Below are 48834 nucleotides of genomic sequence, written 5' to 3' on the forward strand. Positions count from 1 at the left end.
CTTCCCCGATGCCCGCGTCATCGCCGCCAGCGCCACCGTCGAGGCGATCAAGGGCAATGTCGAGAAGAAGCTGGCGGTCTGGGGGCCGAAGCTGAAGGAGAACGGCCCGCAGACGCTGGCCGAGGTGGTGATGCCGCAGCCGTTCGACGGTGCGTCCCTGACGCTGGACGGCCAGACCGTCGAGATCGTCGATGCCCAGGGGCTGCCCAACCGCCGTTACCTGTGGGTGCCGTCGTTGCAGGCGGTCTTCGGCGGGGTGCTGGTGTTCTCCGGCCTGCATGTCTGGACCGCCGACACCCCGACGGCGGAGGCGCGGGCCGCCTGGGTGAAGGCGCTGGACGCCATGGCCGCCCGCAAGCCGGCGGTGGTGGTCGCCGGCCATGCCGCACCGGGTGCGGCCTCCGATGCGGCCGCCATCGCCCACACCAGGGGTTATCTGCTCGCCTTCGAGGAGGAGCTTGCCAAGGCGAAGACCAGCGCCGAGCTGATCGCCGCCATGACGCGGCGCTATCCCGATGCCGGGATGGGCATCGCGCTCGACATCGGCGCCAAGGTGGCGACCGGCGAGATGAAGTGGGGCTGAGCCCCCACCGTCTCTCGCCGCGCCGGTCTCACTTCCGGTTCACCAGCGCCACGCCGCAGACCGCCACCGCCATGCCGGCCAATGCGGCGACGCCCAGCTTCTCGCCGAACAGCATCCAGGCGACGAGGGCCGTCACCGGCGGGGTCAGGTAGAACAGGCTGGCGACCTTGGCCGCCGCACCGCGGCGGATCAGGGCGAACAGCAGGAAGATGGCGCCGACCGACAGCACGAAGCAGAGCCACAGCAGGGCGAAGATGAACTCGCCCGTCCACTGCACCTGCATCGTCTCGGTCAGCGGGGCGACCACCGCCAGGACGACCGCAGTGGCGGCATATTGGATGGCTGTGCCGCTGCGCAGATCCATGCCGCCGCCGTGGCGCTTCTGGTACAGCGTGCCGAGCGTGATCCCGACCAGCGCCGCCATGGCATAGCCGATGCCGATCAGATGCTCGGCGTCGACCGACAGCTTCTCGCGCACCACCAGCCCGACGCCGGCAAGGCCCAGCAGCAGCCCGACCCATTGCCGGCCGCTGACCCGTTCGCCCAGCAGCGGGCCGGACAGGGCGGCGGTCAGCAGCGGCTGGATGCCGACGATCAGCGCGGTGACGCCGGCCGGCAGCCCATGGGCGATGGCGAGGAAGACGCCGCTAAGATAGACGCCGTGCACCAGCAGCCCGGCCAGCGCGATCCGCCCGGCGGTCGCCCAGTCCTTCGGCCAGGGCGCCCGGCTCGCCAGCGCCACCAGCGCCAGCACCACGGCGACCAGCCCCAGCCGGATCAGCAGGAAGGTCAGCGGCTCCACATAAGGCAGGCCGTATTTCGCGCCGATGAAGCCGGTGCTCCACAGCAGCACGAAAAGGCCCGGCATCAGGCGCAGCCAGGTCTGGCCGCCCGTCGCGGTACCGCCCATCGTTCAGATCCTTCCCCGTCCGGTCAGCTCACCGCCGGAACGGCCGGAGACGACTGGGTCGGCTGGCGGCGCGCTTCGGCGACCGCCTGGATGTGGGACTGCAAATCCGCGTCCTTCTGCACCAGCCGGCGGAAATCCTTCTCATCCAACACCAGCAATTGGCAATAGCCCAGCGCCCGCACGTCTGCATTGCGCCGCTGGCGGGACAGGAGCGCCATCTCGCCGAAGAAGTCGCCGGTGCCGAGCTTCACCGGCTCCGCCAGCATCGGCACCAGCACCTCGACGGCCCCCGACGCGATGAAGAACATGGCGTCGCCGCGGTCGCCCTTGCGCAGGATGGTCTCGCCCGGCAGCGCCAGCTGCGCGCGCAGCAGCGTGGCGATGGTCGCCACCCGCTCCGCCGGCAGTTCGGCGAACAGCGGCACCCGGCGCACCAGCTCCGCCACGTCGAAGCGGACGTCCAGCTTCGGCAGCCGTTCCAGCACCCGGCGCCGCTGTTCCAGGTCGCGCTCCAGGTCGGTCAGCACCTCCTGGCTGATGATCGATTCGGCGTGCATGGCGCGGTATTCGGCATGCTCCAGCCGCAGCGCGGCACGGCCGACATAGCGGCTTTGCAGCACCACCGCATAGTCGGGGTATTGCAGCTTCAGGGCCGACAGCGCCTGCTCGACGATGCCCAGCCGGCCGACCAGCATGCCCTCCAGCACGAACGCCACCTCCTGGCCCAGCACGCGGGCCAGCCGGTCGCGGGTGAAGGCCAGCAGTTCGCGCAGCACCGTGCGCACGGCGACCAGCACCTCGAACCGCATCGACAGGCGCCGCGCCAGCGGGCTGTGGATGCCGAAGCGGCGTTGCAGCCAGCTGGCGGTCCGCATCCAGGGCGAGAAGGCGATGAACGGTTCCTCGAAGGCGCGATAGCCGTTGCGGCCCTGGCTCTTGACCGCGTCGAGCAGGCGCCCGCTGCGGCCGGCCAGCATCTCCATCACCGCGCGCGACACCACCCCTTCGGAGAAATGGGCATAATAGAGTTCTTCCTCGCGGTTCACCAGGATGACGAGGCCGATGGTGACGCGGTCCTCGTCGGTCAGCTTGGCCTCTTCCTGGCTGTCGCGGTCGATCTTCTTCAGCCGCTCCTCGTAGCGGGCGATCATCACGTCCTTGACCGCGCCGTCGACCTCATAGGTCTGGGCGACGGCGGAGACGCGGTCGCGGATGCTGTCGGTGGACAGCGCCAGCGCCCGGTTGCGCATGGCGCGCTCCACCGGCGTCAGCTCGTCCAGCTTCAAGAGGCGGATCAGCCAGCGCAGCGTGGTGCCGTTGACGAACAGCGTGACGAAGACGAAGCCGGTGACCATCACCGCGATGAAGCTCTGGAGCCGGTCGGGCACCCGGAAATTCTCGGTCACCGCCAGGGCCAGCGTCAGCGACACCGCCCCGCGCATGCCGCCCCACAGCATCACCGACTTGTAGGAATTGCTGACCTTCTGCGCCAGCCCGGCCCAGGACAGCACCGGCAGCAGCCCGAACAGCACCACCGCGCGCGCGGCGAAGGCCGCCAGCACCACGACCACCACCAGCCCGACCTCGGCCCAGCCGGCATCGGCCAGCAGGCGCGGCACCAGGATGGCGGTCAGCAGGAAGATCATGGAGTTGGCCCAGAAGCCCAGCTGCTGCCAGACATGCTCCATGGCGCCCCAGGTGGCGGGGGAAATGCGGGTGCGCCCGACCGACCCGATGACCAGCGCCGAGGTCACCGTCGCCACCACGCCCGACGCGCCGACATAATGGTCGGCCAACACATAGGACAGGTAGGCCAGCGCCACCGTCAGCGTGATCTCCGCCATCGGCTGGTTGCGCACCGGCTCCACCAGCATGCAGACGATGCGGCCGCAGACATAGCCGGTGACGACGCCGCCGGAGAAGTCGCGCAGGAAATCCACCGCCGCCGCCGCCGCCCCGCCGTGGGAGGTGCGCGTCAGCATTTCCAGCAGCAGGGTGAACAGCGCGATGGCCGCGGCGTCGTTCAGCAGGGCTTCGCCCTCGACCAGCGTCGTCAGCCGTCTCGGCGCGCCGAGGTCGCGGAAGATGCCGATCACCGCCGCCGGATCGGTGGAGGCGACGATGGCGCCCAGCAGCAGGCAGGCGACCAGCGGCAGCGGGGTGAACAGGTTGACGGCATAGCCGACGGCGAAGGTGCAGACGAAGACCGCCACCACCGCCATCAGCAGGATCGGCCCCAGATCCTCGAACAGCCGCCGGACATCGACCGCCAGCGCCGTTTCGAACAGCAGGATCGGCAGGAAGACGTGCAGAAGCACGTCCGACGAGATGTCCAGCTCGGCCAGCGAATTCAGGAAATCGTGCAGCGGATCCTTGCCCGGCCCGGCGAAGGTCTGGATCACGGCGCCCAGCGCCACGCCGACGCCGGCCAGCAGCACCGTGTAGGGCATCTGGAAGCGGGCGGCGAGCGGCGGCAGGAAACTGACGAGGGCGAGAAGCCCGGCAACGCCGAGGACTTGGATGACGATGTCGTGCATGGTTCCACGGAACGGCTGCGGCGTGGGCTGCACGGTATCGCCGCACTGTGGCGGGGGCAAGGCCATGGGCCGCAGATTCCTGCGGCAAAAATGGTCCGCAGCGATGCACCGGCCGGCAGCAGGGGGGTATGCCGCTCCGACGTATTCCCCCTCCCTTTATCCGGGACTCACCGCCAGCCGCCGTCCTTCGTCAGGCCGGACAGGATGTCCGTCAGGATAGCGTGGGTGGCACGGGCGGCGGCCGACATCGGCCGGCCGGCGGCATGGGCCAGCAGGATGCTGCGGTCGATCTGCGGATCGGCGATGGGCAGGCCGGTCAGCCGCTCCGCCGCCACGCCGTGGCGCGCCACCCGGTCCGACAGCACGGTATAGCCGCAGCCTTCCGCCACCAGCGCCTTGATCTGCTCCAGCGCGTCGATCTCCAGCGCCACGGTGACGCTTGCCCGCGCCAGCAGGGCGGCATGCTCGACCTCCTCGCGCACGCCGTGCGGCCGGCCGGGCAGGATCAGCGGCAGGGAGAGCGCCTCGGCGAAGGGGATGGCGCTGCGCCCGCGCAGCAGCGGGTCGTCGGCCGGCCCGACCAGATGCAGCTTCTCGCGCGCCACCAGCTCGGTCTCCAGCCCGCCCATCTCCTTGGTGCCGAACACCAGCGCGAGGTCGAGCCGCCCCGACAGCACCCATTCCAGCATGTGGCCGGACAGCCCCTCGACCACCCGCAGGCGGATTTGCGGGTGGGTGCGCCGCACCGCCAGCGCCAGCGGCACGGTCAGCACCGGCCCCAGCGAGGTCGGGATGCCGACGGTCGCCGGACCTGCCGGCACCGCCTCCACCGCGCGCACCTCGTCGCGCAGCCCGTCCATCTGGCCGATCAGCGCCGCCGCCCGCTGCGCCAGCCGCCGCCCGCTTTCCGTCGGCACCACGCCGCGCGCCGTGCGCAGCACCAGCTGGCAGCCGAAATCCTCCTCCAGCCGCTTCAGATGCAGGCTGAGCGCCGGCTGCGCCACCCGCAGCACATCCGCCGCGCGGGAGATCGAGCCATGCTCGACGATGCCCAGGAAATAGCGAAGCTGCCGCACATCCATCCCGCCGGAACCCCTGCCGTCCATACCATGGCGCTATGAAAGGGGTGGCGGGGATCGCGTGTCAATATGGGGCGGTTGGTGCTTGCAGGGTCGGGTTCCTTGCAATGCCGCAGCCCGCGGGCATCCGCCCTTGTCGTTCAGGAGGCGACGGCTGCCAGCATCCGGAGCGTTTTCAGTCCCTTCGGCTTGTCGGGTGCGACGATGTCCTTGTGGATGCAGCCGATCACGGACTTGATGACGTCGGTCTTGTTGAGCGCCGTGGCTTCCACGACCGTTTCCAGTTCGCGCGACATGGTCGGGGTGATCTTCATCGACAGCCGCCGCCTCGCCGAACCGCGCCCGGTCTTCGGTGCACCCTCGAAGAACGCCCTGGTCTCGTCGAGGCTGTCGGCAAGCTGGCGCGACAGGGTCCGGTCGGCGGCGTAGCGGTTGATGTAGTACATCAAAAGCGGCTTGCGGAACTCGGTCGTCAGGCCCGGATCGATGCGATAGGCGGCGAGATCGAGGGCGTCGGTGTAAACCGACGGCAGGTTGGCCTCTATGGAAATCGTGGCCCTGTCATAGGCGGCCTTGATCGCCGGGGTCGACTGCGGCGGGGTGGCGACGACCGCACCGCACGTGTCGCAGACGGCGACGAGGATGTTCTGCGCCACGCCCTTGCCGTCGTCGAACGGGACGTCGCGCAAGGCGAAGGTTGTCGTCGTCAGCCCGTCCGTCCCGCAAACGGCTTTGCTCTTGTCGCCTTCACGGTAGATCTTCACGACGGCACCTCATCGATGGACGCTGATAAAGATCGTGTCGGGATCCACGAAGTAGAATTTGATGTACCAGCCCCGATGCCTGACGATGTTGACCTCGATGCCAGGGGCCCTGTGGTGAGGGCTGACACTGTGATCGTTTCCCCTGGCGCTTTTCAGAATCTGAATGACTTGCTCGGCGGTAACCGCACCCATCTGGAGCAGGTTCTTGGTGTCGATTGCAGTTCGGGCTTCGTGCTGGAACGTTCCGTCCCTCAAGGCTCGGATGACCTTGGGCTTTACCGTCGACCACCCCACCGGCATCCCCCATAATATACGATGATCTTCGTACGCTTCAAGCCTGCTGGAACGACTCGTGTGACCAAGGATCGGGCAGCGGCGGGACCGTTGCAAGCTCAACGCGCGGCTGTGCGGCAGAAACGGAAATCGCGTAAGGCGACCGGGCGACGGCGGGCGCTGCCCTCTTGCGGTCCCCCCTCTTGATCGCCGCAAATCCGTTAACCATTTACCCATCAGGCACCGGACGGTCGCGCATTCGCGGACCGTCGGGGGCGCCGTTCCGCGCCGGATGACTGGGCGGAAGACCATGGAAACGGAGTGCCGGATGGACTTCGGTCAATTCACCGATCGTGCGCGCAGCGTCATTCAGGCCGCGCAGATCGCCGCCCTTGCCGAGCGGCATCAACAGCTTCTCCCCGAACATCTGCTGAAGGCCCTGATCGACGAAGGCAGCGGCGTGGCGGCGCGTCTGGTGCGCGACACCGGCGGCGACCCCGATCTGCTGAAGTCCGCGACCGAGGAGCAGCTGTCCCGCGCGCCGGTCCAGGCCGGCTCCAGCGAGGGACCGCAGCCGCTCTACATGTCGCCGGCGCTGGCCGCCGTTCTCCAGGCCGCCGTCGCCTCGGCGCGCAGCGGCGGCGACCGCTTCGTCACCGCGGAGCGCCTGCTGGAGAGCCTCGCCCGCCAGAGCGGCCCGCTGCGCGCGCTGTTCCGCCGCGCCGGCGTCGATGCCGACGCCCTGGCCGCCGCCGCCGATGCCCAGCGCAAGGACCATCCCGCCGACGCGGAGACCGAGACGACGGCCGGCGAGGCGCTGGCCCGCTACACCCGCGACCTGACCGAAGAGGCGCGGCAGGGCCGGCTCGACCCGGTCATCGGCCGTGACGACGAGATCCGCCGCACCATCCAGGTGCTGGCGCGGCGCACCAAGAACAATCCCGTCCTGATCGGCGAGCCCGGCGTCGGCAAGACCGCCGTGGTCGAGGGGCTGGCCCAGCGTCTGGCCTCCGGCGACGTGCCGGAAGGGCTGAAGGACCGCCGCGTGCTGTCGCTCGACCTCACCGCGCTGCTGGCCGGCGCCAAGTTCCGCGGCGAGTTCGAGGAGCGGCTGAAGTCGGTCCTGAGCGAGGTGCAGGAGGCCAACGGCCGCATCATCCTGTTCATCGACGAGCTGCACACGCTGATCGGCGCCGGCCGCACCGACGGGGCGATGGACGCCGCCAACATGCTGAAGCCCGCGCTGGCCAGAGGCGAGCTGCGCTGCGTCGGCGCCACCACGCCCGACGAGTACCGCAAATACATTGAGAAGGACGCCGCGCTCGCCCGCCGCTTCCAGCCGGTGACGGTGGACGAGCCGTCGGCCGACGACGCGGTGTCGATCCTGCGCGGCATCAAGGGCAAGTATGAGGTCCATCACGGCGTGCGCATCGCCGATGCGGCGGTGGTCGCGGCGGTCAGCCTGTCGGCGCGCTACATCGGCGACCGCCGCCTGCCCGACAAGGCCATCGACCTCGTCGACGAGGCGGCGAGCCGCCTGCGCATGGCCATCGACAGCAAGCCGGAGGCGCTCGACGCCGTCGACCGCCGCGTCGCCCAGCTGAAGATCGAGCGCGAGGCGCTGAAGGCCGAGCCGGATGCCGCCTCGCAGGAGCGTTTGCATGTGCTGGACGGCGAACTGATCGAAGCGGAAGCCCGCCAGACCTCGATGGAGGAGGAGTGGCGCGCCTCGCAGTCCCGCCGCACCGAAGGGCGCCGCCTGAAGGAGGAGCTGGACCAGGCCCGCACGAAGTTGGAGCGCGCCCAGCGCGACGGCGACTGGGCCAAGGCCGGCGAGCTTGCCTATGGCGTGGTGCCCGATCTGGAGAAGCGTCTGGCCGAGGCCGAATCGCGCGCCAGTGCCGAGCGTGACGAGGTGACGGCCAAGGACATCGGCGCCGTCGTCACCCGCTGGACCGGCATTCCGGTCGAACGGATGCTGGAGGGCGAGCGCCAGCGGCTGAAGGGCATGGAGGACAAGCTGGCCGAGCGCGTTGTCGGCCAGAAGGAGGCGGTGCGCGCGGTGTCCAAGGCGGTGCGGCGTGCCCGTGCCGGGCTGAAGGACCCCAGCCGCCCGACCGGTTCCTTCCTGTTCCTGGGCCCGACCGGCGTCGGCAAGACCGAGCTGGCCAAGGCGCTGGCCTCCTTCCTGTTCGACGACGAGACGGCGATCACCCGGCTCGACATGTCGGAGTATATGGAGAAGCATGCGGTCAGCCGCATGATCGGTTCGCCGCCGGGCTATGTCGGCTATGACGACGGCGGCTCGCTGGCCGAACGCATCCGGCGCCGGCCCTATCAGGTCGTGCTGCTGGACGAGGTGGAGAAGGCGCATCCCGACGTGCTGAACGTCCTATTGCAGGCGCTCGACGACGGGCGGCTGACCGACGGGCAGGGCCGCACCGCCGACTTCCGCCACGCCATCCTCATCATGACCTCCAATCTGGGGGCCGAGGCGCTGAGCGCCTTGGGCGACGACGAGGACATGGCCGGCGTGACGGTGGAGGTGATGGACGCGGTCCGTAAGGCCTTCCGGCCGGAGTTCCTCAACCGGCTGGACGACGTCCTGATCTTCCGCCGGCTGGGCCGGGACCAGATGTCGCGGATCGTCGACATCCAGCTGTCCCGCGTCAACGAGCGGCTGGCCGAGCGCGGCGTCACCCTGGCGGCGGATGCCGCGGCCAAGCGGCGGCTGGGCGATCTGGGCTGGGATCCGGCCTTCGGCGCCCGTCCGCTGAAGCGGGCCATCCAGGGTCTCGTCGAGGACCCCATCGCCGAGCGTCTGCTCGACGAGGAGGTGGAGGGCAAGACCACCATGACCCTGTCGGTGGTCGACGGCCAGCTGGCGCTGGACGGCGTGGTGGTAGAGGAGGACCGGGCGCACGGCTTCAAGGCGCCGGAACGCCCACCGCTCGGCTTCTCCCTGCCGCCGGTGGCGAGTTCCGCCGCCAGCCGCGAGGCCTCGGTCCACTGACGGTCCACTGACCGGATGACGCGTGACGGGGAAGGGGGCGCAGGCTTTGCGCCCCCTTTTCCATTTCCGGGGCTGCCCTTGGGCCGCTGCGTCTGCTAAATGACCGCTGCAACGCCGCACCGGACAGGGGGCAGGACATGACCGCGACGACGCCTTCCAATTTGGCCTACCTGTCGAATTTCTCGCTGGCCGGTCAGGTGGCGCTCGTCACCGGGTCGGGGCGTGGGCTGGGGCTGGAGATCGCGCGGGCGCTGGCCGGCTCGGGCGCGCATGTGCTGCTGAACGGCCGCGACGCCGCGACGCTGGAGGACCGCGTTGCCGAGATTGAGGCGGCCGGCGGCAGCGCGTCGGCCCTGGCCTTCGACGTGTCGGACCGGGCGGCGGTGCGCGACGCCTTCGCGCGGATCGACCGCGAGCATGGCCGGCTCGACGTGTTTGTGCAGAATGTCGGACAGCGCAACCGCAAGCCGCTGGCCGAGCTGACCGACGACGAGATCGTCACCCTTCTCGACGTCGATCTGGCCTCCAGCCTCATTCTGGCGCGGGAGGCGGCGCGGCTGATGTTGCCGCGGGGCAGCGGCCGGCTGATCGCCGTCACCTCCGTTGCCGGGCAGATCGCGCGGGCCAACGACAGCGTCTATGCCGCGGCGAAGGCCGGGCTGAACGGCATGGTGCGGGCGCTGGCCGCCGAATACGGCGCGCAGGGCCTGACCAGCAACGCCATCGCCCCCGGCTTTTTCGCAACCGAAACGAATGCGGCGATTGCTGGCGATCCCGAACGCGGCGCCTATTTCGCCAACCGCACGCCGCTGGGCCGCTGGGGCCGGCCGGAGGAGATCGCCGGGGCGGCGGTGTTCCTGGCCTCTGCCGCGGCGTCCTATGTCAACGGTCACGTCTTGGTCGTCGATGGCGGCGCCACCATCTTGATGTAAGCCGCCGGCCGACTGCCCCCCTGCCATGCTGACGATCCCGATCTCCTGCGGCGATCCCGCCGCCCTGTTCCGTCCCTGGAGCGCCGAGCCCTGGGCGATGCTGCTCGACAGCGCCGCCCCCCATCCACAGAACGGGCGCTATTCCTACATCGTTGCGGACCCGTTCCAAACCGTGGAGGCCACCGGCGGGCAGACCCTGGTGGACGGCCGGCCGGTCGGCGGCAGCCCCTTCGATGCGCTGGAACGAGCGCTGGCCGCATGTCCGCTCCCCTCCGCCGGTCCGGTTCCCTTCACCGGAGGGGCCGTGGGCTTCGTCGGTTACGAAGCCGGAACGGCTTTGGAGGGCCTGATCTCCCGCCATGGCAATCCGGGGGGCCAGCCGGACTTCGCCTTCGGCCTCTACGATGTCGTCGCCGCCTTCGACCGGCAGGAGGGCCGTGCCTGGGTGATCGCCGCCCGGCCGGAGGCGGAGGACCGCGCCCGCCGCATGGCGGCGCGGCTGTCCGTTCCGCCACTGGAACAATCGGCCGGGCCGGCGCCGCTGCACTGGCGGTCGGAGCTGGCGCGCCCGGACTATCTCGACCGGGTCGGGCGGGTGCTGGACTATATCCGGGCCGGCGACATCTATCAGGCCAACTTCACCCAGCGCTTCCTCGCCGATGTGCCGGGCTCCGTCGATGCTTATGCGCTCTACGAACGCCTGCGTGCCTTGAGCCCGGCGCCCTTCGCCGCCTTCCTCAACTGCGGCCCGAGGCTGAGGCTGGCCGGGGCGTCGCCGGAGCGCTTCATCCGGCTGGGCGCCGACCGCAGGATCGAGACCCGGCCGATCAAGGGCACCCGTCCGCGCCACGCCGATCCGGCGGCAGATGCGCGGGCTGCGGCGGAACTGTCGGCCAGCATCAAGGACCGGGCGGAAAACCTGATGATCACCGACCTGCTGCGCAACGATTTGGCGCGCGTGTCGGAGGTCGGCAGCGTCAAGGTGCCGGTGCTGTTCGGGCTGGAGAGCTTCGCCACCGTCCATCACCTCGTGTCCGTCGTCACCGCCCGCCTGCTGCCAGGGCTGGGGCCGGTCGATCTGCTGCGCGCCGCCTGTCCCGGCGGATCGATCACCGGCGCGCCGAAGATCCGCGCCATGCAGATCATCGACGAGCTGGAGGTGGCGCGCCGCGGCGCCTATTGCGGCTCGGTGGCCTGGATCGGCTTCGATGGCGCGATGGACAGCAACATCGTCATCCGCACCCTGTCGGTGACGCCGGACGCGGTGATCGCCCAGGCCGGCGGCGGCATCGTCGCCGATTCCGATCCGGCCGACGAGCATGAGGAAATGCTGGTCAAGGCCCGCGCCCAGCTGCGCGCGGCGGGCGATCCGGTGGGGGAGGGAACGGCATGACGATCTGGCTGAACGGGCGGCTGATCCAGGCGGCGGAGGCCCGGATCGACCCGGCCGACCGCGGCTTCACGCTCGGCGACGGGCTGTTCGAGACGATCCGGATCAAGGACGGCGTTCCGCGCCACCTGCCGCGCCATCTCGACCGGCTGGGCGCGGGCGCTGAACTGCTCCGCCTGCCGCTGCCCTACAGCGGCGCGGAACTGACCGGGGCGATGGCGGCGCTGATCGGGGCGACCGGCATTGCCGACGGTGTGCTGCGCCTGACCCTGTCGCGCGGAACCGGCGCCCGCGGGGTGCTGCCGCCGGCCGATGCCCGGCCGACCCTGCTGATGACCGTTGCACCCGCCGCCCACATGACCGCGCCGGTGTCCGCCATCGTCGCCCGCGGCACCCGCCGCAACGAGCATTCGCCGCTGTCGCGCCTGAAGTCGCTGAATTACCTCGATTCCATCCTGGCCCGGCAGGAGGCGGCGGAGCGCGGCGCCGACGAGGCGCTGCTGCTGAACGCCGCCGGCCGACTGGCGGAATCGAGCGTCGCCAACCTGTTCCTGTCGGTCGGCGGCCGGTTGCTGACCCCGCCGCTTGCCGACGGTGCCCTTCCCGGCATCCGCCGCGCCTTGATCCTGGAGCGCCATGGCGCCGAGGAAGCGCCGCTCACCCCGGAAGACCTCGCCCGCGCCGACGAGGCCATCCTGACCAACAGCCTGGGCCTGCGCCCGCTGGTGGCGGTCGATGGCCGCCCGGTCGGCAGCGGGGCGGCGGGGCCGGTTCTGGCCCGCCTGCTGGCCGATCCCGACCTGTAATCCGTCGCCATCCATAGGGACCGTGATGATCGAGACCGTGAGCTTTCCCGAACTGACCATCATCGGCTGCATGGTCGAGGCAAGCGGCGACGAGCTGCCCGCCGCCGTCGCCGCCGCGTGGGAACGCGTCTTCGCTGCCGATGTCGGAACGGCGGCCTACGCCGCGGTGTCGCTGCCAGACGAGAATGGGCTGAACCGCCGGCTGGTCGGCTTCATGGCGGCCAAGGCCAGCGAGATCCCGGACGGCATGGTCCGCCTCGACCTCGACGCCGGCCGCTACCTGCGCACCGCGCAGGACGGCCCGCAGGCGGCGATTGCCGACGGTTTCGCCCGGCTTCACGCCCATGCCGCGGCGAACGGGCTGACGCTGTCGGGCATCGCGCTCGATTTCGGCCACCGGCCCGGCCAGCAGGATGGGCGCCACGAACTGCATCTGGCGCTCGCCCCGCAACTGCCGGCGCTCGGCTGACGTCTCAAAGCGGGCCGGTCCGCGCCCCCTGCTTCAGCGCGCCGTGCTGTAGACGCCGTGGATGCCGAATTCCACCGGCTGCCCGGCCAGATGGCGGTTCAGCAGGGCGGCGACCTCCGCGGCGGCCGGCTTGCCGTCGAGGGCGGCGAGGTCGCGTTGCAGCGCCGCCATCGGCTTGGGCGAGGCGATGGCGAGGAAATGGTCGGCGCCGAAGGGCGGCTCCACCGTCAGCGCCAGCCGGTAGGGGCCGCCGCGCGGGATCTGCGGCGGATCCTTGCGGTCCGCCAGCGGGTAGAGATAGTTCACCGTGCCGTCGGCGGCGAGGTTGATCAGGGTGAAATAGGTGCCGCTGTTGCCGCCGATGTCGAGCGAGACCGTCTCGCCCTTGCGGTAATCGCGGTCGCCCGGCTCGACGGCCAGCGCGAGCGAGCGCTCCTGCGCCGCCGCCTTCACCCGCAGCACCAGCGCCCATTTGTCGATCACCCCCTGCACCCGCCGCCGGGTCTCCGCTGCCGCCGGGTCGCCGGGAATGCTGGCCAGCACGTCGCCCGTCGAACTGACCACCTCGCCGGAGGCGCTGTCCCAGACCAGGGCGGCATCGTCCTTTCCGGCCGGCTCGACCCCGGTGAAGCCCGCCGCCAGCGTCTTCACCACCGCCGGCTTGCCCAGGATGCGCAGCGGGATGGCGCCTGCCGCCGGCAGCAGGGAGGGCGGCTTCGGCCGGCCGGCGACCGGGTCGATCAGCGGGACCTCGCCCCGGCCGCGCGGCTGGACCTGCGGATGCTGCCGCCCTTCCAGCGCCATGCGCACGGCGCCGCGGATGTGCGCCTCCAGCTCCCCCTTGGTGACGATGCCGTCGCCGTCGCGGTCGGCCTGCCCGCGGAGCGCGTTGGCGAAGGCCCAGCTCAGCGCGCCGCGCGGCTTGCGGTCGATCAGCACCTCCGGCGCCAGCTCGTCGTCGGCCACCGCGGCGAAGAAGGTGACGTTCGGCTGCTCTTCCGCCTCCGCCTGCAAGGCGGCGCGGGTGGGCGGGGGCAGGGCGTCGTCCTCGATGTGGTCGACCGGCACGCCGTCGATGGTCGCCGCCCGGGTGCCGAGCTTGCCGGCGCGGTCGTCGAAGGCGCGGGTCATCGTTCCGGAATGGCACGAATCGGAAACGAAGATCACCCGGCGCGGTGCCGCCTCCTTGAACAGGACGGCGATCTCGTCGTCGGTCAGGCGCTGTGCCGTGCCGGGGCCGCGCGGGGCGAAATCGGCCAGCACCAGGAATTCGTCCAGCCCGTCGGCCTCGCTGCCGGGCACACGCTCCGGTTGTTGTGCGCCATGGCCGGCGAAGGTCAGCACCAGCGTCGAGTCGGGGGAGGTTTCGGCGATCAGCTGCCGCCATGCGGCGATGATCCGGCTGCGCTCGGCCTCGCCATCGACGAACAGGCGCAGTTTCCGCACACCGAGACCCTTCAGCGCATCGGCGATGTCGCGGGCGTCGTTGACCGCCCCCTGGAGCGGATTGATCCGGCTGTACCTGTCGATTCCGATCACCAGCGCGGCGATTTCCGCCCGCGCCGGGCCCGCGGCCAGCATCGGTCCGGCGGCGAGCGAGAGGCCCGCCAACGCCGTCGCCAACACGGTCAGCCGCCGCAATCCTGCAATCATTCGATGCCCCAAATACCCCGGAAGAGACCGGCCCGCCCGAACGGGTTACGGCCGATGATAGTTAAAAGACTGCACGAATTGGTAGCAATGACCCCTTCCTTCAGGGTTGTTGCTGTGGCAGCGTTGCAGCCGGGTTCGAGCCGCCGTGACGATGCAGCCGCTGGGGGGTGGCGCCGATGGTCACGGTTTCGGATCTGAAACGCAAGACGCGATCGAACAGAAAAGCAAACGGGAATCCAGGCAATGCGAAGCAACCGTGTCAGGGCAAGCCTCCTCTCCGTCACCATCGTCGCCATGGCGCTCAGCGGCTGCGTGACCACGCAGCAGGACCGCATCGGCGCCAATGACGGGTCCGATGCCTGCTACCAGTACCGGGTCGCCCTCGATTCGACCGGCAATTTCTATGCCGAGGACATGCTGAAGGGCGCCGCCATCGGTGCGGGCGCCGGGGCGCTGACCGGTGCGCTGGCCGGCGGCAACCTCAAGAGTGCCCTGATCGGGGCCGCAGCCGGGGCCGCCGTCGGCACGCTCGGCGGCTACTGGAACTCCAGGATGCAGCAGGGCCGCGATCAGGCGATCCTGGGCGTGGCGAACGATCTCGACACCGAGAACCAGAACCTGGACCGCACCCAGGTCGCGCTCGACCAGCTGGTGAACTGCCGCCGCGCCGAGATCGCGCGGGTCAAGGCCGACTACAAGGCGAACCGCATCGGCAAGCCGGAAGCCGAACAGCGCCTCGCCCTGATCCGCGGCCAGCTGGACAAGGACTACACCATCGCCAGCGGCATCAACCAGAACATCGTCAAGCGCCGCGACGAGTATCTGATCGCCGCCGACAACATCGAGCCGGGTGCCGCCGCCAAGATCCGCACCAAGACCGCGGTCAAGGCGCAGACCAAGAAGAAGCCGGCCAAGCAGACCACGACCGCCAGCGCCTCGCCGTCGCAGGTGGTCCAGCGCACCAACACCGCCTTCGAAACGTCGGAGCGCATCAACGCCTCGACCAACGCCATCCAGCAGATCGCCCAGAAGGAAGCCACCCTCGACGCGGTCTGAGGCGCGGTCCGAGGCGCAATCCGACAAGGTCCGATAGGATCCGCCCGGCCGCAGCATCTCCATAAGGTGCCGCGGCCGGGCGGTCTTCGACATTCAGTGCAAGCGGAACCGACGATGGCCGGCTGTCTCACTCACCCGATCACGCGGCTTCGGCGCGGTGCCAGTATCGGCATCCGCTCCGGCGCTCTCCTCGCCGCCCTCCTCGGCCTTCTGCTGGGCTGGCTGGCGGCTGGAAGCGCGCTGGCGGGCGACGCATCGACGGGCGCGTTCCTGCGCATCGAGACCGGTGGCCACACCGCCCGCGTCAACCGGCTGGCCAGCGATGCCCAGGGCCGGCTGATCGCCACCGTGTCCAACGACAAGTCCCTGCGCCTGTGGAGCCGCGACGGCGAGCCGCTGGGCGTGCTGCGCGTGCCGATGGAGGCGGGGGACGAAGGGGCGCTCTATGCCGTCGCCCTGTCCGCCGACGGGTCGCTGGCCGTGGCGGCCGGCAACACGGGCACCAGCTGGGGCGACGGCGTCACGCTCTACCTGTTCGACGTGAAGGCCCAGCGGCTTAAGGCGCGGCTTGCCGGCCAGCCGCAGGTGCTGAACGATCTGGCCTTCTCGCCCGACGGGCGGTTCGTCGCCGGGGCCTTCGGCGGCACCGCCGGCATCCGCGTGTGGGACAGCGCCGGCTTCAAGCCGGTCGCCGAGGATACCGGCTACGGCGCGCGGGTTTCGGCGCTGGCCTTCGCGCCCGACGGCCGGCTCGCCACCGCGTCCTTCGACGGCAACATCCGCCTCTACGATGCCGGCTTCAAGCAGAAGGCCAAGCGCAAGCCGGGCAGCGGCATGCCCTATTCGGTGGCCTTCTCGCCCGACGGGGCGCTGCTGGCCGTCGGCTATGCCGACCAGACGCGGGTCGACGTGCTGTCGGGCAGCGACCTGAAGGCGCGTCTTTCACCCAAGACCACCGGCATCTCCGGCGGCAGCTTCGCCGCCGTCGCCTGGGACGGCACGGCGCTGGTCGCCGCCGGCACCGCGACGCAGGACGGCGCCCGCAACGTGGTGCGCCGCTGGGCCGACGGCGGCAAGGGCGCCTTCGCCGACACCCCCGTGGCGCGCGATTCGGTGACCCACCTGCTGGCCCTGCCCGGCGGCGGGGTGGCCTTCGCCGCCGCCGACCCCGGATGGGGCGTGCTCGATCCGGCCGGCCGGCTGCTGTTCGCCCGCATCGGCGACGTCGCCGATTACCGCGACATCCATCTCGGCCGTTTCGGCCTGTCGGACGACGGGCTGGTGCTGGAATTCGGCATGGAGCAGGGCGGCCGGCGGCCGATGCGCTTCGACGTGCTGGCCCGCAGCCTGACGCCGGCGCCCGAGGTGCTGCCCGGCCTGAACCGCCCGTCCGCCGAGGGACCGGGCATCGGCGTTTCCGACTGGCGCAACAGCCGGACGGCCAAGGTCAATGGCCAGCCGGTGAAACTGGACAGCGGCGAGTGGGCGCGCAGCGTCACCGTGCTGGGCGCGCAGCGCCGCGTCCTGCTGGGCGGCGAGTTCAGCCTGCGCCTGCTCGATTCCGCCGGTGCCGAGCTTGCCCGCGCCGAGGTGCCGGCCGCCGTGTGGGGCGTCGTCGCGTCGGCCGACGGCCGGGTCGCCGTGGCGGCGCTGGGTGACGGCACGTTGCGCTGGTATGCCCTGTCCGGCGGCGCCCGCCCGCTGGAGGAGCTGGCGGCGCTGTTCCCGCACCGCGACGGCCGCCGCTGGGTGCTGTGGACGCCGGAGGCCTTCTTCGACCATTCCGAGAGCGGCGGCGAGACCCTGGTCGGCTTCCATCTGAACGACCCCAAGAAGAAGGGGCTGCAATGGGTGGAGTTCAAGCAGGTCTACCGCGTGTTCGACGCGCCTGAACTGGTGCGCGCCAGGCTGCGCCAGACCGGGCAGGCGGAGATCGCGGCGCGCCTGTCCGCCATCGGCGACATCCGCCTGCTGACCCAGCGCCGTCCGCAGGTGACCCTGCTGGACTATTGCACCGTGCCCGCCGCCTCCCGCGGGCTGGCGCTCGGCACCGGTGCGGTTGAGGTCCCGGCCACGACTACGACCCCGGCCCCGGCGGTGACGGCGGACGCCGAAACCTGCCATCCGCTGGACATGACGCCGGTCAGCCGCGCCTTCGCGCGCGCCAAAGAGCCGGCCCCGGCCCCCGCAGCGGCGGTAGTAGCCGCCAAGGCGCCGCCGCAAGGGGCGGCCCAGGCGGCGGATCCCGACGGCACGGCGGACACGCCCCGCCTGACCGTGGCGCTGCCGGAGGGGATCGGTGCGGTGCGCCTGCGCTACCGTGTCGCCGATACCGGCGGCGGCATCGGGTCGGTCGATCTCTTCCGCAATGGCCGCAACGTCAGCGGCCAGGACAAGTCGCGCGCCTTCGCCCGCGCCAAGGACCCCTCGCCGCAGCCTGCCGAACAGCCCTCCCCGCCGCCGCCATCCCCGCCCGCCGCAGGCGACGTCGCCAAGGATCAGGCGCCGGTGCCGGAAGAGCGGGTGAGCACCGTCCGGCTCGATCCGGGCAGCAACCGCGTGCAGATCCGTGCCTACAGCGGGTCCGACGCCATCTACGAGCGCTCGGCCCTGGTCGATTTCGTTCTGCCGGCGCCGGTTGCAGAGGCGGAGGACGGCAAGGCGCGGGACGTGCCGGACCGGCCGCGGCTGATCACCTTCGTCGTCGGCATCGACAAATACCGGCCGGCGGGCTCGCAGCTGCGCTTCGCCCGTGCCGACGCCACCTCCTTCGCCGAGGCGGTGCGCGGCCGCATTCCCGCAACCTACGACCGGGAGCAGTCGCTGGCGCTGTCGCGGACGCTCTATGACGAGGAGGCGAGCCGCGACGCCGTCGTGTCCGGGCTGGAGGCGCTGGCCGCTGCCGCGCGGGAACAGGACACGGTCGTCCTCTACCTTGCCGGCCATGGCGTGATCGTGCCGTCGCCGAAGGACCCGTCGGTCAAGCTGTACCATTTCATCACCCAGGACGTGGCCGCCACCACGCCCGAGGCGATCACCCGGCAGGGCCTGTCGGAAAAGGATCTGAACCGGCTGGTCAGCGCCATCGCCGCCCGCAACGTGCTGGTCCTGCTCGACACCTGCCATTCGGGTGCCGTGTCCGCCGGCACGGTCGACAAGCTGTACCAGGACATGGGCCAGCGCTATCTGCTGGCGGCCTCGTCGGAGCAGGAGGAGGCGCTCGACAGCTATGACGGCCGCAACGGCATCTTCGCCCATGCGGTGCTGGAGGGCTTGAAGGGCAAGGCCCTGCTGCCGGGCGACGAGGCGGTCTACAACCTGACGCTCGGCCAGTACGTCAACCGCGCCGTGCCGCGTCTGGCGCGGGAGAAGCGCTGGAACCAGTCCGCCATCTTCAAGACCGGCGGCAACGAGCTGAACCCCTTCCCGCTGGCGGCGCCGGAGCCGGCGAAGCCCTGAACGCCCGTTTGGAAAGCGTCCATCATGATCCGCGTCCTTTCCGGTCCGTCACTCCCGCGACTTTGGGGAGCCCGGCTTCCGGCGGCGGCAGGCATCGCCTGCCTCCTGACGGTCGGGGTGTCGCAGGCCCAGTCCCCGCCGGCGGCGGCTGTGGACACCCCGCGTCCGACCGCCGCCGAGGCTCGTGGGCAGGTGGACGCGGCGGTTGGCCGCCTGACCTGCGCCGGTGTCGAAACGACGGAGACCGCCAAGGGGCTGCGCATCGCCGGCTATGTCGGCAGCGTCGAGGACGCCGGTGTCCTGAAAGCGGTACTCACCGCGTTGCCGCCCGGCATCGATCTCGATGTGCGGGTGGCGGTGCGGCCCTGGCCGCTGTGCGAGGGGCTGGGCATCGCCGGGCTGGCTGGCGGGCCGAAGGAGAGTCCGGAAGGGCAGGGGTCCGACGCCCCGACGCTCGGCTTCAACCGGCCGTCTCTGGTCTACCGCAAGGGCGAGACGCTGGAGGTCACGGTCACCGCCGGCATGCCGGGCCATCTGACCGTCGACTACATCGACACCGACGGCAGCGTGATCCACATGGTGCCGATGCGCCTGCGCCGCGACGACCGTGTGGAGGCCGGGCGGCCGGTGACGCTCGGCGTCGCGAAGTCGGCGACCGACCGCATCTACACCATCGCCCCGCCCTTCGGCCCGGCGATGATCCTGGCGCTGGTGACCCGCGACCCGCTGTTTCCCGCCGACCGGGAGGAGGTCGAGCCCGCCGGTCCCTATCTGGCGGGCCTGCGCGCTGCGCTGGCGGCGGCGCTGCCGGCCGACGCCAAAGGCACCGTGGCCGTCCGCTCCGCCGTCCTCACCACCGTCGCCGAGTAGCGTGGCCGCCACGGTCTTAACGAATCCACTGCCGGCCCGCACTGCCGTCCATTGCCAGATGCCGGGGCAAACACTATGATTCAAGCGGTAGAAGCCGGGTGTCCTCAGGGGCGAGACCCGTACCGCTTGAGACGATCGGAAGACCCGTATGGACGCTCACGACCTTTCGCTGGACGACAACCGCACGCTCCAGGCCATCGGCATCCTGGCCGACGTGCTGGATGGGGTCGAGGGGCCGGGCGGTCTCGACACGGTGCTGGTGTCCAAGGCGCTGCGTCAGGTGATCGCCACCAAATCGCAGCCGGCCTTCGAATTCGCCTCCCGCGCCTTCAACACGCTGGAACCCTCGGTCCGCCGCCAGGTGGCGCAAACCGCGGACGAGGCGGCGCATCACTCGGTCGAGCTGCGCGGCCGGGTCGGCGGCTTCCTGTCCACCGCCCCGAAGAAGCCGGTTCCCCCGGGGCAGGTCGTCGGCCAGCAGCCCAACTTCATCACCGCGCTGAACCTGCGCTCCCGCCGCCGGCCGAACTCGCCCACCTGACCCACCCGTCTGGGCCGGCCCACGCGAGCTGGCTTAGCCGGCCTTTTCGGGCCTTTCATTTCCCGGCCATGCTTCCTCCGGCAGCGTGTCGAGCAGCGCGCAGTCCCAATAGGGGCGCGGGCCGAAGCGCTGCACCAGGAAATCCACGAACACCCGCACCTTCGGCGACAAATGGCGGTTCTGCGGATAGACCGCATTGACGCTGACCTCGGCCGGGACATGGCGGTGCAGGATGCTGACCAGCTCGCCGCGCGACAGCGCCTGCCCGCACAGGAAGGTCGGCGACATGATGAAGCCGACGCCGGACGCCGCCGCCTCGCGCAGCAGGTCGCCGTTGTTGCTGCGGATCGGGCCCGTCACCCGGACGCTGCGCATCTCCCCGTCGACGATGAACGGCCACAGGTCGGGGGTCGGCACGTTGGTGTAGATCAGGCAGGCGTGGTTGCTCAGCTCGTCGGGCGTCTGCGGCACGCCATGCTTTTGCAGATAGGCCGGGCTGGCGCACAGCGCCATCCGCGCCGGGGCCAGCCGCCGGGCGATCAGGGAGCTGTCGCGCAGCCGGCCGATGCGCACCGCCAGATCGTACCCCTCGTCAACCAGATCGACCGTGCGGTCGTTCAGGTCCATGTCGATCTCGATGGCCGGGTAGCGCTCCAGGAACTCCGCCACGGCCGGGGCCAGATGCATGATGCCGAAGCTGACCGGCGCGTTCAGCCGCAGCCTGCCGCGCGGGGCGGCATGCAGGTCGGCGACCGCCTGCTCCGCCTCCTCCAGATCGGCGAGGATGCGGGTGCAGCGCTCGTAATAGGCCTGGCCCACCTCGGTCAGGCTGAGCTTGCGGGTGGTGCGGTTCAAGAGCCGCGCGCCGAGCCTGTTCTCCAGCTCGCCGATGCGGCGGGAGACCACCGACTTCGACAAATTGAGCCGGTCGGCGGCGGCGGTGAAGCTCTTGGTGTCCACCACCTTGATGAAGGCGAGCATGTCGTCGAGGCGATCCATGGCATTGTTGTACACCCGGAAACAATGAGGTGCCAAGATCCGGGATTACCGGAAGCGCCGCCGCGCCCTATTTCTGGTGTCACCGCCGCACCGGCACCGGTCCGCGGCGGCCGGAAAATCGACGGCCCATTCACGCAAACCAACAGGGAGTGACGGCGATGGCGAAGGTTCTGGTCCTCTATTACAGCAGCTGGGGTCATGTGTCGGAGATGGCGCAGGCGGTGGCCGAAGGTGCCCGCTCCGTCGCCGGGACCGAGGTGGCGGTGAAGCGCGTGCCCGAGCTGGTGCCGGAAGCCGTCCGCCAGTCCGCCCACTACAAGGACGAGAGCAACATCCCCGTCGCCACGGTCGACGAGCTGGCCCAGTACGACGCGATCATCATCGGCACGCCGACGCGCTACGGCAACATGGCCTCGCAGATGAAGAACTTCCTCGACCAGACCGGCGGGCTGTGGGCCAAGGGCGCGCTCGTCGGCAAGGTCGGCAGCGTCTTCACCTCCACCGCCACCCAGCATGGCGGGCAGGAAAGCACCATCCTCAGCACCCACACCGTCCTGCTGCATCTGGGTCTGGTGATCGTCGGGCTGCCCTATTCCTTCCAGGGCCAGATGGGCGTTTCGGAAGTCATGGGCAACTCGCCCTACGGCGCCAGCACCATCGCCGACGGCGACGGCTCGCGCCGCCCGAGTGCGGTCGAACTGGACGGCGCCCGCTATCAGGGCCGCCATGTCGCCGGGATCACGGCGAAGCTGCACGGTTGATGTCCGGTCTACAGTGAAGAAGGGGAGGGAGCCGTGGGCCTGCTGATCGATGGACAGTGGCAAGACCAGTGGTACGACACCAAGAAGACCGGCGGCGCGTTCGTCCGGACGGAGGCGCAGTTCCGCGACCGGGTGTCGGCCGACGGCTCCACCCCCTATCCGGCGGAGGCCGGGCGCTATCACCTGATGGTGTCGCTGGCCTGCCCGTGGGCGCACCGCACGCTGATCTTCCGCAAGCTGAAGCGGCTGGACGACGTGATCGGTGTCAGCATCGTCGACCCGCTGATGCTGGCCGACGGCTGGACCTTCGCCGAGCCGGAACCGGTCACCGGATCCGGCCGCCTCTACGAGGTCTATCTGAAGGCCAAGCCCGGCTACAGCGGCCGGGTGACCGTCCCGGTGTTGTGGGACAAAAAGACCGGCAGCATCGTGAACAACGAGTCGGCGGAGATCATCCGCATGCTCAACCGCGCGTTCGACGCCTTCACCGACGTCCGCACCGATTTCTACCCCGCTGAATTGGCGGAGGAGATCGACCGCGTCAACGCCCACGTCTATGACGCCGTCAACAACGGCGTCTACAAGGCCGGTTTCGCCACCTCCCAGGACAAGTACGAGGCGGCGTTCGACGCGCTGTTCGCCGCCTTGGACGGCATCGACGCCAAGCTGGCGACGCAGCGCTGGCTGGTCGGCAACCGCCTGACCGAGGCGGATTGGCGGCTGTTCACCACGCTGGTGCGCTTCGACGCGGTTTATGTCGGGCATTTCAAGTGCAACCAGCGGCGGATCGCCGACTATCCGCACCTGTCGGGCTATCTGCGCGACCTCTATCAGGTGCCGGGCGTGGCCGAGACGGTGAATTTCGACCACATCAAGCGCCATTACTACGGCAGCCACGCCACCATCAACCCGACCGGCATCGTGCCGAAGGGGCCGAAGCTCGACCTCGACGCGCCGCACGGACGCGGCGGCCTCGGGCCCGATCCGGTGTGACGCGTGACGGATCGGCTCCCCGGCGGTTGTCAGAAGGAAACGACAATCGCTCAGGGGAGTTCGTCCAATGCGTACAGTCATCCTCGCTGCCGCCGCCGTCCTGGCCCTGTCGTCGCCGGCCCTGGCCCAAAGCGGGCAATCCCAGAGCGGCCAAGGCGGATGGGGCGGCGCGCTCGATCAGCTGAACCGGGCCGTCAACCCCAACGCCTATCCGCAGGATCGCGACGGGCGCGCGGCGGATGAGCGCGATGTGAACCGCGATGCGAACCGTGACGGGCGGCGCTATGAAGGCTCGTCGGGCAACCGCCGCGGCAACGCCTACAGCGACTATTCCGACCGCGACCTGCGCAGCCAGTACGACCGGCTGGGCGAGGAGCAGCGCCAGCTCCGGCAGAGCCGCCGCGCCATCGAGGACGAGATGGAGCGCCGCGGCATCAACCGCTGAGAAAAACCTTAAATCAAGGGTCAGCCGTCAGGGCTTGTAGCAGCGGGCCATGTCTTCCGGGTTGCCCATCGCCTCGCACTGGAAGCCGTTGGAGAATTTGAAGCGCAGCGGGCCGGTCTTGCGGACGCTGACCACCGGCTTCTTTCCCGCATCCTGGAATTCCACCCAGGCGGAGCTGTCGAAGCGGGTCTGCACCCCGTTGCTCAGCTGCACGCGGCCCTGACGGTCCTTGATCACCTGGATGCCGGTGTTGAACAGCAGGTTCGGGCCGTCGGGCTTCGCCGACAGGCCGTTGGTGCAGTTCACCCCCTCCGGCTTGACCGCGACGCATTCGAAGGATTGCGGCTGGCTGGCGGTGAGGACCATCGCATAGATGGCGATTTCCAGGACATTCATCGGCATCGGCGTACACCAGCGGGAGGGCGGCGGGTTTTTCCGTCTTACCGGTCATCTGGTTACGAAAGGGATAATGTCGCGCCCGCGGTCGAATCTTGCGTGGACCGCCTGCCGATCCGGCGCGAAGACGGCTTCGGGGCGGCAGCCGGGCCGCTGCGGCCATCCGTCGCCGTGACATGACGGGTGAAGCGCCCCGGTGCCTGGACTTGCGCGTCCCGGACCGGTAGAAGCGGTGGCATCGGCCATTTCTTCAGCGACAGGGGGCGGGCGCAATCCCATGACGTTCCAACAGCGTTTGATCCTGCTGGTCACCGGTCTGGTGCTGCTGGCGGTTGCGGCGGTCACCATGACGATGGCCTGGACGACGCGCGCCGCCCTGACCGAACGGATCGAGACGGAGGCGCGGCTGGCCGCCGGCCTGCTCGCCCGCGGTGCCGCCCAGTCGCGCGACATCCCGCAGGACGTCGACGCCCTGCTGTCGGAACGCCTGCTGTCGGAAGCGACGCTGACCGCGCATCTGGTGGCGCTGGCCGAAACGGCGAAGATGGCGCCACGCGCCATCAACGACCGGCTGAAGCAGATCGCCGAGGCCGGCGGTCCGGACGAGATGTGGATCACCGACAACCGCGGCCGCGCCTATCTGCACAACCTGCCCGGCCCCGATCCGCTGTTCGGCCAGGATGCCAAGGGCGGCCCGCGCCATGGCGCCTATGCCGGCCTGCTGAACCGCTCCCCGGTGTCGGTGGTTTCCGAGCCGGCGATGGAGAACGGCAAGCTGATGAAGTTCGCCGGGGTGGCCGGCGTCGACAAGCCGCGCATCGTGCAGGTCGGCGCCGACGTGCGGCGGCTGGGCGACCTGCTGCGCAAATCGGGGGCCGACGGGCTGGTCGACGGGCTGATCGCCACCCGCGCGGTGGAGGCGGCATGGCTGCTCGATCGCGATGGCCGGGTGCTGGCCCGCGGCGCGGTGGCGGCCGACGGCACGCCGCTGTCCGATGCCGACACCGCCGCGGCCAAGGCGGTGACGCCCGGCGGCGACGTGACCGTCCGCGTGTCGGGCAACAGCCTGCTGGCGCTGGCACCGATCAAATATGCCGGTCCCACTCCCACCGCGGCCTCTTCTTCCGGGGCCGGCGTCCCGACGGTCGCCGCGGTGCGGGTGGCCTACAGCGAGCCGGGCGCGATGCTGAGCCGCCAGATGAAGATCGGCGGGCTGGTCGGCATCTTCGTGCTGGCGCTGGGCGTCTATGCCTGCATGCGCTTCGCCCGCGACCAGATGGCCCCGGTGGAGCGGCTGGGCGAGGCGGTCAAGGCGATGGAGGCCGGCCGCTTCAATCCCCTGACCCTGAACGAGGCCGCCGGCCGCGACGACGAGTTCGGCCGCCTGTCCCGCGTCTTCCGCCGCATGGCGATGGAGGCGAACGCCCGCGAGGAGACCCTCGACGCCCAGCTGGTCATGCGCGGGGCGGAGCTTGAGACCAAGAGCGAGAAGCTGGCCGCCGCCGAACAGCTGATCGAGGAGGAGCAGCGCGCCGCCCGCGACGTGCAGTCCGGCCTGCTGCCGCGCCAATTGCCGGTCGGCCGCGACAGCCAGTTCTACGGCATCCTGGTGCCCGGCCATGCGGTCAGCGGCGACTTCTACGACGTGGTCGAGCTGGACGAGCGGCACAGCCTGCTGGTCGCCGCCGGCGTGTCGGGCGGCGGCGTGCCCGCCGCCTTCCTGATGCTGATGGTGCGCGGCGCCATCCGCGAGGCGGCCCGCCCCGGTGTCGGCCCGGCCGCCATCCTGACCCATGCCAACGAGCGCCTGTGCGGCGAAAGCCCCTTCAACGGCTTCGCCACCGCCTTCGTCGCCGTCTATGACCGCGCCGCCGGCACCCTGGTGCATGCCTCAGCCGGCCATCGCGGCGCCGCCCGCGTCGCGACCGACGGCGCGGTGCAGTACCTGTCGGAGGCCGGCGGTCCGCCGCTGGGCGTGCGCCGCGGCGCTCCCTACAGCGAAGCGACGGCGTTGCTGACCCAGGACGAGACGCTCTTCCTGTGCACCGACGGCGTGCTCCAGTCCGTCGACGGCCATCGCGAGCCCTTCGGCGAGGCCCGCCTCGCCGCGGCGCTGGCGCACAGCCGCGGCATGTCCGTCCGTGACCGCACCGAGATGGTCCTGCGCACGGTGCAGGCGCATGTCGGCGCCGACGGGATTCTTGCCGGCGACCTGGTCTGTCTGGTCATGCGCCGCCTGCTGCCGGTGACGGAGACGGCCGAGGCGGTTTGAGGGCCGTGGCAATCGGGCGGGCAATCGGGCGGGAGCGTCGGCTGGCGATGCTCCCCCCGCCCCCTACTTCTTCCGCCGCGCGCCTTCCCGCGCCCGCGCCGCCGTTTCCCGCTCCAGCCTTTCGCGCAGGAAGGCCAGCACGGCGGCCTCCTCGCCGCTCAGGCCGGCCAGATCGTCGCGCAGTTCCGCCTCCACCTCCTGCTTCAGCGAGGCCAGCAGGCCGCCTTCCAGATAGGCGTCCAGCACTTCGGGATGGACGTAGCTCTTGCGGCAGACGCTGGGGGTGTTGCCCAGGCGGGTGGCGACCTGCTCGATGGCGCGGGTGACGTTGCGCTTGGCGGCGCTGGCGCTGTCGAAGCTCTCGAATTCCCGCAATGCCATGGCGGCCAGCACCGTGCCGGCCCAGGTGCGGAAGTCCTTGGCGGTGAAGTCGGCGCCGGTCGCCTCGCGCAGATAGGCGTTCACGTCGCCGGAGGTCACGGCGTGGCGCTGGCCGTCGCGGTCGAGATACTGGAACAGCTCATCCCCCGGCACATCGCGGCAGGCGGCGACGACGCGCGCCAGCCGCCGGTCCTTCAACGCGACGTTCCACTCCTTGCCCGACTTGCCCTTGAAGGAGAAGCGGACCTCGGTCCCCTCGATCTCGGCATGGTCGTCGCGCAGGGTGGTCAGGCCATAGCTGCGGTTCTCGCGGGCATAGGCCTCGTTCCCGACGCGGATCAGCGTGGTTTCCAGCAGCCGCACCACCGCCGCCAGCACCTTCTCCCGCGGCAGGCCGCGCCGGCCGAGATCGGCGTTCACCCGCTCGCGCAGCTTCGGCAGGGCGTGGCAGAACTCCACCATGCGGCCGAACTTGGTGCCCTCGCGCAGCTCGGTCCAGCGCTGGTGGTAGCGGTACTGCTTGCGCCCCTTGGCGTCGCGGCCGGTCGCCTGGAGATGGCCGTCGGGATCGGGGCAAATCCAGACGTCCTTGTAGGCCGGCGGGATCGCCAGCTTCCTGATGCGCGCCAGCGTGTCCTCCTCGGTCACCGGGCTACCGTCCGGCCACAGGAAGCGGAAGCCCTTGCCGTAGCGCCGCCGCCGGATGCCCGGCGTCTCGTCGGCGCTGTAGCTCAGCCCGGCGCAGGCGGCTTCCTGTTCGGGAGAGGGGCCGTCCTTATCGGATGCGGCATCGGATGTGGCGCCATCGGGCGGGGGAAGGGGGCTGTCCATAAGGCCAACAACGGCCGGAACGGGCGTTGGTTTCCACTACCCCCTTCGGAGAGGGTTTCTTCGCAGTTGCAAAAATCGTAGTGTTGCGACGCAAGATCCCGACGACTTCCCGACCCGAATCCGATTGGAGCGCCAGACCATGGACCGCAAGCCGGACGAGACGATTCTGACCGCCCATCTGCCGAACCTGGAAATCCAGATCAGGCACCGCGAGGCCGGAGAGGATGGGGCGGAGGTCATCGCCATCCAGTTGCGCGCCACGCCGTCCTTCGACGCCGTCGCCGGCATGCTGGCCCCCGCCATGATGAACCCGCTGCTGCTGGCCGGCCCCGCTTTCGGTGCGCGGACCGGGCAGGGCGGCGCCAACCCGATGGGGTCGGCCGCGGCCGATCTGTGGATGGCGCCGATGCGGCTGTGGGGCGAGATGGTGCGGCAGGCCTGGGCGCCCTGGCTCCAGATGGGACAGCGCCGTTAGGCCGGGCCGTCAAGTCAGCCCAGCCGGATCACGGCCACTTCACCTCGGGCGGCAGGCTCATCAGGATCGCCTCGGTGTTGCCGCCGGTCTTCAGGCCGAAGGTGGTGCCGCGGTCGTAGAGCAGGTTGAACTCGACATAGCGGCCGCGGCGGACCAGCTGGTGTTCGCGCTCCTCGGCGGTCCAGGGCCGGTTCATGTGCCGGCGGACCAGGGCGGCGTAGCTGTCGAGGAAGGCGGTGCCGACATCGCGGGTGAAGGCGAAATCCGCTTCCCAGTCGCCCGACTCGAGGTTGTCGAAGAAGATGCCGCCGACGCCGCGCGCCTCGCCGCGGTGGGGCAGGAAGAAATAGCGGTCGCACCACTCCTTGTAGCGCGGGTAATAGTCCGGGTCGTGCCGGTCGCAGGCGGCGCGCAGGCCGGCGTGGAAGTCGGCGGTGTCCCGCTCGTCCTCCATCATCGGCGTCAGGTCGGCGCCGCCGCCGAACCAGCCCTTGGTGGTCACGATGTGGCGGGTGTTCATGTGGGTCGCCGGGACCAGCGGCGAGCGCATGTGCGCGACCAGGCTGATGCCCGCCGCCCAGAATTCGCCGGTCTCGGCCGCACCGGGGATGTTGGCGCGGAATTCCGGGCTGAAGGTGCCGTGGACGGTCGAGATGTTGACCCCGACCTTCTCGAACACCCGGCCCTTCATCACCGACATGGTGCCGCCGCCGCCTTCGCCGCCGGCATGGTCGGGGCGGCTCCAGCTCTTGCGCTCGAACCGGCCGGGGGGCAGGTCGGCATGGGTGCCGGTCAGCTCGTCCTCCAGCGCTTCGAAGGACGCGCAGATGCGGTCGCGCAGGTCCTTGAACCAGGCGGCGACGCGGGCCTTGCGCTCTTCGACGGTGCTGGAGTCGGCAGTCGTTGCGGCTGTCATGGCGTTTCCGGCTGTGCGGGAGCATCGGAGCGGAGCGCGGCAGACTGCCGCCCATCCCATGCGGCAGTCTGCCGCAAGGCCTCACCCAACACCATCGCCGCGCTGACCGCAACGTTCAAGGAGCGGGCAGGCGGCACCATCGGGATCACCAGCCGGGCGTCGGCGGCGTCATGCACCTCGTCGGGCACGCCTGCGCTCTCGCGGCCGACCAGCAGGCGGTCGCCAGGGGCGAAGCGGAAATCGGTGTAGGGGATCGCCGCCCGCGTGGTCAGCAGCACCAGCCGGCCGCCCTGCGGAGCCGCGCGGTACGCGGCCCACGAGCTGTGCCGGGTCCAGTCGAGATGGTCGAGATAGTCCATCCCGGCGCGGCGCAACCGCCGGTCATCCAGCACGAAGCCGCAGGGCTCGATCAGATCCAAAGCCACCCCCAGCCCGGCTGCGAGTCGCATCAGCGTTCCGGCGTTCTGCGGAATGTCGGGTTCGAACAGCACAAGGCGCAACGCGGGCCTTGCCTCGAAGTGTTTGTTTTGCATACAAATGTTCTTGCCCCTGTACACGCGACAAATTGTCTCCCGGCCAAGGACTTTTCAAGATGTCGACGCGACGGTATACCGCAGCGCAGAAGCTGGAGATACCCACTCCGGACCGATGCGGCATGCCTGAGGGTTTTTCCTTCGGCGGGCGGGCGTGCCGTGTCATGCATAAAAACGGTCCATCGGTCGTCCGGCGCGGGCAAAGGGCGTCGGGCATGCCTTGAGGAGAAACAGGCTTATGGCTCAGACCACGCATCCGCCCGGGACGGGTGGCCACGCGGCCTCCAGCGGCGAGGGGGGTTCCCGCCGCGATTTTCTGTATCTTGCCACCGGTGCGGTCGGTGTCGTCGGGGCGGCCTCGGCGGCCTGGCCCTTCATCGACAGCATGAACCCGGCGGCCGACACCCTGGCGCTTGCCTCCATCGACGTCGATCTGGCCCCCGTGGCCGAAGGTCAGGCGATCACGGTCACCTGGCGCGGAAAGCCTGTCTTTGTCCGCCACCGCACCGCCGAGGAGATCGAGTCCGCCAAGAAGGTCAATCTTGGCGATCTGCGCGATCCGGTTGCCGACGATGCCCGCGTGAAGAAGCCTGAATGGCTGATCGTCATCGGCATCTGCACGCATCTGGGCTGTGTGCCGCTCGGGCAGAAGGTCACCGATCCGCGCGGCGACTACGGCGGGTGGTTCTGCCCCTGCCACGGCTCGCACTACGACACCGCTGGGCGCATCCGCAAGGGCCCGGCCCCCGCCAACCTTGTCCTTCCGACGTACGCCTTCACCGGCGATACCAAGATCCGGCTCGGTTAACGCGGCCCAACGGTTCTGGAGACCCCCGAGATGGCTCAGGTTCAAGCCACCAAGTTCAAGAATCCGGTCGTGAACTGGATCGACAGCCGCCTGCCGATCTTCACGATGCTGGATCACGAGTACAACCACTACCCGATGCCGCGGAACGTCAACTATCTGTGGGCGTTCGGTGCGATTGCCGGCATCATGCTGATGATCATGATCGCCACGGGCCTGTTCCTGGCGATGCAGTACTCGTCCCACACCTCGCTGGCCTTCGATTCGGTCGAGCGCATCATGCGCGACGTCAATTACGGCTGGCTGATCCGCTACGTGCACGCCAACGGCGCGTCGATGTTCTTCATCGCCGTCTACATCCACATGTTCCGCGCGCTCTATTACGGCTCCTACAAGGCCCCGCGCGAGATCCTGTGGATCCTCGGCGTCATCATCTTCCTCGTCATGATGGGCACCGCCTTCATGGGCTACGTGCTGCCGTGGGGCCAGATGAGCTTCTGGGGCGCCACCGTCATCACGAACCTGTTCTCGGCCTTCCCCATCGTCGGCGACCCCATCGTCACGCTGCTGTGGGGCGGCTTCTCGGTCGACAACCCGACGCTGAACCGCTTCTTCGCGCTGCACTTCCTGCTGCCCTTCGTCCTGCTGGGTCTGGTGATCCTGCACACGGCGGCGCTGCATGTCTGCGGCTCGAACAACCCGCTCGGCATCGACCCGAAGGGCCCGCAGGACACCGTTCCGTTCAACCCGTACGTCACGCTGAAGGACGGCTTCGCGGTGGTGGTCTTCCTGATCGTCTTCGCGGTGTTCGTGTTCTTCATGCCGAACTACATGGGCCATCCGGACAACTACATCCCGGCCAACCCGCTGGTGACCCCGGCGCACATCGTGCCGGAATGGTATTTCCTGCCCTTCTACGCCATGCTGCGCGCGATCCCGGACAAGCTGGGCGGCGTGCTGGCGATGTTCGGCTCGATCGCGCTGCTGGCCTTCCTGCCGTGGCTCGACCGTTCCAAGGTCCGCAGCTGCAAGTTCCGCCCGGTCTACCGCCAGTTCTTCTGGATCCTGGCCATCGACGCCCTGATCCTGGGCTATGCCGGCGCCATGCCGGCCGAGGGCTCCTGGCTGCTGATCGCGCGCATCGGCACCTTCTACTACTTCTTCCACTTCCTGGTCCTGCTGCCGGTGCTGGGCAAGCTGGAACGCACGCGTCCGCTTCCCAACAGCATCTCCGAGTCCATTCTGAAGGGCGGGGGCAGCATCGCCGCCGGCGCCCATGCCAAGCCGATGGAGAAGGCCTGATGCGCGCGTTGAAGACTGCAATCCTCTCGGCGGCGCTGGCTCTCGGCATCGCCGGGGCCGCTCAGGCCGCCGAAGGCGTGCACATCCCCAAGCAGAACTGGCCGCATGCCGGCATCTTCGGCACCATCGACAAGTCGGCGGCCCAGCGCGGCTTCCAGATCTACAAGGAAGTCTGCTCGGCCTGCCATTCCATGCGTCTGGTGCCGATCCGCACGCTGGCCGGCATCGGCTTCAAGGAAGACGAGCTGAAGGGCATCGCCGCCGGCTACGAGATGCAGGCCGGTCCGAACGACGCGGGCGAGATGTTCATGCGTCCGGGTCTCCCGGCCGACCGCTTCCCGTCGCCGTTCGCCAACGACCAGGCGGCCCGCGCGTCGAACAACGGCGCTCTGCCGCCGGACCTGTCGCTGATGGCGAAGGCCCGCGTCGGCGGCGAGGATTACCTCTACGCCTTCCTGACCGGGTTCGAGGAGCCGCCGGCCGACGTCCATGTGATGCCCGGCATGAACTACAACAAGGTGTTCCCCGGCCATCAGGTCGGCATGCCGAACATCCTGCAGCCCGACGGCGTCACCTTCGCCGACGGCACCAAGGCGACGGTGGAGCAGCAGGCGCACGACGTGGCGACCTTCCTGACCTTCGTCGCGGAACCGCACCTCGATGCCCGCAAGCAGATGGGCGTCAAGGTCATCCTGTTCCTGCTGGTGCTGGCCGGCCTGATGTACGCCGCCAAGCGCAAGCTGTGGAGCACGCTGCACTGAGCCTGACGGTTCGGTCGAGGCAATTGGTATCTGGACAGGGCGCCCCTTCGGGCGCCCTGTTCTTTTTGGGGGAGCGTGTCGTCGGGCGACGCAAGGCAAGGCGGAGAAGACAATGGTGGACAGTCTGATCGACGAGATCGTCGATTTCTGGTTCGACGAGGCGATGAAGCCCTACTGGTTCCGCAGGTCGGCCAGCTTCGACCGGGCGGTGGCCGACACGCTGGGCCCGCATTACGAGGCGGCGGCCCGCGGCGACTACGATGACTGGATCGAGGATGTCGACGGCTGCATCGCGCTGTGCGTGCTGCTCGATCAGGTGCCGCGCAACATGTTCCGCGACGACCCGCGCGCCTTCGCCACCGACGCCAAGGCGCGGGGGGTGAGCGAGCATGCCGTCGCCAACGGCTTCGATCTGGAATGCAACGAGGACGAGCGGACCTTCCTCTACCTGCCCTTCGAGCATCACGAGGACATGGGCAGCCAGGAGCGCTCCGTCGCGCTGTTCACCGGGCGGGTGGGCGACGAGACGACGATCCGCTATGCCGAACGCCACCGCGAGATCGTCGGGCGCTTCGGCCGCTTTCCCCACCGCAATGCCGTCCTCGGCCGTGCGAACACGCCGGAGGAGGAGGCGTTCCTCAAGGAGCCGGATTCCTCCTTCTGAGGACCTGCGTTCCTCAGGCCGCCAGCGACATCAAGCGGGCTGCGGCGCCAGCCAGCGCTCCAGCGCGCCCAGCAGGTCGGCACGGCGGACCGGCTTGGTCAGATAGTCGTTCATCCCGGCCGCCAGGCAGCGGATGCGGTCCTCGGGCTGGGCGTTGGCGGTGACGGCGATGATCGGGATGCGTGCCCGGTCGTCGCCCATCCGGCGGATGGTGGCGGTGGCGGTGGCCCCGTCCATGTCGGGCATCGCCACGTCCATCAGCACCGCCTCGGGCGGCACCGGCGCCTGGGCGACCGCCTCCACCGCTTCCACCCCTCCATTGGCGGTCTCGACCGAGAAGCCGGCCTTGGCGAGCAGCCCGGCCACCACCATGCGGTTGGTGGCGCTGTCGTCCACCACCAGCAGCCGGCCGCCGCGCGACCGCGCCCAGTTCATCAGCAGCTCGCCGTCGGTGGTGCGGGAGGGCAGGGCCGCCGGCATGTCGAGCACCGCGCGCCGCGATCCGTCGGCCTCCTCGGTCACGCTCATCTGCGCGCCCAGGCCCGCCAGCAGGCGGCGCATGAAATCCTTGTTGAAGCCGTCTTCGCATTTCGCCTCGTAGCGGCCATGCAGCTCCGCCCGGAAAACGACCGAATCCTCGCCGGCCGGCAGCGCCGAGAGCCGCAGGCCGAGCCGGCCCGGCGCGGCGCTGGCGATGGCGCTCGCCGCCAGCGCGTTGCACAGGCTGCTGACGGTCTCGGCATTGCCGATCAGGCGCGGCGGCGTGCCGGTCAGAACGCCGACATCCAGGCTGATCCCCCGCCCCTGCGCCAGGGCCGTGGTGGAAACCGCCAGCATGCGGGCCATCGCTTCCGGAGCGAACGCCGTCCCCCTGTGGTGGGGGGCGTGATGCAGAATGTCACCGTTCATGGCCCGCCATTGGCAAAATGCAAAGCAGCTTGCATCGATCGGGTCAGAAAAGGACCGAGGTCCGCGATCCGGCCGATCTTGCGACCAATTCTCAGCAAGTTGCGGGCCAGCGCGGCATCATTTCGCGAGCCGCGCGTGGAAAAGAGCGTTATCCTGCCGGGACATACTTGGGTAAGCCGACCAGGCTGCGTCGACCGGCGCCGGAGAAGTGGCTGTATGGCAGATTCGATGTCCGGGAGAGCGGTAAGGCGGCTGCTGCAATGTCTGGCGGTCCTGGCGGTTCCGGTTCATCTCCTGATTGCCGCGACGGCCTATGGCGCCGGGAGCGCCGACGGAAGCGTGACCTACTGCGCCGACCCCGACTGGGCCCCTTACGAAACCATCACCGCCGACGGCAGGCACCAGGGGATCGCCGCCGACCTGCTGGCCCTGGTGTCGGAGCGTTCCGGGCTTGCGCTCAGCCCGCTGCCGACCCGCGACTGGGAGGACAGCCTGGCGGCGGTGCGGGACGGGCGCTGCCGCTTCCTCAGCTTTCTCAATCGGACGCCGAAGCGGGAGGAATGGCTGGCCTTCACCGAGCCGCTGTTCGTCGATCCCAACGTGCTGGTGACGCGGGAAAGCCACGACTTCATCGCCGATCTCGCCGGCCTCGGCGGCGAGACGATGGTGCTTCCCAAGGGAACCTCGACCGAGGAGCGGGTGCGCCGCGACTTTCCCGACCTGCGCATCGTCGTGGTCGACAGCGAGGCGGAGGCCTTCGCCATGGTGTCCCACGGCAAGGCCGACATGACGCTGCGGTCGCTGACCGTCGCCGTCTTCACCATCAAGACGGCCGGCTGGTTCAACCTGAAGGTCGCCGGCCATCTGCCGGGCTATGAGAATTTGCTGCGCATCGGCGTCCGCCGGGACGAGCCGGAGCTGCTGGCGGCGCTGGACCGCGGCGTCCGGACGATTTCCGCCGCCGAACGGACCGCCATCGCCAACCGCCATGTCGCCATCCAGGTGCAGTCGCCGCTCGATCCGTGGACGCTGGCGAAGCTGCTGGCCATCCCGGCGGCGGTCATCCTGACCAGCCTGTTCTGGATCGTGAAGCTGATGCGGGTGAACGAGCGGCTGCGGGTGCAGTCGCGCACCGATGTGCTGACCGGCCTTGCCAACCGCAGCCATCTGAACGACGTCTGCCGTGCGGAGATGGAGCGCGCCGCCCGTTACGGCAGGCCGTTCTCGATCATCCTCATAGATCTGGACCATTTCAAGCAGGTCAACGACCGCTATGGCCATGTCTTCGGCGACCGGGTGCTGATCGAATTCGCCGCACTGGCCCGCCAGGCGCTGCGCGGCACCGACACGGTCGGCCGCTGGGGCGGCGAGGAATTCCTGATCCTGTGCCCGGAGGCGGGACCGGAAGCGGCCTTCGCCCTGGCCGAGCGGCTGCGCCGGACGATCCGCGGCTACGACTTCTCCAACGGCCACCGGCAGACCGGCAGTTTCGGCGTCGCCGGAGTCCGCGACGGCGACAGCATGGACCGCCTGCTGATCCGGGCCGACAACGCGCTGTACCGGGCGAAGGACGAGGGGCGAGACCGCGTCGTCCTCGACAGCGACGACAGCGACGGCGGCGGCGGTGAGGGCGACGGTCGGCCCGGCAGGGCGTTCAGCCGGACGGCGTGTCCGGCGGATTGAACAGGTAGGGCACGAAGCTGCGGTGATGCTCGTTCACCCGCAGTTCGCTGCCGATCGGCGGGAAGGCGCGCTGCTGGCAGTCGGTGCGTTCGCACAGGCGGCAGTTCACGCCGATCGGCACCGCCGCCTTCATGTCGGTGATGTCGATGCCGGCGGCATAGACCAGCTCCGGTGCGTGGCTGGCCTCGCAGCCCAGCCCGACGGCGAATTGCCGTGACGGCTTCAGATAGGCGCCGCCGCGTTTGGTCACCGTGCGGGCGATGCTGATATAGGCGGTGCGGTCCGGCATCTGGGCGAACTGCACCAGGATCTTGCCGGGCTGGGCGAAGGCCTCGTGCACGTTCCACAGCGGGCAGGCGCCGCCGAAGCGGGCGAAGTGGAAGCGCGTCGCCGAATGGCGCTTGGTGATGTTGCCGGCCATGTCGACCCGCACGAAATAAAAGGGCAGGCCGCGCGCCCCCGGCCGTTGCAGGGTGGACAGCCGGTGGCAGACCTGCTCGAAGCTGGCGGAAAAGCGGCTTTGCAACTGCTCCACATCATGACGCAGGGCGCGGGCCTGGGCCGCGAAGGCACGGTAGGGCAGCACCAGCGCCCCGGCGAAATAATTGGCGAGCCCGACCCGGCAGATCGACCGCGCATCCTCGCTGGAGAATTTCGCCTGCTCCACCAGATCGTCGATCTGGTCGCCGAACTCCAGCAGCGCGATCTGGTTCGCCATGTGGAAGGCGCGGCTGGAACTGGTCAGCAGGGCCGACAGCCGCAGCGTGCCGGTGGTGGCATCGTAGCTGCGCATGGCGGTGTCGCCCGCCTCGTCGGCGACGATCTTCACCCGCACGTCGTGGCGCCGCTTCAGATAGGCGGCCAGTTCGTTCAGCAGCGATCCGGAATGGATCTTCTCGGTGTCCCACAGCCGCTCCGCCGCCTCGTCCAGCGGACCGATGTAGTTGTTGCAGTAGTGGAAATAGTCCCGCACCTCCTCATAGGGGAATTGCGGACCGGCGAAGCTGTCGCCCTGCTCGCTGTTGGACAGGCTGTCGGTCAGCGACTGCACCCGCTCATGCAGCTTCTGATAGGCCTGATGCAGGCTGAGCACCCGGCGGGCCAGTTCCGGGCTGGACCCCACCACGCTGCGCAGTTCCGCCGCGGTCAGCGGGGCGCCTGCGAACAGCGGGTCGGCCAGCGCCTCGCGTAGGTCGGAGACCAGCCGGCTGTCCTCGTCCTCCAGGAAGGCGGACAGCTCCAGCTCGAAGGTGGCGGCGATCCGCATCAGCACCGGCAGGGTCAGCGGGCGCTGGTTGTTCTCCAACTGGTTGAGATAGCTGGGGGAAAGCTCCAGCGTCTTGGCAAGCGACGCCTGGGTCAGGCCGCGCTGCTCGCGCAGGCGGCGCAGCTTGTAGCCAAGGAACAGCTTCTTTTGCATGCGTATAAATTCCTGCCCGGCGCCGGCCTTGGAAATCAGCCGTTCTTCGCAATCTTAGCAAGCGCAAACCGGCATTTGCAAAGGGCTTCGCAACTTCGCACGTTTTTGCGAAGAGGCTGTTTGAAGCGCTGCGAAGTTTGTGAATAATCCGCGGCGTTCCGGTGAATGATTGCGTCGCTAGGCGCCGGGGCAGGGACCGTCACTGCGACGCCACATAATGGGAACGCCCGATGCAAGACATTCTGGCCAAGTTGGAGTCCAAGCGCGCCGCGGCGCGGCTGGGCGGCGGTGAGAAGCGCATCGCCGGCCAGCACGCCAAAGGCAAGCTGACCGCGCGCGAGCGGATCGAGCTGTTCCTCGACGAAGGGTCGTTCGAGGAGTTCGACATGTTCGTCGAACACCGCTGCATCGACTTCGGCATGGAAAACCAGAAGGTTCCGGGCGACGGCGTGGTCACCGGCCACGGCACCGTCAACGGCCGCCTCGTCTTCGTCTTCAGCCAGGACTTCACGGTCTTCGGCGGCGCGCTGTCCGAAGCGCATGCCGAGAAGATCTGCAAGATCATGGATCAGGCGCTGAAGGTCGGCGCCCCGGTCATCGGCCTGAACGACAGCGGCGGCGCCCGTATCCAGGAGGGCGTCGCCTCGCTCGGCGGCTATGCCGAGGTGTTCCAGCGCAACGTCGATGCCTCGGGCGTCATCCCGCAGATTTCCCTCATCATGGGGCCGTGCGCCGGCGGTGCGGTGTACTCGCCGGCCATGACCGACTTCATCTTCATGGTGAAGGACAGCTCCTACATGTTCGTCACCGGCCCCGACGTGGTGAAGACGGTCACCCACGAGGTCGTGACCGCCGAGGAGCTGGGCGGCGCCGTCACCCACTCCACCAAGTCGGGCGTCGCCGATCTGGCCTTCGAGAACGATGTCGAGGCGCTGCTCCAGCTGCGCCGCTTCGTCGATTTCCTGCCGTCGTCGAACCGCGAGAAGGCGCCGGTCCGCCCCTGCGCCGACCCGCTCGACCGCGAGGACTTCTCGCTCGACACGCTGGTGCCGGAGAACCCGAACAAGCCCTACGACATGAAGGAGCTGATCCTCAAGATCGTCGACGAGGGCGACTTCTTTGAACTCCAGCCGGAATACGCCAAGAACATCCTGATCGGCTTCGCCCGGATGAACGGCTCCACGGTCGGCATCGTCGCAAACCAGCCGATGGTCCTGGCCGGCTGCCTCGACATCGACAGCTCCAAGAAGGCGGCGCGCTTCGTCCGCTTCTGCGATGCCTTCGAAATCCCGATCCTGACCCTGGTCGACGTCCCCGGCTTCATGCCCGGCACCAGCCAGGAATATGGCGGCATCATCAAGCACGGCGCCAAGCTGCTGTACGCGTACGCCGAGGCGACCGTGCCGAAGGTGACCGTCATCACCCGCAAGGCGTACGGCGGCGCGTACGACGTGATGTCGTCCAAGCATCTGCGCGGCGACCTCAACTATGCCTGGCCGTCGGCTGAAATCGCGGTGATGGGCGCCAAGGGCGCCGTCGAGATCATCTTCCGCAGCGACATCGGCGACGCCGAGAAGATCGAGGCGCGTACGGAAGAGTACAGGCAGAAATTCGCCAATCCCTTCGTCGCCGCGTCGCGCGGTTACATCGACGACGTGATCATGCCGCACGGGACCCGCCGCCGCATCACGAAGGCGCTGTCCATGCTGAAGAACAAGCAGCTCCAGACCCCCTGGCGCAAGCACGACAACATTCCGCTGTGAGGGCCGGCAGCATGTTCGAGAAGATCCTCATCGCCAACCGTGGCGAGATCGCCTGCCGCGTCATCCGCACGGCACGCCGCATGGGCATCAAGACCGTCGCGGTCTATTCCGACGCCGACAGGAACGCGCTCCATGTCGAGATGGCCGACGAGGCCGTCCACATCGGCGCCGCCCCGTCCGCCCAGAGCTATCTGCTGATCGACAGGATCGTGGATGCCTGCAAGCGGACCGGCGCCCAGGCCGTCCATCCCGGCTATGGCTTCCTGTCGGAGAAGCGCGAGTTCCAGGAGGCGCTGGCGGCTGCCGGCATCGCCTTCATCGGCCCGGACGCCCACGCCATCCAGGCGATGGGCGACAAGATCGAGTCCAAGAAGCTGGCCAAGGCCGCCGGCGTCTCCACCGTCCCCGGCTATCTCGGCGTCATCGCCGACGATTCGGAAGCGGTGACCATCGCCCGCGACATCGGCTATCCGGTGATGATCAAGGCCTCGGCCGGCGGCGGCGGCAAGGGCATGCGCGTGGCCTGGAACGACGAGGAGGCGCGCGAGGGCTTCCGCTCGGCCACCAACGAGGCGCGCTCCAGCTTCGCCGACGACCGCGTCTTCGTCGAGAAGTACATCCAGCAGCCGCGCCACATCGAAATCCAGCTGCTGGCCGACGGGCAGGGCACCTGCCTGTACCTGCACGAGCGCGAATGCTCGATCCAGCGCCGCCACCAGAAGGTCATCGAGGAGGCGCCGAGCCCGTTCCTCGACGCCGCCACCCGCAAGGCGATGGGCGAGCAGGCCGTCGCACTGGCCAATGCGGTGCAGTACAAGTCGGCCGGCACGGTGGAATTCATCGTCGATGCCGAGCGCAACTTCTACTTCCTGGAGATGAACACCCGCCTCCAGGTCGAGCATCCGGTCACCGAGCTGATCACCGGCCTCGACCTCGTCGAGCTGATGATCCGCGTCGCCGCCGGCGAGAAACTGACGCTCCGCCAGGAGGACGTGCAGCTCAACGGCTGGGCCGTCGAGGCGCGCGTCTATGCCGAGGATCCCTTCCGCAACTTCCTGCCCTCGACCGGCCGCCTGACCCATTACCGGCCGCCGGCCGCCGACGGCCATGTCCGCGTCGACACCGGCGTGTTCGAGGGCGGCGAGATCTCGATGTATTACGATCCGATGATCGCCAAGCTCTGCACTTGGGGGCAGACGCGCGACGAGGCCATCGGTGAAATGCGCGAGGCGCTGGACCAGTATTACATCCGCGGCGTCAGCCACAACATCCCGTTCCTGGCCTCGCTGATGGCGAACCAGCGTTTCGTCGACGGGCGGCTGACCACCAACTTCATCGCCGAGGAATATCCGAACGGCTTCCACGCCTCGGACCTGCCGCCGGAAGACCCGGCGGTGCTGGTCGCGGTGGCGGCGGTTATCCACCGCAGCCTGAACGACCGCGACAACCAGATCTCCGGCAAGATGCCCGGCAACAAGGTGACGGTGCGCGGCGACTGGGTGGTGGTGCTCGACGGCACCCAGCATCCGGTTCACCTGCATGCCGCCGAGGGCAATGGGCAGCGCATCGGCTACACCGTCGATGTCGACGGCACGCACCACACGGTGCGGAGCGACTGGCAGATCGGCGAGCCGCTGTTCCGCGGAACGGTGAACGGCCGGCATGTCTGCGTCCAGATCGACCGCGTCGGCATCGGCTATCGCCTGCACCACAGCGGGTCGCAGGCCATCGTCAAGGTGCTGACGCCGAAGGCGGCCAAGCTGGACGCCCTGATGCCGGTCAAGGCGCCGCCGGACATGTCGAAGTTCCTGCTGTCGCCGATGCCGGGACTGCTGGTGTCGCTGTCGGTGTCGGAAGGCCAGGAGGTCAAGGCCGGCGAAGTGCTGGCCGTGGTCGAGGCGATGAAGATGGAGAACATTCTGCGCGCGTCGCAGGACGGGACGGTCGCGAAAATCCACGCGGCGCCGGGCAGCAGCCTGGCGGTCGATCAGAAGATCGTGGAATTCGCGTAACCGTATAAGAATAAGAAACGCAATCGAGAGGAAGCGTCGCCCCTGCCCCCCATCCGGACGCCGGATGGGGGGCATCGGGGGGACCGCACTGCCAACATTACCTGCGCCATAAGAAGCCATCAGGAGGCGTCGATGACCGAGTTCCCGCAGAAGACCCTTGCCGACTGGGACAAGCTGGCCGCCAAGGATCTCGGCGCCGACGGCGACATTTCCAAGCTGGTCTGGAAGACCCCGGAGGGGCTGGACGTCAAGGCGCTCTACACCGCCGCCGATCTGGAAGGGCTGGAGCTGGACACCCTGCCGGGCTTCCCCCCCTTCACCCGCGGCCCGCGCGCCACGATGTACGCGGTGAAGCCCTGGACCATCCGGCAATATGCCGGCTTCTCCACCGCGGAGGAGTCGAACGCCTTCTACAAGGCCAACCTCAAGGCCGGCCAGATGGGCCTGTCGGTGGCCTTCGACCTCGCCACCCACCGCGGCTATGACAGCGACCATCCGCGCGTCGTCGGCGATGTCGGCAAGGCTGGCGTCGCCATCGACAGCGTCGAGGACATGAAGGTCCTGTTCGCCGACATCCCGCTCGACAAGATGTCGGTGTCGATGACCATGAACGGCGCCGTGCTGCCGATCCTGGCCGGCTACATCGTCGCGGCGGAAGAGCAGGGCGTCAGCCAGGACAAGCTGAGCGGCACCATCCAGAACGACATCCTTAAGGAGTTCATGGTCCGCAACACCTACATCTACCCGCCCGAACCCTCGATGCGGATCATCGCCGACATCATCGAGTACACCTCCCAGCACATGCCGAAGTTCAACTCGATCTCGATCTCCGGCTATCACATGCAGGAGGCCGGCGCGACGGCGGTGCAGGAGCTGGCCTTCACCATCGCCGACGGCCTTGAGTATGTCCGTGCCGCGATGTCGAAGGGGCTACCGGTCGACAAGTTCGCGCCGCGCCTGTCCTTCTTCTTCTCCATCGGCATGAATTTCTTCATGGAGATCGCCAAGCTGCGCGCCGCGCGCCTGCTGTGGTCCTCCCTGATGCAGGAGAAGTTCCAGCCGAAGGACGCTCGTTCCCTGGCGCTGCGCACCCATTGCCAGACCTCCGGCGTCTCGCTGACCGAGCAGGACCCCTACAACAACGTCATCCGCACCACCATTGAGGCGATGGCGGCGGTGCTGGGCGGCACCCAGTCGCTGCACACCAACGCCTTCGACGAGGCGCTGGGCCTGCCGACCAAGACCTCGGCCCGCATCGCCCGCAACACCCAGCTGATCATCGCGGAGGAGGCTGGCGTCACCAAGGTGGTCGATCCGCTCGGCGGCTCCTTCTACATCGAGCATCTGACCCACAGCCTCGCCAACGCCGCGCTGGAGCTGATCGGCCGGGTCGAGGAGATGGGCGGCATGACCAAGGCGGTCGAGAGCGGCATGCCCAAGCTGCTGATCGAGGAGGCCGCCGCCCGCCGTCAGGCCGCCATCGACCGCGGCGAGGAGGTGATCGTCGGCGTCAACAAGTACCGTCCGGAAAACCCCGAGGGGGTGGACGTGCTGGACATCGACAACACCGCCGTCCGCGAGGCGCAGATCGCCCGCCTGAAGCAGATCCGCGCCACCCGCGACGAGGCCAAATGCCAGGCGGCGCTGGCGGCGCTGACCGAGGCCGCCGCGGCGAAGACCGGCAACCTGCTGGCCCTGTCGGTCGAGGCCACCCGCGCCCGCGCCACCGTCGGCGAGATCTCCGACGCGCTGGAAAAGGCCTTCACCCGCCATGTCGCCGTCATCCGCTCGGTGTCGGGCGTCTACGGCTCGGCCTATGAGGGCGACGAAGGCTTCAAAAAGATCCAGGAGGAGGTGGCGTCCTTCGCCGCCGACGAAGGCCGCCGGCCGCGCATCCTGGTGGTGAAGATGGGCCAGGACGGCCACGACCGCGGCGCCAAGGTGATCGCCACCAGCTTCGCCGACATCGGCTTCGACGTCGACATCGGCCCGCTGTTCCAGACCCCGGACGAGGCGGCGCGGCAGGCGGTGGAGAACGACGTCCACGTCATCGGCGTGTCGAGCCAAGCCGCCGGCCACAAGACGCTGGTGCCGCAGCTGATCGAGGAACTGCGCCGCCAGGGCGCCGGCGACATCCTGGTGGTGTGCGGCGGCGTGATCCCGCCGCAGGACTACGACTTCCTCTACAAGGCGGGTGCCGCGGCCATCTACGGACCGGGCACCAACATCCCGAAGGCAGCGTCGGACATCCTCGGCATCCTGCGCAAGCAGAAGACGGCGGCGTGATGACGTCGGATGATCGGCACGACTCTTCGGCTTCGGAAGCTTGCGCGCGCCGCAAGAGAGCGCGTATGACCGAAGCCGAGAAGCAACGCTGGACTGAGGAAAACCGTGAAGCCTTCAAGGCTTACGATGAGTTTGTCGACAAGTACGGCCTTTTCGGCGACGGTAGACGTCTGTTCTAGTCCCCCTCTCCCCCCCGGGGAGAGGGTCGGGGTGAGGGGGAGCCGCTTCGAGGATTCCTCAAGCAACGCAAGGCCCCTCACCCGGCTGCTGCGCAGCCACCCTCTCCCGCAAGCGGGCGAGGGTCCGCCCCCCTCACCCGGCCGGTGGTGCCGGCCGACCTCTCCCCGCTTTCGGCGGATCTTCGATCCGCCTGTCGCGTCAGCGCAAACGAAGTTTGCGCGTGAGCGGGGGGGAGAGGCGGATTCGCGGTTCTTCGACGCATGACCGTCACCGCAGAAACCGACCTCTACGCCCCCGTCAAAGCCTTCCTCGAAGCCCAGGGTTACGACGTGAAGGCGGAGATCCGCGGCTGCGATCTCGTCGCCACGCGGGGGGACGAGCCGCCGGTGATCGTCGAGCTGAAGAAGCGCTTCACCCTCGATCTCGTGCTCCAGGGGGTGGACCGGCTGGCGGTCAGCGACAGCGTCTATCTCGCCGTGCCGCAGCCGGGGCGCAAGGCGACCGGGCCGTCTCCGCTCGACGGCGACGTCAAGAAGCTCTGCCGGCGGCTGGGGCTCGGCCTGCTGATGGTCGATCCGGGGCTTGCCGAGGGGCGGCAGGTCGCCGTGCTGCTCGACCCCATCCCCTACACCCCGCGCAAGGATAAGAAGCGCACTCATCGCCTGCTCGGCGAGCATGCCCGCCGGGTCGGCGATCCCAACCGCGGCGGCTCCACCCGCGTCGCCATCGTCACCGCCTACCGCCAGGACGCGCTGCGCATCGCCCGCCTGCTGCGCGGCGGGCCGCTGACCGTCGCGGCTTTGCGCAAGGCCGGGGCGCCGAAGGATGTCGGGCCGATGCTGCTGCGCAATGTCTATGGCTGGTTCGAGCGGGTCGGGCGCGGCACCTACGGCCTGACCCCGGCCGGTGTCCAGGGGGTGGAGGCGTTCGCCCATGCCCTGGCGGAGGCGTGACACTCCGCACCGCCAAGCCTATGATCGTCGCCACCCAATCCACGATCACAAAAGGCTGGAGCCCGCTTTGTCGGACTACATCAGCAATCTCGTCGTCTTTTTCGTCGTCGTCGATCCGCCGGGGCTGGTGCCGCTGTTCATCGCGCTGACCCGCGGCTTCGACGACCGTCACAAGCGGATCATCGCCTTGCGCGGCACCGCCATCGCCTTCGTCGTGCTGGTCTTCTTCGCCTATTTCGGCAAGGTCGTGTTGCAGACCCTGTCCATCGAGATGCCGGCCTTCCGCATCGCCGGCGGGGCGCTCCTGTTCTGGATCGCCTTCGAGATGCTGTTCGCCAAGCGCTCCGAACGCAAGGAGCGCGACACTGGCGAGGCGATGACCGACGAAGACGCGCACGACATCGCCGTCTTCCCGCTGGCGGTGCCGCTGATCGCCGGTCCGGGCGCCATCACCTCCATCCTGCTGCTGATGGACCGCGTCGGCACCACGGCGGCGGGACAGGTCAGCGTGCTGGGGGCGGCGGCGACGGTGATCGGCGGGGTGACGCTGATCCTGCTGGGCGCCGACCGGGTCGGGCGCCTGCTGGGCCGCACGGTGATCCACACGGTCAGCCGGGTGCTCGGCATCGTGCTGGCGGCGCTGGCCGCGCAGACGGTGATTTCCGGCATCACCGCGGTCTATCCCCCACATTGATTGGCCGCCCCACTGATCGAATCGTCCAAAGGGGCAGTGCGCCTCTGCCGGCGCTTCCTCGCTACCGCTTCCCGTAGTCCTGCTCAAGCCCGAAAGACCAGTCCCCCTTTCCGGCCCAATCGCCCACTCTACATGGCCTCCTGCCACGTCCGCGCCGGCTCTTGTTCCGGCGCAGGCGTATCATCGCGCCCAAACACAAGAGGCGGCGGCCATGGACCTCGACCCGTTGATCCTGTCGCGGATTCAGTTCGCGTTCACGATCTCCTTCCACATCCTGTTTCCCAGCTTCACGGTCGGGCTCGCCTGCTGGATCGCGCTTCTGGAAGCGCTGTGGGTCGGCACCGGCAAGGGCATCTACCGCAGCCTGTCGGAGTTCTGGACCCGCATCTTCGCGCTGTCCTTCGGGCTGGGGGTGGTGTCGGGCATCGTCATGTCCTACCAGTTCGGCACCAACTGGAGCCGCTGGTCCGACACCGTCGGCAACGTCCTTGGCCCGCTGATCCAGTACGAGGTGGTGACCGCCTTCTTCCTGGAGGCCGCTTTCCTCGGCATCCTGCTGTTCGGGCGCGACCGGGTGCCGCGCGGTATCCACCTGATGGCGGCCTGTCTGGTGGCGCTGGGCACGCTGCTGTCATCCTTCTGGATCCTGTCGGCCAACAGCTGGATGCACACCCCGGCCGGCTTCGAGATCAAGGACGGCCGCTATTTCGTCACCGACTGGTGGCAGGTGGTGTTCAACCCGTCCTTCCCCTACCGCCTCGCCCACATGGTGACGGCGATGTTCCTGACCACCAGCTTCGTCGTCGCCGGCATCAGCGCCTTCTATCTGCTGAAGCGCCGGCATTTCGACCATGCCAGGCTGGGGCTCGGCATGGCGCTCGCCCTCATCACCGTGCTGGCGCCCTTGCAGATCTTCCTCGGCGACGAGCATGGGCTGAACACGCTGGAGCATCAGCCGGCCAAGATTGCGGCGATGGAAGGCAACTGGGAGGGCGGCCCAAGGGCGCCGCTGGTGCTGTTCGCCATCCCCGACGTGGAGACGGAGACCAACCATCTGGAGATCGGCATCCCCGCTTTGTCCAGTCTGATCCTGACCCACGATTTCAACGGCAGCGTTCCCGGCCTGAAGCAGTTCCCGGCCGACGAGCGGCCCGACCCGCGCATCGTCTTCTGGACCTTCCGCCTGATGGTCGGCATCGGCTTCCTGATGCTGACGGTGGCAGCGGTGCATCTGGTGCTGAGGGTCCGCGGCCGGCTCTACAGCAGCGACTGGTTCAACCGCATCCTGGTCGGCTGCATGCCGATCGGCTTCGTCGCCATCCTGGCCGGCTGGTTCACCACCGAGATCGGGCGCCAGCCCTGGGTCGTCTACGGCCATCTGCGCACCGCCGACGCGGTGACCCCGTCCCTGACCGCCGAGGCGGCGCTGGTCTCGCTGGTCTCCTTCGTCGTCGCCTACACCCTCATCTACGGCGCCGGCACCTATTACCTGATCCGCCTGCTGCACGCCGGCCCGACCCATGCCCATGACGCGAAGCCACCGCCGGAGGCGCAGAGCCCGAAGCGCCCGCTGTCGGCCGCCGACTCTTCCATCGAAGCCGCGGAGTGAACCCCATGCAGGAAATTGCGGAAGGAAGCCTGCTGACCCTGATCTGGGTCGGGATCGTCGGCTTCGCGGTGTTCATGTATGTGCTGATGGACGGCTTCGACCTCGGCATCGGCATCCTCTACCCCTTCGCCCCGACGGAGGAGGACCGCGACACCATGATGAACACGGTGGCGCCGGTCTGGGACTTCAACGAGACCTGGCTGGTGCTGGGCGGGGCGGGCCTGTTCGCCGCCTTCCCCATCGCCTATGCCGTGGTCCTGCCGGCGATGTACCTGCCGCTGCTGGTCATGCTGATCGCCCTGATCTTCCGCGGCGTCGCCTTCGAGTTCCGCTTCAAGGCGCGGGCGGGCCGGCACTGGTGGAACCGCTCCTTCTTCGTCGGATCGCTGCTGGCCACCTTCGCGCAGGGCGTCGTGCTCGGTTCCTTCATCCAGGGCATCCCGGTCTATGAGCGGCAGTTCGTCGGCGGCATGCTGCACTGGCTCTCCCCCTTCTCCCTGTTCTGCGGGGCGGCGCTGGTGGTGGGCTATGCGCTGTTGGGGGCGACTTGGCTGATCTGGCGGACCATCGGGCCGTTGCAGGACTGGTGCTTCCGCATGGCGCGGCGGCTGATGCTGGTGGTTCTCGTCGGCGTCGCCGTGGTCAGCCTGTGGACGCCCTTCCTGCTGCCACAGATCGCCCTGCGCTGGTTCTCGCTGCCCAACCTGTTCTTCCTGGCGCCGGTGCCCATCGTCACCGCGGTGCTGGCCTTCGCCCTGTGGCGGGCCATCGACAACAGCCGGGAGGTCGCGCCCTTCGTGCTGTCGATGGCGCTGTTCGCCCTGTCCTACCTCGGCCTCGCCATCAGCCTGTGGCCGCATCTGATCCCGCCCGGCGTCACCGTGTGGGAGGCGGCGGCCCCGCCCAAGACGCAGGTGTTCCTGCTGGTCGGCATGGCCTTCCTGATCCCGTCGATCCTGGGCTACACCGCCTATTCCTACTGGGTCTTCCGCGGAAAGGTGACGGGGGCCTTCGGATACCATTGAGCGGAGGAGGCGCCCCGGCCTAAAAAGGGCGCCTTCGGACGGGAAAGGGATCCGCCATGGACAACGACATCAGCTTCGCCGAGGCCATGCTGCGCCGTGGCGCCGGCCTGCTGGACGCGGAGGCGGATGCGCCGGGCGGCGATCCCTTCGCCGTGCTGGCCCGCCTGCTGGCCGCCGCCGCGGCGACCGACGCGCCGCTGGTGGTGCTGAGCGAGGGCGGCAGCCACCCCGCTCTGTTCGACGAGGCCAACCGCCGCGCGGGCGAGCCGCTGACCGCCCGCCTCGCCGGCCTTGCCGCCACCCGCCAGGGCGAGCGCGCCACCATGTACGAGTTCGACGGCACCGGCCCGCTGACCGGCAACCGCATCGTCGCCGCCCTGCTGCGGCCGGAGGAGCGGCCCGACCTGCTGCATGTCTACATCGCTGTCGGCCGCCTGCGCGGCGGCGAGGCGCAGATCACCGTGCCGCCCGCCCTGCTGCGCTTCGACGCCGCGGCACTGGGCCAGACGCTGGGGCTGCTGGGCGACGCGGTGTCGCGCAGCCCGAATGCCGCCACCGCGGCGCTGGCCCATGCCGCCGCCATCCTGCCGATGGAGGGTCATGAGCAGGACGGCATGCCGGCGGCCCTGCTGGACCTCTACTGGCATGCGCTGACGCTGGCGTCGGTGCGCGCCGCTAGCGGCGCTGGGGCGTCGGTGCGCGCCGCCGGCGGCGCGGCCGGGGGATTGGCCGGGATGATTCCGGAGGGGAATGCGTAAAGGTACCGGGGGCAGCCTCTGCTCCCGCTTTTGCACAAAATCCACCAATGCAAGAAATAATTCCTATAATCTCCGCAGGATTCCCCCTGCCTGCGGAGCGACGCCATGGCCCTCGACAGCCGTACCCTTGCAAACGACCATTTCCCGGTGTGGGCGGAGGAGCCGCCGGTGCCGTCCGAAGGCTCTCTGGTCCCCGGTTCGCAGTTCCATGAGGAGCAGTGGATCATGGCCGCCGGCATGCTGGCGCGCGGCAGCAGCTTCCTCTATGTCGCCCGCGCCATGGGATGCAGCCGCACCACCCTGTGGCGCGCTTACTACGGCTCCAAGGATTTCCGTCACAGGGTGTGGTGGGAGCGGCAGGCGTTGCGCCGCGAGGCCGACCTGCGCCTGTCCTCGCTGCGCAGTCTGGTCGTCGAGCAGATCGAACGGCTGGTCTCCTCCGGCGATCCGTCGACCGTGCGCTGGCTGGCCGACCGGCTCGGCATCCTCGACGGGCTCGCCGCCCCAGCCTCAAAACGGCAAACCACGCAACCGGTTCGTCAGCCCGTCCCCGAACTCGAGGACGACCTTTCCGATGCACTATGTGAGCAGACGGTGGATCGCCCTCTCTCCCCCGGGGAGAGGGAGGGGACCCGCGCCGCAGGCGTGGGGAGGGTGAGGGGGCCGGCGCGCG

General features: G+C 69.0%; 42 protein-coding genes (1 of these 42 only partly in view). 30 read left to right on the forward strand and 12 right to left on the reverse strand.

Annotation, left to right across the window (positions count from 1 at the left end):
• Positions 1-583, forward strand: the 3' portion of a protein-coding gene (locus VH569_RS17020) for an MBL fold metallo-hydrolase (protein ID WP_423316391.1). 341 nt of this gene lie to the left of the window's left edge; 583 of the gene's 924 nt are visible here — the last part of the coding sequence; its start codon lies beyond the left edge, outside the window; its stop codon occupies positions 581-583.
• Positions 584-611: 28 nt separating this feature from the next.
• Here the strand turns inward: VH569_RS17020 and VH569_RS17025 are convergent, their stop codons facing one another.
• The 4 genes from VH569_RS17025 to VH569_RS17040 all read right to left on the reverse strand — a co-directional run bounded on the left by VH569_RS17025 (position 612) and on the right by VH569_RS17040 (position 5873).
• Positions 612-1493, reverse strand: a complete 882-nt coding sequence (locus VH569_RS17025; RefSeq protein ID WP_423316392.1) for a DMT family transporter — start codon at positions 1491-1493, stop codon at positions 612-614.
• 23 nt (positions 1494-1516) lie between these two features.
• The gene (locus VH569_RS17030; RefSeq protein ID WP_423316393.1) at positions 1517-4096 is read right to left on the reverse strand and encodes a cation:proton antiporter; all 2580 of its coding nucleotides are present in this window, start codon (positions 4094-4096) and stop codon (positions 1517-1519) included.
• A 101-nt stretch (positions 4097-4197) separates the two neighbouring features.
• A complete protein-coding gene (locus VH569_RS17035) occupies positions 4198-5112 on the reverse strand; it encodes a LysR family transcriptional regulator (RefSeq protein WP_423316394.1) in 915 nt (304 codons plus the stop codon).
• A 137-nt stretch (positions 5113-5249) separates the two neighbouring features.
• Positions 5250-5873 carry a hypothetical protein gene (locus tag VH569_RS17040; RefSeq protein WP_423316395.1) on the reverse strand — a complete coding sequence of 208 codons (624 nt, stop codon included), beginning with the start codon at positions 5871-5873 and terminating at the stop codon, positions 5250-5252.
• Between the two features lie 601 nt (positions 5874-6474).
• Here VH569_RS17040 and clpB point away from each other — a divergent pair.
• The 5 genes from clpB to VH569_RS17065 all read left to right on the forward strand — a co-directional run bounded on the left by clpB (position 6475) and on the right by VH569_RS17065 (position 12756).
• On the forward strand, positions 6475-9159 hold the full coding sequence (gene clpB / locus VH569_RS17045) for an ATP-dependent chaperone ClpB (RefSeq protein ID WP_423316396.1): 2685 nt from the start codon (positions 6475-6477) through the stop codon (positions 9157-9159).
• Positions 9160-9296: 137 nt separating this feature from the next.
• Positions 9297-10091 carry an SDR family oxidoreductase gene (locus VH569_RS17050; protein ID WP_423316397.1) on the forward strand — a complete coding sequence of 265 codons (795 nt, stop codon included), beginning with the start codon at positions 9297-9299 and terminating at the stop codon, positions 10089-10091.
• Positions 10092-10116: 25 nt separating this feature from the next.
• The gene (gene pabB, locus VH569_RS17055; RefSeq protein ID WP_423316398.1) at positions 10117-11484 is read left to right on the forward strand and encodes an aminodeoxychorismate synthase component I; all 1368 of its coding nucleotides are present in this window, start codon (positions 10117-10119) and stop codon (positions 11482-11484) included.
• Entirely contained in the window at positions 11481-12287 is an 807-nt protein-coding gene (locus VH569_RS17060; RefSeq protein ID WP_423316399.1) for an aminotransferase class IV, read from the forward strand. The genes pabB and VH569_RS17060 overlap by 4 nt, the downstream gene beginning before the upstream one ends.
• Before the next feature lie 25 nt (positions 12288-12312).
• Positions 12313-12756, forward strand: coding sequence for a GyrI-like domain-containing protein (locus VH569_RS17065; protein ID WP_423316400.1), 444 nt, complete (start codon positions 12313-12315; stop codon positions 12754-12756).
• A gap of 33 nt (positions 12757-12789) precedes the next feature.
• Here the strand turns inward: VH569_RS17065 and VH569_RS17070 are convergent, their stop codons facing one another.
• Positions 12790-14409: a caspase family protein gene (locus VH569_RS17070; protein ID WP_423316401.1), complete on the reverse strand. Its 1620-nt coding sequence runs from the start codon at positions 14407-14409 to the stop codon at positions 12790-12792.
• A gap of 243 nt (positions 14410-14652) precedes the next feature.
• On the opposite strand from VH569_RS17070, the gene VH569_RS17075 reads away from it, so the two are divergent.
• From VH569_RS17075 to VH569_RS17090, 4 genes are all read left to right on the forward strand, one after another.
• Complete coding sequence (locus VH569_RS17075) at positions 14653-15465, forward strand: YMGG-like glycine zipper-containing protein (RefSeq protein WP_423316402.1); 813 nt, start codon at positions 14653-14655, stop codon at positions 15463-15465.
• 114 nt (positions 15466-15579) lie between these two features.
• Positions 15580-18924 (forward strand): caspase family protein, encoded by a 3345-nt coding sequence (locus tag VH569_RS17080; protein WP_423316403.1) that lies wholly within the window; start codon positions 15580-15582, stop codon positions 18922-18924.
• Positions 18925-18948: 24 nt separating this feature from the next.
• Entirely contained in the window at positions 18949-19794 is an 846-nt protein-coding gene (locus VH569_RS17085) for a DUF4384 domain-containing protein (RefSeq protein WP_423316404.1), read from the forward strand.
• A gap of 148 nt (positions 19795-19942) precedes the next feature.
• Positions 19943-20335, forward strand: coding sequence for a hypothetical protein (locus VH569_RS17090; protein WP_423316405.1), 393 nt, complete (start codon positions 19943-19945; stop codon positions 20333-20335).
• A 33-nt stretch (positions 20336-20368) separates the two neighbouring features.
• On the opposite strand, the gene VH569_RS17095 is transcribed toward VH569_RS17090, so the two are convergent.
• On the reverse strand, positions 20369-21334 hold the full coding sequence (locus tag VH569_RS17095) for a LysR family transcriptional regulator (protein ID WP_423316406.1): 966 nt from the start codon (positions 21332-21334) through the stop codon (positions 20369-20371).
• 158 nt (positions 21335-21492) lie between these two features.
• On the opposite strand from VH569_RS17095, the gene wrbA reads away from it, so the two are divergent.
• The 3 genes from wrbA (at position 21493) to VH569_RS17110 (ending at position 23533) form a co-directional block, all read left to right on the forward strand.
• A complete protein-coding gene (gene wrbA / locus VH569_RS17100) occupies positions 21493-22095 on the forward strand; it encodes an NAD(P)H:quinone oxidoreductase (protein WP_423316407.1) in 603 nt (200 codons plus the stop codon).
• A 33-nt stretch (positions 22096-22128) separates the two neighbouring features.
• A complete protein-coding gene (locus tag VH569_RS17105) occupies positions 22129-23088 on the forward strand; it encodes a glutathione S-transferase family protein (protein ID WP_423316408.1) in 960 nt (319 codons plus the stop codon).
• A gap of 67 nt (positions 23089-23155) precedes the next feature.
• Positions 23156-23533, forward strand: coding sequence for a hypothetical protein (locus VH569_RS17110; protein ID WP_423316409.1), 378 nt, complete (start codon positions 23156-23158; stop codon positions 23531-23533).
• A 27-nt stretch (positions 23534-23560) separates the two neighbouring features.
• Here VH569_RS17110 and VH569_RS17115 read toward each other — a convergent pair whose 3' ends face one another.
• Positions 23561-23935, reverse strand: coding sequence for a hypothetical protein (locus tag VH569_RS17115; RefSeq protein WP_423316410.1), 375 nt, complete (start codon positions 23933-23935; stop codon positions 23561-23563).
• Between the two features lie 271 nt (positions 23936-24206).
• Between VH569_RS17115 and VH569_RS17120 the strand changes: the two genes are divergently transcribed.
• Positions 24207-26201 (forward strand): PP2C family protein-serine/threonine phosphatase, encoded by a 1995-nt coding sequence (locus VH569_RS17120; RefSeq protein WP_423316411.1) that lies wholly within the window; start codon positions 24207-24209, stop codon positions 26199-26201.
• 63 nt (positions 26202-26264) lie between these two features.
• Here VH569_RS17120 and VH569_RS17125 read toward each other — a convergent pair whose 3' ends face one another.
• Positions 26265-27413 (reverse strand): DNA topoisomerase IB, encoded by a 1149-nt coding sequence (locus VH569_RS17125; RefSeq protein WP_423316412.1) that lies wholly within the window; start codon positions 27411-27413, stop codon positions 26265-26267.
• Positions 27414-27552: 139 nt separating this feature from the next.
• Here VH569_RS17125 and VH569_RS17130 point away from each other — a divergent pair, with 139 nt between their 5' ends.
• Entirely contained in the window at positions 27553-27888 is a 336-nt protein-coding gene (locus VH569_RS17130) for a hypothetical protein (protein WP_423316413.1), read from the forward strand.
• A gap of 28 nt (positions 27889-27916) precedes the next feature.
• On the opposite strand, the gene hemF is transcribed toward VH569_RS17130, so the two are convergent.
• Together hemF and VH569_RS17140 are read right to left on the reverse strand one after the other, a co-directional pair.
• Positions 27917-28804, reverse strand: a complete 888-nt coding sequence (hemF, locus tag VH569_RS17135) for an oxygen-dependent coproporphyrinogen oxidase (RefSeq protein ID WP_423316414.1) — start codon at positions 28802-28804, stop codon at positions 27917-27919.
• Positions 28801-29304, reverse strand: coding sequence for a tRNA (cytidine(34)-2'-O)-methyltransferase (locus VH569_RS17140; protein WP_423316438.1), 504 nt, complete (start codon positions 29302-29304; stop codon positions 28801-28803). The genes hemF and VH569_RS17140 overlap by 4 nt, the downstream gene beginning before the upstream one ends.
• 271 nt (positions 29305-29575) lie before the next feature.
• On the opposite strand from VH569_RS17140, the gene petA reads away from it, so the two are divergent.
• The 4 genes from petA to VH569_RS17160 all read left to right on the forward strand — a co-directional run bounded on the left by petA (position 29576) and on the right by VH569_RS17160 (position 32869).
• Positions 29576-30145, forward strand: coding sequence for a ubiquinol-cytochrome c reductase iron-sulfur subunit (gene petA, locus VH569_RS17145; RefSeq protein ID WP_109049602.1), 570 nt, complete (start codon positions 29576-29578; stop codon positions 30143-30145).
• A 30-nt stretch (positions 30146-30175) separates the two neighbouring features.
• Complete coding sequence (locus tag VH569_RS17150) at positions 30176-31444, forward strand: cytochrome b (protein WP_423316415.1); 1269 nt, start codon at positions 30176-30178, stop codon at positions 31442-31444.
• On the forward strand, positions 31444-32205 hold the full coding sequence (locus tag VH569_RS17155) for a cytochrome c1 (protein WP_423316416.1): 762 nt from the start codon (positions 31444-31446) through the stop codon (positions 32203-32205). The genes VH569_RS17150 and VH569_RS17155 overlap by 1 nt, the downstream gene beginning before the upstream one ends.
• Before the next feature lie 112 nt (positions 32206-32317).
• The gene (locus VH569_RS17160) at positions 32318-32869 is read left to right on the forward strand and encodes a DUF924 family protein (RefSeq protein ID WP_423316417.1); all 552 of its coding nucleotides are present in this window, start codon (positions 32318-32320) and stop codon (positions 32867-32869) included.
• Positions 32870-32899: 30 nt separating this feature from the next.
• Here the strand turns inward: VH569_RS17160 and VH569_RS17165 are convergent, their stop codons facing one another.
• Complete coding sequence (locus tag VH569_RS17165; RefSeq protein ID WP_423316418.1) at positions 32900-33778, reverse strand: response regulator; 879 nt, start codon at positions 33776-33778, stop codon at positions 32900-32902.
• 216 nt (positions 33779-33994) lie between these two features.
• Between VH569_RS17165 and VH569_RS17170 the strand changes: the two genes are divergently transcribed.
• Entirely contained in the window at positions 33995-35461 is a 1467-nt protein-coding gene (locus VH569_RS17170) for a diguanylate cyclase (protein WP_423316419.1), read from the forward strand.
• Here VH569_RS17170 and VH569_RS17175 read toward each other — a convergent pair.
• A complete protein-coding gene (locus VH569_RS17175; RefSeq protein ID WP_423316420.1) occupies positions 35433-36881 on the reverse strand; it encodes a helix-turn-helix domain-containing protein in 1449 nt (482 codons plus the stop codon). The genes VH569_RS17170 and VH569_RS17175 overlap by 29 nt on opposite strands.
• 230 nt (positions 36882-37111) lie before the next feature.
• Between VH569_RS17175 and VH569_RS17180 the strand changes: the two genes are divergently transcribed.
• The 10 genes from VH569_RS17180 to VH569_RS17225 all read left to right on the forward strand — a co-directional run.
• Positions 37112-38644, forward strand: a complete 1533-nt coding sequence (locus VH569_RS17180; protein WP_376962500.1) for an acyl-CoA carboxylase subunit beta — start codon at positions 37112-37114, stop codon at positions 38642-38644.
• An 11-nt stretch (positions 38645-38655) separates the two neighbouring features.
• Positions 38656-40656, forward strand: a complete 2001-nt coding sequence (locus tag VH569_RS17185) for an acetyl-CoA carboxylase biotin carboxylase subunit (protein ID WP_423316421.1) — start codon at positions 38656-38658, stop codon at positions 40654-40656.
• A gap of 132 nt (positions 40657-40788) precedes the next feature.
• Positions 40789-42942, forward strand: coding sequence for a methylmalonyl-CoA mutase (gene scpA, locus VH569_RS17190; RefSeq protein WP_423316423.1), 2154 nt, complete (start codon positions 40789-40791; stop codon positions 42940-42942).
• Complete coding sequence (locus VH569_RS17195; RefSeq protein WP_423316425.1) at positions 42942-43121, forward strand: type II toxin-antitoxin system CcdA family antitoxin; 180 nt, start codon at positions 42942-42944, stop codon at positions 43119-43121. The genes scpA and VH569_RS17195 overlap by 1 nt, the downstream gene beginning before the upstream one ends.
• A 261-nt stretch (positions 43122-43382) precedes the next feature.
• On the forward strand, positions 43383-44075 hold the full coding sequence (locus VH569_RS17200; protein ID WP_423316427.1) for a DUF2161 family putative PD-(D/E)XK-type phosphodiesterase: 693 nt from the start codon (positions 43383-43385) through the stop codon (positions 44073-44075).
• A gap of 67 nt (positions 44076-44142) precedes the next feature.
• Complete coding sequence (locus tag VH569_RS17205) at positions 44143-44769, forward strand: MarC family protein (protein ID WP_246306991.1); 627 nt, start codon at positions 44143-44145, stop codon at positions 44767-44769.
• A 211-nt stretch (positions 44770-44980) separates the two neighbouring features.
• Complete coding sequence (locus VH569_RS17210) at positions 44981-46378, forward strand: cytochrome ubiquinol oxidase subunit I (protein ID WP_423316428.1); 1398 nt, start codon at positions 44981-44983, stop codon at positions 46376-46378.
• 5 nt (positions 46379-46383) lie between these two features.
• Entirely contained in the window at positions 46384-47403 is a 1020-nt protein-coding gene (gene cydB / locus VH569_RS17215) for a cytochrome d ubiquinol oxidase subunit II (protein ID WP_423316430.1), read from the forward strand.
• A gap of 56 nt (positions 47404-47459) precedes the next feature.
• Positions 47460-48161 (forward strand): hypothetical protein, encoded by a 702-nt coding sequence (locus VH569_RS17220; RefSeq protein ID WP_423316432.1) that lies wholly within the window; start codon positions 47460-47462, stop codon positions 48159-48161.
• Positions 48162-48266: 105 nt separating this feature from the next.
• Positions 48267-48834 (forward strand): hypothetical protein (locus tag VH569_RS17225; protein ID WP_423316434.1); only part of this gene is annotated, 568 nt, incomplete at its 3' end.

Source organism: Azospirillum sp. 11R-A (assembly GCF_049472615.1).
Taxonomy (GTDB): Bacteria; Pseudomonadota; Alphaproteobacteria; order Azospirillales; family Azospirillaceae; genus Azospirillum; species Azospirillum palustre.

Coding starts and splice junctions, on each gene's coding strand:
- VH569_RS17030 (WP_423316393.1), bottom strand. CDS start 4,096: ATGGCCTTGCCCCCGCCACAGTGCGGCGATACCGTGCAGCCCACGCCG.
- VH569_RS17155 (WP_423316416.1), top strand. CDS start 31,444: ATGCGCGCGTTGAAGACTGCAATCCTCTCGGCGGCGCTGGCTCTCGGC.
- VH569_RS17065 (WP_423316400.1), top strand. CDS start 12,313: ATGATCGAGACCGTGAGCTTTCCCGAACTGACCATCATCGGCTGCATG.
- clpB (WP_423316396.1), top strand. CDS start 6,475: ATGGACTTCGGTCAATTCACCGATCGTGCGCGCAGCGTCATTCAGGCC.
- VH569_RS17125 (WP_423316412.1), bottom strand. CDS start 27,413: ATGGACAGCCCCCTTCCCCCGCCCGATGGCGCCACATCCGATGCCGCA.
- VH569_RS17175 (WP_423316420.1), bottom strand. CDS start 36,881: ATGCAAAAGAAGCTGTTCCTTGGCTACAAGCTGCGCCGCCTGCGCGAG.
- VH569_RS17070 (WP_423316401.1), bottom strand. CDS start 14,409: ATGATTGCAGGATTGCGGCGGCTGACCGTGTTGGCGACGGCGTTGGCG.
- wrbA (WP_423316407.1), top strand. CDS start 21,493: ATGGCGAAGGTTCTGGTCCTCTATTACAGCAGCTGGGGTCATGTGTCG.
- VH569_RS17090 (WP_423316405.1), top strand. CDS start 19,943: ATGGACGCTCACGACCTTTCGCTGGACGACAACCGCACGCTCCAGGCC.
- VH569_RS17075 (WP_423316402.1), top strand. CDS start 14,653: ATGCGAAGCAACCGTGTCAGGGCAAGCCTCCTCTCCGTCACCATCGTC.
- VH569_RS17150 (WP_423316415.1), top strand. CDS start 30,176: ATGGCTCAGGTTCAAGCCACCAAGTTCAAGAATCCGGTCGTGAACTGG.
- VH569_RS17220 (WP_423316432.1), top strand. CDS start 47,460: ATGGACAACGACATCAGCTTCGCCGAGGCCATGCTGCGCCGTGGCGCC.
- VH569_RS17200 (WP_423316427.1), top strand. CDS start 43,383: ATGACCGTCACCGCAGAAACCGACCTCTACGCCCCCGTCAAAGCCTTC.
- VH569_RS17160 (WP_423316417.1), top strand. CDS start 32,318: ATGGTGGACAGTCTGATCGACGAGATCGTCGATTTCTGGTTCGACGAG.
- cydB (WP_423316430.1), top strand. CDS start 46,384: ATGCAGGAAATTGCGGAAGGAAGCCTGCTGACCCTGATCTGGGTCGGG.
- VH569_RS17115 (WP_423316410.1), bottom strand. CDS start 23,935: ATGCCGATGAATGTCCTGGAAATCGCCATCTATGCGATGGTCCTCACC.
- VH569_RS17185 (WP_423316421.1), top strand. CDS start 38,656: ATGTTCGAGAAGATCCTCATCGCCAACCGTGGCGAGATCGCCTGCCGC.
- VH569_RS17120 (WP_423316411.1), top strand. CDS start 24,207: ATGACGTTCCAACAGCGTTTGATCCTGCTGGTCACCGGTCTGGTGCTG.
- scpA (WP_423316423.1), top strand. CDS start 40,789: ATGACCGAGTTCCCGCAGAAGACCCTTGCCGACTGGGACAAGCTGGCC.
- pabB (WP_423316398.1), top strand. CDS start 10,117: ATGCTGACGATCCCGATCTCCTGCGGCGATCCCGCCGCCCTGTTCCGT.
- VH569_RS17130 (WP_423316413.1), top strand. CDS start 27,553: ATGGACCGCAAGCCGGACGAGACGATTCTGACCGCCCATCTGCCGAAC.
- VH569_RS17170 (WP_423316419.1), top strand. CDS start 33,995: ATGGCAGATTCGATGTCCGGGAGAGCGGTAAGGCGGCTGCTGCAATGT.
- VH569_RS17085 (WP_423316404.1), top strand. CDS start 18,949: ATGATCCGCGTCCTTTCCGGTCCGTCACTCCCGCGACTTTGGGGAGCC.
- VH569_RS17195 (WP_423316425.1), top strand. CDS start 42,942: ATGACGTCGGATGATCGGCACGACTCTTCGGCTTCGGAAGCTTGCGCG.
- VH569_RS17035 (WP_423316394.1), bottom strand. CDS start 5,112: ATGGATGTGCGGCAGCTTCGCTATTTCCTGGGCATCGTCGAGCATGGC.
- VH569_RS17165 (WP_423316418.1), bottom strand. CDS start 33,778: ATGAACGGTGACATTCTGCATCACGCCCCCCACCACAGGGGGACGGCG.
- VH569_RS17210 (WP_423316428.1), top strand. CDS start 44,981: ATGGACCTCGACCCGTTGATCCTGTCGCGGATTCAGTTCGCGTTCACG.
- VH569_RS17180 (WP_376962500.1), top strand. CDS start 37,112: ATGCAAGACATTCTGGCCAAGTTGGAGTCCAAGCGCGCCGCGGCGCGG.
- petA (WP_109049602.1), top strand. CDS start 29,576: ATGGCTCAGACCACGCATCCGCCCGGGACGGGTGGCCACGCGGCCTCC.
- VH569_RS17025 (WP_423316392.1), bottom strand. CDS start 1,493: ATGGGCGGTACCGCGACGGGCGGCCAGACCTGGCTGCGCCTGATGCCG.
- VH569_RS17050 (WP_423316397.1), top strand. CDS start 9,297: ATGACCGCGACGACGCCTTCCAATTTGGCCTACCTGTCGAATTTCTCG.
- VH569_RS17080 (WP_423316403.1), top strand. CDS start 15,580: ATGGCCGGCTGTCTCACTCACCCGATCACGCGGCTTCGGCGCGGTGCC.
- VH569_RS17060 (WP_423316399.1), top strand. CDS start 11,481: ATGACGATCTGGCTGAACGGGCGGCTGATCCAGGCGGCGGAGGCCCGG.
- VH569_RS17110 (WP_423316409.1), top strand. CDS start 23,156: ATGCGTACAGTCATCCTCGCTGCCGCCGCCGTCCTGGCCCTGTCGTCG.
- VH569_RS17095 (WP_423316406.1), bottom strand. CDS start 21,334: ATGGATCGCCTCGACGACATGCTCGCCTTCATCAAGGTGGTGGACACC.
- hemF (WP_423316414.1), bottom strand. CDS start 28,804: ATGACAGCCGCAACGACTGCCGACTCCAGCACCGTCGAAGAGCGCAAG.